This is a genomic window from Paenarthrobacter sp. Z7-10, from assembly GCF_026932795.1.
Lineage (GTDB): Bacteria > Actinomycetota > Actinomycetes > Actinomycetales > Micrococcaceae > Arthrobacter_M.
Window position 1 is genome coordinate 1 of record NZ_JADPVH010000012.1, and the last position, 57671, is coordinate 57671.

A 57671-nucleotide genomic window follows, 5' to 3' on the forward strand; every position below is an offset into this window, starting at 1 on the left:
CGGCCAAACCGGAAACCTTCTCCGTCACCGTCGCCTGATCACCGGAAACACTCACCATCACCGAACCACTGGCATTACTGCCATTGATCGCACCCAAATTAGCCTGGTACGACGCGTCACCGGCAGCCATCGCCGGAGCACCCGAAAACGCCAAAGCACCCAGCGCCAACACCGGAGCCACCAACAAAGCAGATTTCTTATTCATAAAGATATTCTCCTCATCTAGGGCCACCCGGCTATTTACCAAGCATGCCCGCTAACAACACTAAGCAATTCGAAGTGACAACTACAATAGATTGGTCCGATTGAGATTTATTTTCGAGAAATCTTTTCCGGGGCCGGGGCATCCCGCAACAGCTGGGTTCCGGGCTCCCGGACTGGACCATTTGGGCCAGGAAAATACTCCGGTGCAGGCGGTGGGGCCAGCGGCAGAAAGCTAAATTGCGATGGGTCTTTAGGCGCCCTGCCAGCAGGCCAGCACGGCCGTCGCGAGCTCGTAGGAGAACTCGCTGCGCGCAACGCCGTGCGGGCCCACCTTGGCCGGCAGCTTTGTGGCGTCCACGTACAGGGTCATGTTGTCCTTGACGAAGACCACGCCGCCCTGGTCCGTTTTGAAGGCCGGCAGCCCAAGGTTGGCCAGGCCCTCGATGGGCGACGTGCTGGCCAGCTCCTTCTGCAGGCTGTCAAAGTAGCTGCGGGCGGCGGCCGGGCTGGCAGATTCCTTCACCTTCATCACCAGCGGACCGACAGCGAGATGATAGGTACAGGTATAAAGCTGATCGGTCCAAGTGCTGACCGTGTGCGGCGCGGAGCTCAGTGCCAGGATCTTGGCGATATTGTCCTGGGTTTCTTTCCCGCACACCATTTTGGTGGCTGCCGTGGGTTCGCCGGCGGCCGTCGGGGCGGCGGTGGGGCTGGGCGTCGGACTGGCGCTCATCGACATGCCCGCCATGGATTCACCGGGCTTCATCGACATTCCGGCCGACGACGACGACGGCTGCGCGGCGGCAGCCGACGTCGGGGACGAGGACGAGGCGGGCGTTGTGCCACATCCGGCGACGAGCAGCACAGAGGCGCCCAACAGCACCAGATTCCGCTTGCGATGATTCATGACCCGCTCCATTTCCGTGCCTTTAAGCTTTCTTTCCTGACTCCCATTCGCTTCCGCCAGCCGGACGGATGGGTCAACGAGGCATCCGACCGCAAAGGAGGACCGAGCAGAATCGGGCGAAGCCGCGGGCTTCAGGAGATTTCCTGCCGGATGGCGTCCATTCCCAACCACACTTCGGCGTAACTGGTGGACAGTGGTGAGAGGCCCAGCCGGATGCCTTCCGGGTTCCGGAAATCGGGCACCACTCCCCTGCGCCACAGCGCCGCCGTCACGTCCCGGAACGAGGAATGGTCCACTGTGAGGTGGCCGCCGCGCTCCTGCGGATGCCGGGGAGAGGAGAGCCGAACACCCAGTGGCGCCAGCACGCCGTCGTACAGTGCCAGTGCGTACTCCGTCAGACCCACGGATTTGTTGCGAACCGCCGCAATGCCCACCGAACCGATCAGCTCAATCATGTCCTGCATGGCCAGCATGCCAATCACCGGCGGAGTTCCACTGGTGTAAGCCCGGATTCCCGCCGCCGCCTGGTACCGGTCGCCCATGCCGAACGGCTCCGCACTGCCCAGCCAGCCCTGAATTGGCTGAACCAGCTGGCCTTGGTGTTCGGCGCGCACGTAGCCGAAAGCTGGCGATCCGGGACCCCCATTGAGGTATTTATAGGTGCAGCCCACGGCGAGGTCCACGCCCCAGGCATCCAGTTCCACCGGCAGGACGCCCACGGAATGGCACAGATCCCACAGGATCAGGGCGCCGGCAGCATGCGCCAGCTCCGTCAGCGCGGGAACGTCCGCCAGGTAGCCTGAACGGTAGGCGACCTGGCTGATCACCACCAGCGCCGTCCGCGGACTCAGCACGGCGGCAAGATCTCCGGCGGTGACCCCACCGTCAAAGCTTGGAGTGATCCAGCGCAGGGTGAGCCCCCGTTCGGCCGCGATGCCCTCCAGGATGAACCTGTCCGTCGGAAAATTGTCCGTATCCAGCACCACCTCGGTGCGGCCCGGCCGTGCGGCAACAGCTGCCCGGCAAAGCTTGTAGAGCATGACGGTGGTGGAATCGCCAATAGTGATCTGCCCGGGAGCGGCGCCGAGGGCGACGCGGCCAAGCTCATTGCCGATTTCGGCGGGCAGGCCGAGCCAGCCTTCGTCCCAGCCACGGATGAGTCGACCACCCCACTGCTCCGCAATGAACCCGGCAACACGCCGGGCACTGGCCTTGAGCGGCCGGCCAAGAGAATTCCCATCCAGGTAGGCGACAACATCGGGATCGTCACTTCCCAGGAAGGAGTCCCGGTGGCCGGACAGCGGGTCCGACAGGTCCAGGGTCTGGGCGTGGTCAAAGGACAGCTCGCTGCGGCGGCCGGCATGGGTCTCGGTCATAGGCTCAGCTTACGACGGCGGCACGCTGGAACGGGGGCACAGGGCCGGAACCGCGCCGGTTCGCCCAACGACGGCGGCAACGGGGCACGCGGGCACAGGACGAACGCGTGCTTGGAACGGACTTGACCCGGCGTTGGGGCCGGAATCCGCCGGTGCCCGCTACAGGGGTGACACGGAACCGGAGAAGTGCCGGCGGCCGGTCCGCGGATTCCAGCCCTCGTACTCCGACCGGGACGAACCGCCGTCGACCGCCGGTCCATCCCCGATGCGCAGCGCCAGCGTCGCCGGCAGGAACACCGGCGCTTCAAAGCTAATGTCCGCGCTGAAAGCGTCCGGCTCGGGGGACCCGACTTCCGTCAGCACCCGGGAGGCCAGGTACATCCCGTGCGCAATGGAACGCCGCATCCCCAGAACCTTGGCAGACAAGGCACTGAGATGGATCGGGTTGAAATCCCCCGACACCGCCGCGTAGGACCGGCCGACATCTGGTCCAAGCCGCCAGAGCGCGGTGGGATCTGGAGCAGCGAAGTCCGGCGCGGGCCGTGCCTCAATCGACTTGTCCAGGCCCGGAAGGAATATTCCCTTGGCAAGGTAGGTCGAAATACCGCGCCACAAACAGGATCCGTTGCCCTCGGATCGCGGGCGCGTTCCGCCGTCGTCCGCCCGGACCTCCACGACCACGTCCACCTGGGTGCCGGCACGGTGCCCGGTCAATTCGGTGGCCCACGCCCGAATGGCCAGCGGCTGGGCGTAGAGAATCGGCTCGAACTGTTCGATCCGGTTCTGCAGATGGATCATGCCCAACAGCGGCAGCGGGAAATCTTCCCGGACCATGAGGCTCATCGCCACCGGAAAGGCCAGGGTATGGATGAACCCGGCGGGCATCACGTCGCGGGCGGAGCCGCCCAGCAGATGCTGGTACTCCGTCAGCCGTGCCACATCCGCCAGCACGGAATGGACTTCGTGACTGGCCTGGGGCAGTTCGGCCGGCTGTCCGGGCTGGTGCCCGCCCAACATCCGGTTTTTCGCCGCTGCCGCGGCAGCCGTCAGGTAAAGCCGGGACAGCGAGGGCATCTCCGGCAGGATGGTCACGACACCGCCGCTCATTGCCCCACCAAGTTCTGCCCACAAACCCGCAGCACGTTGCCGGAAATTCCACCGGCCGCGTCGCTGGCCAGGAAGGCAATGGTTTCCGCGACGTCCTCGGGCCAGCCTCCCTGCTGCAGGCTGTTCAGCCGGCGGGCCAGTTCGCGGGTGGCAAACGGCATCCTGGCTGTCATATCCGTTTCGATGAACCCGGGAGCAACGGCGTTGACGCTTCCGCCTAGGGGTGCCAGCAACTTGGCGGTGGCGCGGACCATGCCTATCACGCCCGCCTTGGATGCCGCATAGTTCGTCTGCCCCCGATTGCCGGCAATCCCACTGGTGGAAGCCACCGACACAATCCGGAGTGGACCGGTCAGCGCAGCGGAGCCCAGGAAGTCCCGGTTCATTCGCAACTGGGCGGACAGGTTAACGGCGATCACGGCATCCCAGCGCGCGGCATCCATGTTGGCCAGCAGTTTGTCCCGGGTAATGCCGGCGTTGTGCACCACGATGTCCAGCCGGCCGTGCCGGGCCAGCGCGTGGTCCAAAATCCGCTGCCCGGCCGCAGCCGCGGTGATGTCAAGCTGGAGGGCGGTGCCGCGGATCGAGTTGGCCACCGCGGCGAGTTGGTCGCCGGAGGCCGGAACGTCCACCACGACGACGACGACGCCGTCGCGGGCCAGCGTGCGGGCGATCGCGGCGCCAATGCCGCGTGCTCCACCCGTCACGACGGCCACCTTTCCTGCCAGTGGTCGGTCCCAGCTTTGTGGCAGCTGCCCCGCGCCGCTGTCCACGCACAGGAACTGACCATCCACGAAGGCGGAACGGCCGGAGAGGAAAAAGCGCACCGCTCCTATGGTGCCCACGTCGGTGGTGGTGACGCCCTCGGCGAGGATAATTCCATTGGCGGTGGCGCCGCGGCGCAATTCCTTGGCCAGCGACCGCAGGATTCCATCCACTGCCTGCCGTGCCGCGGCCATCTCAGGTTCCAACTCCGCCCCGGCCGGCCGGGAAATGGTCAGCAGCCGGGCGTTGGCCCGCAGGCCCCGAAGGGACGCGCCGGCCGACCGAATGGGTTCGGACAGCTCTTCCGGAGAGGCGAGGTCGTCCAAGACCACGATTATGGCCCCCAGCTTGTCCTTCGGCCCCGCATGCCGGCGCACATCCAACTTCCACTCCAGCAACACTTGGGCCAGGGCGTCGGCACCAGGGGTGGTTCCGAGGACCAGCACGGGCCCCGGAATCAGCGCCTCGCCCGGTGCGTAGCGCCGCAGTACAGCGGGCCGCGGAAGACCAAGTCGTCCGGCAACGCCGCGGCCGAGCCGTCCATTGACGAACCGACTGTACGAATCGGCAACCAGTGCGGTATGGGTAGGCGTTGCGTCGCGTTGGGGACTCTGTGCCATCATCTACCGAGCTTCCAGGATCGCCACAACGCCTTGGCCGCCTGCGGCGCAGATGGAAATGAGTCCCCGCGCCGGCCGGCCGCCAACGGTGCCCGTTTCGTGCAGCAGTTTGGCCAGTGAGGCAACGATCCTTCCGCCGGTGGCGGCAAACGGGTGCCCGGCCGCCAGCGAGGATCCATTGACGTTGAGCTTTCTGCGGTCGATTGTTCCGAGGGCCCCGTCGAGGCCCAGCCGGCTGCGTCCGAACTCCTCATCCTCCCAGGCCGCCAGCGTGCTCAGCACCGTGCCGGCAAACGCTTCGTGGATTTCAAAGAAGTCGAAGTCAGCCAGGGTCAGTGAGTTGCGCGCCAGCAGGCGCGGCACGGCAAACGCCGGTGCCATCAGCAGACCATCCTTCCCATGCACGAAGTCGACCGCAGCCGCTTCGCCGTCCACGATCTCGGCCAGCAGCGGCAGGTCCTGCGATCGGGCCCATTCCTCGGAACCGAGCAGCACCGTGGACGCACCGTCCGTTAACGGCGTTGAATTGCCCGCAGTCATGGTGGCTTCCGAACCGAAATTCTTGCCAAACACCGGGCTGAGCTTCGCCAACTTCTCCATGGACGTATCGGCGCGCAGATTAGCATCCCGGGTCAGGCCGCGGTATGGGGTCATCAGATCATCGAAGAATCCGCGGTCGTAAGCGGCCGCCAGGTTCCGGTGGCTGGCCAGCGCGAGCCGGTCCTGTTCTTCCCGTCCGATCTTCCATTGCGCTGTCGTCTGTGCCTGGTGTTCGCCCATCGACAGTCCAGTGCGGGGCTCGGAGGTGGAGGGAGCATCGGGTGCCAGATCTTTGGGCCGGATCTTGGCCACCGCGGCCAGTTTCTGCCGCAGGGTTTTGGCCCGGCTGAGGTCCAACAGCGCTGCCCGCAGTCCTTCGCTCACGGCAATCGGGGCGTCCGACGCGGAATCCACGCCGCCGGCAATGCCGGATTCAATCTGGCCCAGCTTGATCTTGTTGGCAAGCCCCAGCACGGTTTCGAGTCCCGTCGCGCAGGCCTGCTGGAGATCATAGGCGGGGGTTTCAGGGGACAGGGCCGATCCCAGGACCGCTTCCCGGGTCAGATTGAAATCCCGGGAGTGCTTCAGAACGGCACCGGCGGCCACCTCACCAATCCGTTGGTCGGCCAGACCGAAGCGGGCAACCAGGCCGTCGAGGGCTGCGGTCAGCATGTCCTGATTTGAGGAGTGGGCGTAGGAACCGCCCGATCGTGCGAAGGGGATACGGTTCCCGCCTACGACGACGGCCTTCCGCGGCAGTACGGCGGGCCGGGAAGGTTCCGTTGGAACCTGATTCGCTTCGGGCCGGTCAGTGGAACCGCCCGGGAGAACGTGGTCTGCTTCAGCCATCTGAAATCCGTCCGTCAAGGTGCTTCAAACTTACTGCTACTTAGCGTACCTGATACGCTCAGTACCGTGAACGAGACGAAGATCCGACAGCTGCCTCCGACCTCCAACGGCGATGCCCCGGGAGCAGCAGGGCGTGGCCCGACGTCCGCCGGGGCGCAGCCCGCGGTTCTGCGCACTGAACCGGAAACAGGAGACGCAGGAACGGGAGCTGTGGACGGCAGATCCGCCCGCTGGGAGGCGCACCGTGAAGAGCGTCGCCGGACCCTGATCAGCGCATCACGCAAAGCCGTCCACCGACTGGGTGCGGACGCTTCCATGGAAGACATCGCAGCCGCTGCCGGGACCTCCAAATCCGTCTTCTACCGCTACTTCTCGGACAAGGTGGGCCTGCAGCAGGCCGTCGCCGAGGTGGTCATTGAGCGGATGCAGGACAAGATCCTGCAGGCGGCGAAGACGGCGGCGACGCCGCGGCAGGGGCTGCTGAATATGGTTTCCGCCTACTTGGAAATGGCAGAAACCTCGCCGGCTGTCTACGATTTTGTCACTCGAAGCCCGGGCGGAATGGCCGGCGGGCACGGCGTCCCGGCGGTTCATGGCGCGCTTGGCCATTTCTTCGACGAGGTGGTTGCGATGCTGGCCCGTCCAATGAGCGTCCACCTTGGCGCGGCCGATTCGACGCTGCTGAATTACTGGCCCACCGCTGCCGTTGGTCTGGTGCGCACGGCTGGCGAACGCTGGCTCAGCACGCCGGCTTCCCCGACCAAACCGGACCACATCCGAATGGCCGGGCAGATCACCAGCTGGCTGCTCCGCGGCATCGACGCCGACATCGGCGTCGGCCCCGCCGGAACCGATGCTTGACGGGGCATCGGTAATGCGGCAATCCACTCCAGCACCAGACCTGACAAGACCACAGCACCCGTGAGCGAAAGTCGAAGGAACCTCATGACCGACCTATTGTCCCCCACCGGATTATCCTCGACGGGATTGTCCACCGCCGGATCGTCCTCGGCCGGAGCCGGCCCCGATGATGGCGGCGGTGCTGATGCTGTTGATGTTGCCGCACTTGGCGAACTGCTGCTGGGGAAATGGGCCAACGTCCGCCGGGAGGCGCGGCTGCTCGCCGGCCGGCCCGAGGTGCACAAGGTCGAAGGTCAAACCCACACCGAACACCGGCAGCGGGCGTTCGGCCAGCTGCAGTTCCTGGTCGAACACAACGCGGTGCACCGGGCCTTTCCCAGGCGTCTGGGCGGCTCGGATGACCACGGCGGCAACGTGGCCGGTTTCCAGGAGCTGGTCACGGCGGATCCCTCGCTGCAGATCAAGGCCGGTGTGCAGTGGGGTCTTTTCGGATCGGCGGTGATGCATCTGGGCAGCGCGGAGCACCAGGATAAGTGGCTGCCCGGCATCATGAGCCTGGCTGTCCCAGGGTGCTTTGCCATGACCGAAATCGGCCATGGTTCCGATGTGGCCTCAATCGCCACCACCGCAACGTTCGATCCGTCGAAAGACGAATTTATTCTCGACACTCCCTTCCGCGCGGCCTGGAAGGAATACATCGGCAACGCCGCGGTCGACGGCCTGGCCGCAGTGGTTTTCGCCCAGCTGGTGACCAAGGGCGTCAACCATGGAGTGCATGCCTTCTACGTTGAACTGCGGGATCCGGTCACGCGGGAATTCCTCCCAGGGGTGGGCGGAGAGGACGACGGAGTCAAGGGCGGCCTGAACGGGATCGACAACGGACGCCTGCATTTCGACAGTGTCCGCCTTCCACGCACCAACCTGCTTAACCGCTACGGCGACGTCGATTCGGCCGGAACCTACAGCTCTCCGATCGCCAGTCCCGGCCGACGCTTCTTCACGATGCTCGGAACGCTGGTTCAGGGGCGGGTCTCGCTCGACGGAGCAGCGGTCGCCGCGAGCAAGGTCGCCCTCAAGATCGCCATCCAGTATGCCTCCGAGCGGCGCCAGTTCCAGGCCAGCTCGGACACCGAGGAGGAGGTCCTGCTGGACTATCAGCGGCATCAACGCCGGCTGCTCCCGCGGCTGGCGACCACCTATGCCGCCAGCTTTGCGCACGAGCAACTGCTGGAGAAATTCGATGACGTCTTCTCCGGCACCCGGAACACCGAAGCGGACCGCCAGGATCTGGAGACGCTGGCGGCGGCGCTGAAATCGCTCTCCACCTGGCACGCGCTCGATACGCTGCAGGAATGCCGTGAGGCCTGCGGCGGCGCCGGTTTTATGGTGGAGAACCGCTTCACCTCCCTGCGCTCGGACCTGGATGTGTATGCGACGTTCGAGGGCGACAACACCGTGCTGCTCCAGTTGGTGGCCAAACGCCTGCTGGCCGATTATGCCAAAGAGTTCCAGAACGTCGACTTCGGGGTGCTGGCACGCTTCGCCTTCGGCCAGGCGGCGGACCTGACGCTGAACAAGAGCGGCCTGCGCCAGGTGGCCCAGTTCGTGGCGGACACCGGTTCGGTGCAGAAGTCCGTTCTGGCGCTGCGCGACGAGGACGGCCAGCGCGCGCTCCTGTCAGAACGCGTACAGTCCATGGTCGCGGAGGTTGGTGGTTCACTGAAGGCCGCCGCCCGGCTGCCCCAGGCCCAGGCAGCGGCGCTCTTCAACGAGCACCAGCACGAGCTGATCGAGACGGCACAGGCCCATGCCGAACTGCTTCAATGGGAGGCCTTCACCGAGGCTCTGCACGGCATCGACGACGCCGGCACCAAAAAAGTGCTGACCTGGCTGCGCGACCTGTTCGGACTGACGCTGATCGAAAAGCATTTGTCCTGGTACTTGATGAACGGCCGGCTTTCCATGCAGCGCGGCCGCACCGTGGGTGGTTACATCAACCGTCTGCTGGCCAAACTGCGCCCGCACGCGGTGGACTTGGTCGACGCTTTTGGTTACGGCCCTGAGCATTTGCGGGCGACGATCGCCAGCGGGATCGAGAAGGAACGCCAGGACGAGGCCGCCGCCTATTACCGGAAGCAGCGGGCGAGCAGCGACGGACCGGTGGACGAGAAGGTGCTGCTGCTGAAGCAAAAAGCTGCCAACCGGCGTGGCTCGCGGTCCATGCCCTCCTGACGGGCGCTACAGGACCGAGCGGTAGACCTCCAGCGTCGCTCGGCAGATGGAGTCCCAGGAAAAGTAATCCTTCGCCCGCGCACGGCCGGCCTGGCCCATGGCCCGTGCCCGCTGCGGGTCGGTGACCACCTCGATCAGTGCATCGGCGAACCCGCGGACAAACTTTTCCGGATCCAACGGCGTCCCGGTGCCGTCGCTGACCTGTTCCAGCGGCACCAGCAGACCTGTGACACCATGCTCCACCACCTCGGGGATACCGCCGGTGGCGCTGGCCACAACGGCGGCCCCGCAGGCCATCGCCTCGAGATTGACGATCCCCAGCGGCTCATAGATGGAGGGACAGGCGAAAACCGTGGCATGGCTGAGCACCGCGATGAGCTCGGCCCGCGGCAGCATGCGTTCGATCACCACGACCCCGTCGCGCTGGGCCTTCAGGGAGTCGATGAGATCGTTGACCTCGGCGCCCAGCTCCGGGGTGTCCGCCGCGCCGGCGCAAAGCACCACCTGGACATCCGGCGGCAACAGGGCGGCGGCCTTCAGCAGGTAGGGCACGCCCTTCTGCCGGGTGACCCGGCCCACCCAGACGACACTGGGACGCTCCGGATTGATGCCCAGCGCGCGGACGGCGCCGCCGTTGAGATTCGGCGCCCACGCGGCAACGTCTATGCCGTTGTGCACCACCTTTACCCTGTCCGGGTCAACGTTGGGATAACTGCGCAGAATGTCCTGCCGCATCCCGTCGGAGACGGCGATAATAGCCGCGGCCGCTTCATACGCCGTCTTTTCCACCCAGGAAGAGAGCGCATAACCCCCTCCCAGCTGCTCGGCCTTCCAAGGCCGCAGCGGCTCCAGCGAATGTGCGCTGAGCACGTGCGGGATGCCATGCAGCAGAGCGGCCAGGTGTCCGGCCATATTGGCATACCAGGTGTGCGAATGCACCAAGTCGGCGCCCGCAATGTCAGGCACAATCTGCAGGTCCACTCCCAGCGTCTGCACGGCAGGATTCGCGTCGGCCAGTTGGGCGGGCGGGGCGTAGGAGGTGACAGTGGCGCCGTGGTAGTCCTGCGGCCGCTGGGCACCGAAGGCGTGAATCCGCAGGTCCACCTCCGTGGCCAGCACGCGGCTCAACTCCGCGACGTGCACCCCTGCGCCGCCGTAGATTTCGGGCGGGAATTCCTTTGTCACGATATCGATGCGCACTTTCCCAAACTAGTCGCTCCCGCGCTTTTGATCTAGTGTGAACAACAAGCTGGCCTATACGGGTCCAGCGCAGGTTAGAACGTACGGGGGTAACGAACATGGCCATGAAGAAAATTCTGGCAATTGTGCTCGCCGGCGGTGAGGGGAACCGGTTAATGCCATTGACGGCCGACCGGGCAAAGCCGGCGGTGCCGTTCGCCGGAAGTTATCGGCTGATCGATTTTGCGCTCTCCAACCTCGTGAATTCGGGATATTTGCAGATTGTGGTGCTCACTCAATACAAGTCGCACAGCCTGGACCGGCACGTTTCGGAAACCTGGCGCATGTCCACTCAATTAGGCAACTACGTGGCCTCGGTGCCGGCGCAGCAGCGGGTGGGAAAGAGCTGGTTCCTCGGCAGCGCCAACGCCATCTACCAATCCCTGAACCTTGTCCGGGACGCCCAACCCGACATCGTCGTCGTCGTCGGCGCCGACCATGTGTATCGGATGGATTTCGAACAGATGGTGCGCAGCCACATCGAGTCCGGTGCCCGCGCCACCGTCGCGGCCGTACGCCAACCGCTGGCGCTGGTTAACCAATTCGGCGTAATTGAGGTGGAGCCGGACGGTAACGGCAAAATCGCGGCCTTCGTGGAGAAGCCCGCCAGCACCGCGCCGCTCGCCGCGGACCCCAGCGCGTTCCTGGCCTCGATGGGCAACTATGTTTTCGACACCTATGCCCTGGTTGAGGCGTTGAACTATGACGCGAACCGGCTGGACACCAAGCACGACATGGGCGGGGATATTGTTCCCTACTTTGTAAACCGGGGTGAGGCCTTCGTCTACGATTTCACCACCAATGACATCCCGGGCGCCACCGACCGGGACCGCAATTACTGGCGCGATGTTGGGACACTTGATTCGTACTACGAGGCGCATCTGGACTTGATTTCGCCGCTGCCGGTTTTCAATCTCTACAATTCCGGATGGCCCATCTACACCCGGCAAAGCATCTCCCCGCCCGCCAAACTGGTCCGCGGTCTGAAAAACACCGTCGGCACCGCGCTGGATTCCATCCTCGCAGCGGGCGTGGTAATTTCCGGCGGGATTGTGGAGAATTCGGTGCTGTCCAATGACGTCTATCTGGCGAGTGGTTCACGGGTGCTGGACTCAGTGCTGCTGGATGCCGTCACCGTAGGCGAATCCGCCGTGGTCCGGCGCGCCATCGTGGACAAGAATGTGCATGTGCCGGCGGGGGCGGCGATTGGGCTGGATCCGGAGCTGGACCGCCGCCGCGGCTTCAAGGTCACCGATTCCGGCATCACCGTGGTCAGCAAGGGCCAATTGGTGCCGGAACCCGATGACCATGAGCGGGCGATGTCGCGGGCTGCGGTGGGTCTGATTCCGGAGGCTGTGCAGGCAGCTTCGGAGCGCAATCCCGAGGTCAAGGATTCGGTCCTGCGCATTTCCGGGCGCCGGACCGAGGATGCCGCCGCCGTCGAGGGGGCGGCGCTGTAACTGTGGCCGTGGGGCGGGGCTTCCTATGCACACGGTAAAATTAGTGCGTGACTGCCACTGAATTGACCCCCGAGGACATCCGAGCCTGCCTTAAAGTTCTCGACGCCATCCACGTTTATGACGAGGAGCACCCGGATTACGTCCAGGTCCGGCGCGCGACCGGGAAGATGTTCAAAGCCGTGAAGCGCCATCGCCGCACCACCAAGCGTGACGCCGTCAACGAGGCGGACCGCACCGTGTTGTCGCGCACTGCGACAGCCGCGCCGGACCGGATCGACGATGAGACCCGGGGCAACAAGCTCAAGCCATCGGCCACAGGCGAAACGGCTGGAACGCTGCTCAGGCCCCGGCCGTGCTACATCTGCAAGCAGCCCTTCACACAGGTCGATGCTTTTTACCATCAATTGTGTCCGGAATGCGCGGCCTTCAGCCACACTAAACGTGATGCCAGGACCGACTTGAGTGGGCGCCGGGCGCTGCTCACCGGCGGACGGGCCAAGATCGGCATGTACATTGCACTGCGGCTGCTGCGCGATGGTGCCCACACCACCATCACTACCCGTTTCCCCAAGGACGCGGCCCGACGCTTCGCAGCCATGGAAGACAGCCCCGACTGGCTGCACCGCCTGTGCATCGTGGGCATCGACCTGCGGGACCCGTCCCAGGTGGTGGCCCTGACGGAGTCGCTGAACGAGGCCGGACCGCTGGACATTCTAATTAACAACGCCGCGCAAACCGTGCGCAGATCCGGCTCCGCCTACCAGCCACTGGTGGACGCCGAGCTGGAACCGCTGCCGTCGGACCGGCCCATGCCCGAGATGCTCACCTTCGGCCACGCCCACGACAAGCATCCGCTGGCGCTGGCCACGCAGGTCGCAGGTCACCCCGTGCTGGCTGGAGATGAGGTTGCGGCCCTTGCGCTGTCGATGGGTTCAACCTCGGCAGCACGGATTGGCGCCGGAACGGCCATCGATGCCGGCGGTTTGGTCCCCGACCTGGCCACCATTAACAGCTGGACCCAAGTGGTTGAAGAGGTGGATCCGCTGGAAATGCTCGAGGTCCAGCTGTGCAATGTGACTGCTCCCTTCCTGCTGGTCTCCCGGCTGCGTCCGGCGATGCGGCGGTCGACCGCTGATCGGAAGTATGTTGTCAACGTCTCCGCTATGGAGGGCCAGTTCTCCCGCGCCTACAAGGGTCCTGGCCATCCGCACACGAATATGGCCAAAGCCGCCCTGAACATGATGACCCGGACCAGTGCCAAGGAAATGCTGGACACCGACGGGATCCTGATGACCGCAGTGGATACCGGCTGGATCACGGACGAGCGCCCGCATTACACCAAGGTCCGGCTGGCCGACGAAGGTTTCCATGCCCCGCTGGACTTGGTGGACGGGGCTGCCCGGGTTTACGACCCGATAGTGATGGGCGAAGCCGGTGAAGACCAATACGGCGTTTTTCTCAAGGATTATCGGCCCAGCCCCTGGTGAGATTGCCAACGCGGCTGCCCGTTTTGGCTGTTCGTTCGAAGTCGTGCACAGTTAAGCTCATGCACGTCTCCCCCGCGCCGCGGCTCAAGGAGCTGGGGCCAGGGATTGGGGCCAGCGCGGCCGCGGTGCTGCTGGCGCTGGTGATCCACGCCCTCCTGCCGTCCCTGCCAGCGATGACCGCCGCCGTCGTGCTGGGCATTCTGGCCGCAAACCTGCCCTTCACAGCCCCCTGGGTCTCCGGTCGGCTGCGGCCTGGTCTTTCCTTTGCCGGCAAGCACTTTATGCGGGCGGGCATCGTGCTGCTGGGATTGAAATTGAGCCTGGGCGACGTGGTGGCACTGGGTTGGCAAACGGCTGCGCTGGTGGTGGCGGTGGTGCTCTTGAGCTTCGCGGGGACGTTCACCTTGGGCAAACTCTTCCGGTTGGAGGGTGACACCCCGCTGCTGATTGCCACCGGATTTTCCATCTGCGGCGCCTCGGCCATTGGGGCGATGGGAGCGGTCAAGGGGACTCCCCAGCGGGACACCGTGCTTCCGGTGGCGTTGGTGACGCTTTGCGGAACGCTGGCAATCGGCGTCCTGCCGCTGCTGATGCAGCCGCTGCATCTGACCGCCCTCGGATTCGGCCGCTGGGTCGGTGCCTCCGTGCACGACGTTGGACAGGTAGTGGCCACGGCCCAAACCGCGGGGGCCGTGGCCTTGAGCGCCGCCGTCATCATCAAACTCACCCGCGTCGTCCTGCTGGCCCCAATGGTGGCCACCGTCGGACTGCTGGAGCGTCGCAGGCATGTTGCAGGAGCCAGCGCAGGCGGCGCGGCCAACGCCGTCACAGTGGCACGCCCGGGCGGCTCAGCCGGGGTTGAAGATGGGGTTGAAGAAGGGGCGCACCCGGACGACCCCGCCAACGCTGCCAATGGGGTGACTCCGGACAACGGAACCCGGAGCCGACCGGGCCTGCAACGTTCGATGGCACCGGGAAAGTTTCCGCCCGTGGTTCCGTTATTTGTGCTCGGGTTCCTGCTGATGATCGTCCTGCGAAGCCTGGGCTGGGTCCCGTCCGGGGCGCAGAGCGCTGGAAACCTGCTGCAGGATCTAGCCCTGGGCGCAGCCCTGTTTGGTCTGGGCTCCGCGGTGTCTATCAGGCAACTGCTGCGGACCGGCCTGCGTGCCAGCCTGATGGCGCTGTGTGCCTGGCTGCTGATCGCCGCCCTGGGTTATGCGGCCGTGCTGCTCATGGCTGGCACCAGGTAGGAAGTCCTGGCTCCAGTGAAACGGACGGAGTTTACTGGAGCCCGCCCTTTCACCAGGGTCATGATTGAATGGCCGGGTGTCTAATGCCAACCTAAGCCGCGATGAAGCCCGCCGCCGATCTTCGCTGATCGACGTTCACAGCTACGACGTCTGGATCGACGTCCGCAGCGCTGAGAACCCAACTGCAGGAGGGTTTGGCAGCATCAGCGTTATCTCCTTCTCCGCCAGCGAGCCCGGGTCGGAGACTTTCCTGGACTTCATCGGCACGGAGGTCCATTCCGTGGTGCTCAACGGCCGGGACCTCCCAGCAGCCGAGGCCGTGGATGGAGCCCGGATCCGGCTGCTGAACCTGGAGCCGGAGAACTCCGTGACGGTCACCGCCACGGGACGATACTCCAACAGTGGTGAGGGGCTGCACCGTTTCGTTGACCCGGCGGATGGCCGAACCTACCTGTACACGCAGTTCGAGCCAGCCGATGCACGCCGTGTGTACGCAAACTTCGAACAGCCGGACCTCAAGGCACCTTTCACCTTCCACGTCAGCGCGCCATCCAGCTGGGAGGTCGCCTCGAACGGCTCCGTGGCTGCGGTAACCGAGCTTGCCGCTGCCGCTTCCGCGGATGACAACGACGGCACCCCCGTTCCGGCGTCCAGCCGGTGGGATTTCGCACCAACCAAACCGATTTCCACCTACATCACCAGCATCCTGGCAGGCCCGTACTTCAAGGTTGCGGACCATTGGAGCCATCCAGGCATGGGCCTGGAGATCCCGTTGGCCGCCTATTGCCGCCTTTCACTCGCGGAGCATTTCGACTCAGAGCAAATATTCGACCTGACCAAGAAGGGCCTCACGTTCTTCAACGAGCTCTTCGACTATCCCTACCCCTTCGGCAAATACGAGCAGGCTTTCGTGCCCGAATACAACCTGGGCGCAATGGAGAACCCGGGCCTGGTCACCTTCACTGAGTCCTACGTCTTCACCTCCCGGGCCACCAATACGCAGTACCAGCTGCGTGCCAACACGATCCTGCACGAAATGGCGCACATGTGGTTCGGGGATCTGGTCACAATGTCTTGGTGGGACGACCTGTGGCTGAAGGAATCCTTCGCCGACTTCATGGGTCACTTGGCGGTCGCGGAGATTACGGATTGGGCCGGCGGGTCATGGGTACTCTTCGCTAACCGCCGTAAGGCTTGGGCCTACCTGCAGGACCAGTTGCCCAGCACCCATCCCATCGTTGCTGACATCCGCGATCTGGAAGCGGCCAAGCAGAACTTCGACGGCATCACCTACGCCAAGGGAGCTTCCGTACTCAAACAACTGGTCGCCTATGTTGGCTTCAAGGCTTTCACGGCCGGGGCCAGGCAGTACTTCCGTGATCATGCGTACGGGAACACGTCGCTGCTGGATCTGCTGGGCGCTCTGTCAGTGGCTTCGGACCGGGATCTGAGCGAGTGGGCGCGGCATTGGCTGCAGACTTCGGGTATTTCGACGCTGACGGCGGAGCTGCTGGCCGACGACGGCGTCCTGACGCAGGTGAGTATTGTCCAGGACGCGGTGGATCCGGTCAGCGGGGCACAGCAGCCCCGTCCGCACCGGCTTCGCGTCGGCTTCTACGATTTCAGTCCTTCCGGAGCGCTGGAACGCAGCGCGATCAAAGAGCTTGATGTCAGCGGCGACCGAACCGAACTGGCGGAACTGGCTGGCTGGCGCCGGCCCGCACTGTTGCTGGTCAATGACGACGATCTCAGCTACGCGAAAATCCGCCTCGATCCGCACTCCGAACGCACGGTGCTCGCCAGTATGGACCGGCTGGCCAATCCGATGGCGAGGGCATTGTGCTGGTCGGCGTTGTGGAACTCGGCACGGGATGCGCTGCTGCCGGCGGCAGACTATGTTTCCGCCGTCGAACGCTTCGCCGGCAGCGAAACGGATGTCGGCGTGCTGGCCTCACTGCTGGCCAACGCCGAATACGCCATCGAGCACTACTGCGCCGAGGACCAGCGCCGCACAGCCCGCGAAAGCCTGCTCGACGCCGTCGTCGACCGGCTGCACACCGCGGCGCCTGGATCGGACCTGCAGCTGATTTGGGCCCGAGCCTTGGCCTCGCTGGGACGCCGGACGGACAGCCAGCACAGCCTGATTGCCGGGCTGCTCAGCGACGGCACAGTTGTGCCGGGGCTGAGCGTGGACTCCGAACTGCGCTGGAGTTTGTGGCAGGCGCTCGCCGCTGCCGGGTCGGCAACGGTCGCCGGGCTGGATGCCGAACTGGCAAGCGATAATACCGCCTCCGCGCGCGTCGGTCACAGGTGTGCCGTCAGCGCACGGCCGACGCCGCAGGTGAAGGCGGAAGCGTGGCGGGCGGCAGTGTACAGCGATGAGCTCTCCAACGAGCTGCTCACGGCTACCCTTGAAGGGTTTGGGCTCGGCCCGGCCGCGTTGCGCTCCGACTATGTGCAGCCCTATTTTGCGGCGATCGGCGCGGTCTGGGCGGATCGGAGCATCGAACTGTCTTCCAGGATTGTCCGCGGCCTGTTCCCCGGCCATCAGGACCTGGCTTCGGGGCGGGAACCGCGGGAGCACGCCGTCGTCGAACAGACGGATGCCTGGCTTGCCGCAAACACGCAGGCACCGGCAGCCCTGCGGCGGATCGTCATCGAACAACGCGACCACCTGATGCGGTCGCTGCGGGCGCAGCAGCGCTCAATGAGCCGAGGCTGAACTGGGGGCAGAGTCTGGCGCGTCAGCGGGATGAGTTGGCGCGCAGGCGGCCGATCGTCGAATGCACGAGGGCCACGACGACGGCGAGCCACGCCAGCGCGGCAATCCACGTCCCCACTTCGCCGATGTCAACCAACAGCGGCATCCGCGCGATGGCACCGAAGTGCAGGCTCGCCACCGAGTACATGCCCAGCGGGAACACGATGCTGAACAAGCCCAGTTCATAATGCAGCGGCTGGTGCTGCACAATGTGGCGCCAGACGCCGAAAGTCACCAGCAGCGGGATCCACCAGGCGCCGAAGGCCCAGAGGATAAAGGTGAGCCCTGAGACCAGGGGCAGCATGGCCCGAATGGCGGGCAGTTCCGCCGGGAGCGCCAGGATGGTGGCGCCGGCCAGCACCGTAATGGCTGTGGCACCCATGTAGATCCAGTAGGAAGGGTTGAGGCTCTTCGGATCGCCCGGCACGGTCAGCAGTTTCAGCGTAACGATGGTGGCCAGCATCAGATACAGCAGCACGCCGATTCCCCACAGCGCCACCGCAAGCGCTGCAAGCCCCTGACTGTCGAAGCCCCGGGCGAGGTTGGCGGACGCGGTGGCAAGGGACTGCGTGGCCACCACCCACAGAAACCAGCTGCCGTCCGCCTCGGCCACGGCGGAACCGGTCCGGGGGCGGAAAAACAGGCTGGCCGGCAGTCCATAGTTGAACAGCAGCCAGAGCGGAACGCTGATCAGGCCAAGCGCAATAGTTACAGCTGCTGCGGCCGGCGAGTAAAAGCGGACGCCGACAACGTTGAGGGCAGCGACGATGGTGAAAAGGCCGAACATCTTGGCCGGATCAGCAGCCTCGCGCATCGTCTCCGGCCGATACGCAATGAAGCGCCAGATTGCCGCGATGGACAGGAAAACGAGGGCGGTTGCCGCAATAACCAGCAAGGCCGCCGACTCGACCGGCGAGCCGATGTCCTGGAACGCCGTGGACACGATGCCGGTGGCCATGACGAAGGCGAACGACCCGGTTGGCAGGCTGCGGACCAGTCTGCCGACTGCCGATGGCCCCGCGCCGCCTGTGGCCGGGGCAGGCATCACGGAACCCGTTCCAGCCACTCGCGGGTGCCGAACTTGGTGCCGACCCGCACCCGCGCTTCGGCGAGCTCGTCAGTGCCAAGGGCCGTCGTCGTCGCCCCATAGCGCTGTGCAAACGTCTGGCTCATCCGCTCAATGATGTCCGCCCTAGACACTCCGGTCTGCCGGCGCAGCGGATCCACGCGTTTTTTCGCCGACTGGATGCCCTTGTCCGACAGCTTTTCCTTGCCGATGCGCAGGACCTGGACCATTTTGTCCGCGTCAATGTCGTAGGACATCGTGACATGGTGCAGCATGGCGCCATTGCTGAGCCGCTTCTGCGCAGCCCCGCCAATCTTTCCCTGCTCCGTGGCAATGTCGTTGAGCGGAACATAGAAGGCCTTGAGGCCCAACGACTCCAGCGCCGCCATCACCCATTCGTCCAGGAATGGGTAGGAGTCCGCGAAACTCATTCCATCCACGAGGGACTGGGGAAGGTACAGCGAGTACGTGATGCAGTTACCCGCCTCCATGAACATGGCCCCTCCCCCGCTGACCCGCCGCACCACATTGATCCCGAACCGGTCCACCCCGGCGGGATCCACCTCATTGCGCAGCGACTGGAAGCTGCCGATCACCACCGAGGGCTCCTTCCAGTCCCAAAAACGCAGGGTGGGATTCCGCCGCCCGGCACCGACCTCTTCGGCGAGTACCTCGTCCAGGGCCACATTGACCTGGGTGGGCAGAACCGACGGCGGAATGATTTCCCAGCGGTGATCGGACCAGCCGGTAGCCTTGGCCAGCGCCCGGCGCACCGCGACCGCCACTGCTTGGGCGGAGAATCCGAAAAGCACCACCCCGGGTGCCAGCGCGGCAGTGATGGCCTGCGCCAGCTGGGCAGCCGAAGCGTCGGCTTCCTGCCCGGTGAGCGCGGAATTTATGTCCGCCAGAGCCTCATCCGGTTCCAGGAAAAAGTCGCCGCTGATGGAGACATTGGCCAACCGGTCCGCGGCGAGGTCAAAATCGGCGACCACCAGCTTGCCGCCCTGAACTTTGTACTCGCCGTGGAATTGGGGTGCCATGCCTTTATCTTCCCAAAGCAAGAGGATCCGCACCAACTGGTGCGGATCCTCGAACTTGAAACTGGGTGCTGCGCGGCGTATTACTTCTTGCCGAAGCCCTTGAAGCGGGCGTTGAAGCGCTCGACGCGGCCGGCGCTGTCCATGATGCGCTGCTTGCCGGTGTAGAACGGGTGCGATTCCGAGGAGATTTCGACGTCGATGACGGGGTAGGTCTTGCCGTCTTCCCACTCAATGGTCTTGTCCGAGCCAACCGTGGAACGGGTCAGGAACTTGGTGCCTGAAGCCAGATCGTTGAACACGACGGCTTCATACTTCGGGTGGGTATCAGTCTTCACGGTTGTCGCCTTTGCGTAGTCGTCTGGATTTGGTCAGACGGAATTAAAATGTCGGGCCCGAACGGCACACTGATGTACTTCGTGCCGGGGACCAGCTGTTAATACTATCGTCCTTGGCCGGGTTATGCCTAACAGCGGTCACCGCGCCGGCTGCTGGGCTTTCCGACGCGTTATTGCAGCGGACGGCAGGCCCAGAATGCGACCGCGCTGGCGGCCGCTACGTTGAGCGAGTCCACGCCGCGCCGCATCGGAATTTTGACCGTGCAGTCCGCTGCGGCGAGGGTCTGCGCGCTGAGCCCCTCCCCCTCCGTGCCGAGAATCAGCGCCAGCCGCTCATGGCGGGCCTCGGCCAATTCCTGCAGCGGAATCGAATCCTGCGTCAGTGCCAGTGCCGCCGTCGTGAATCCGTAGTCATGCAGCACCGCCAGGGCCTGCGGCCAAACATCCAGCCGGGCCCACGGTATTTGGAATACCGTACCCATGCTGACCCGAATGCTGCGCCGGTACAACGGATCCCCACAGCGGGGGGTGACCAAAACCGCGTCCACGTCCAAGGCGGCGGCGGCGGCGGAAGATAGCGCCGAGATTGGTGTGATCGACTATGTCCTCCAGCACCGCGATGCGATGCGCTCCGGCCAGCAGCTCCGGTACGGACTGCACTGGCGGCCGCTGCATAGCGGCCAGCGCCCCGCGGTGCAGGTGGAACCCGGTGACCGCCTCCAGCACTCCCGGGGCTCCCACGAAGACCGGGATCTGCGGATAGGCAGCCAGCACATCCCCGAGTTCATCCATCCATTTGGGCGCTATGAAAAATGACCGCGGCCGGTGACCGGCGTCCAGGGCACGACGCAGTACCCGCGAACTTTCCGCGATGTACATGCCTTCCGCAGGTTCACGCACCTTGCGCAACTGCACGTCGGTCAGCTGCGTGTAATCAGAGACCCGGGGGTCGGCTGCATCGGTGAGTTCAATGATCATCAGGACGTCAGCAGCTTACCGACCATGAAGTACAGGGCCACGACGCCCAAGGTCACGATGACAAGCCGCAGAACCAGCGGAGAAAGCCGCCGGCCGATCCGGGAACCGACAAAGCCGCCGATCAGCGAACTAACCGCGATCAGGCCGACCACTGGCCAAATGATCTTGTCCACCGCAAATGTCAGGTAGGACACGGCAGCGATCAGGTTGACGGCCAGGGAGAGCACATTCTTCACGGCATTGGCGTTCTGCAGGGTGCCGGTCATGAAGATGCCCAGGATCCCAACCAGCAGGATGCCCTGCGCGGCCACGAAATACCCGCCGTACACACCGGCGAAGTAGACCAGCGCAATCATCAGCACCGTGTGCGAGCGGTGCGGGACGCCGTCGTTCGCTTCCGCCCGCCGCTTGACGTAGCGCTGCAGCCGCGGCTGCAGCAGCACCATGGCCAAGGCCAGCACGATCAGGAACGGCGCCACTACGCCGAACACGCTCTCGGGCAGATGCAGCAGCAGAAACGCGCCGGTGATACCGCCCAGCAGCGACGCAGGCAGCAGCCGGATCAGGTTGGAGCGCATGCCCACCAGCTCCTGCCGGTATCCCCAGACTCCCGCCGCGCCCCCGGCGATCAAACCCATCGCGTTGCTGACCGTGGCCTTGACCGGCGCGTAGCCCAACGCGATCAGGATCGGGAAGGTGACAAGCGTTCCCGAACCCACCACGGAATTGATCGTTCCGGCCCATAAGCCGCCCAGCAGAATGAAAACAGCGTGTAACGGCTCCACCGGCGGCGGCCCTATCGCCGGGCAGTTGCCGAATAGCGCCCGGCGGTCTGGGTAACGGTCAGGGGCAACCCAAAGGTGGCGCTGAGGTGGTCCTCGGTCAAAACGTCCGCGAGCGGGCCCTGTGCGACGACGGCGCCGTCCCGCAGCAGCAGGGCATGGGTGAATCCGGGCGGAACCTCCTCGAGGTGGTGCGTCACCAGTACGACGGCTGGAGCGTCCGGGTCCGCTGCCAGTTCGCTCAGGCGCAGGACCAGGTCCTCGCGGCCAGCCAGATCCAAACCTGCTCCGGGTTCGTCGAGCAGCAGCAGTTCAGGATCACTCATCAGGGCACGGGCTATCTGGACGCGCTTGCGCTCTCCCTCGCTCAGTGAGGCGAAGGTCCGATTCAGAAAGGTGGACATTCCCCAGGCCTCGAGCAGGTGGAAGGCACGGCGTTCATCATCGCGCTCATACTCCTCGCGCCAGCGGCCAGTCACTCCATAGGCGGCGGTAACCACAACATTGAGAACCTTCTCGTGCTCAGGGATCTGGTTGGCCAGCGCCGCTGACGCCAGGCCAATCCGCGGCCGCAGCTCAAAGACGTCGACCGCGCCCAGGACCTCCTCCAAAATTCCGGCAACTCCGGTGGTGGGGTGCATCCGGGCCGCGGCAATCTGCAGCAGCGTTGTCTTACCTGCACCATTCGGTCCCAGGATGACCCAACGCTCGCCCTCCTTGACCTGCCAGTCCACTTCAACCAGCAGCTTTTTCCTGCCGCGGATCACACTGACACCGGCCAATTCGAGAACATCACTCATAGCTCTAGACATTAGGGCAAATCCGCGCGGGAGCGCTAACTGCGGCTTGCGGCGGGGCCGACGGACGATGTGCGCTGGCTACACTGGATGCCATGCCTTTCAACTTTTCTGTGCTGAGCTATGGCCGAACGCTGCCCGCGGCTGCCTTGGATGAGGTCAGGTCCGCGGTCTCCGGAACCGGCGCGCGGCTCGTCGAGGAGCAGCTGGAACAGGGCCCGCAGTTCGCGGTGCACACCATCGGCGTGCAGCTGGATGCGGATCGGGCAGGGAGCGCGAAAGGTGCACTTTCCGCCCTTCGGGCCGTGTTGGCGGAGACGGCCCAGCGCCGCGCCGCCACCCATGGCGACCTGAGCGAAAAAGTGGATACCGCCGTCGTGCCCGCCTTGCTGCGCTCAGCACGCCGAAAGCTGATTGTGCTCGATGTCGATTCCACCCTGATCCAGCAGGAGGTGATTGAGCTGTTGGCCGCCCATGCCGGAGTTGCGGCCGAGGTGGCGGAGGTCACGGAGGCGGCCATGCGCGGCGAGCTCGACTTCGCACAGAGCCTGCATGCCCGGGTTGCAACCTTGGCCGGGCTACCGGAGTCCGTTCTGGCCGAGGTGGTTGGCCAGGTCAGGCTGACGGAGGGCGCGGACCGGCTGGTTGGGGAGGCCAGAGCCGCCGGCCATGTTGTTGCGGCGGTGTCGGGAGGCTTCAGTCGCATCCTGGCCCCGCTGGCGGCAGATTTGGGCTTGGATCACGCACTGGCAAACGATCTGGAGATCGTGGATGGCGTGCTCACGGGACGGGTGTCAGGGGCCGTAGTGGACCGTGCCGCCAAGGCTGCTGCGTTGCGGCGCTGGTGCGCCGAAGACGACATCTCCTTGGACCACACCATGGCCATAGGCGATGGTGCCAACGATTTGGACATGATGGCCATCGCCGGGCTGAGCGTGGCCTTTAACGCCAAACCGGCGGTCCGGGAAGCGGCCGACGCGCAGATTAACCTGCCCTATCTGGACATTGCCCTGCCGCTGGCCGGAATCTAAACCTTCCCGACGCGGGCGACAGCCGCCCATCCTGCAACCAACTCTCGCCCGCCGTCGTCCTGCCTGCAACCAACCGTCCTGCTGGTCAGCAGGACGGCTATTTGCCGGCAGGACAGTTATTGGGCCGCGAGGTAGTCGGCGCCGCCGACATACTCGGTGTGACCCGTTTCGACCTCAGCCGTCGCCATTTTCGCCACCTCGGCCGCAAACTCCTGCACCGAATACAACTTTCCGGCCTCGGACCGGCGCGCCTCGATTGCCCCCGGATTCGCCCGATCCAGCAGAGTGGCAGTAACAGTCCCCTCGATCATGTCTCCGGAGACAACCACCAATGAAATCCCCAGGCTGCTCAGATTCGGCACCAGTTCGCGCAGGGCGTCTTCACCTGCCCGCTTGCTCCTGGCCACAGGCTCGTACTCGGGCATGGTGGGGACCGTGTCAATGAAATGGGCTTGATGGCTGGTAACGAAAATGACCCGGGAGCCCTCAGGCATCAGCGGGACCGCTGAGTTGAGCATATTGACCTGGGCATCGCGGTTGAGTTTCAGGGCATAGTTTTCCTCCACGCCCGCTTCCATACCGCCGGAGGCGTTGAGCACCAGGAGGTCAAGCGAGCCAAAGTTTTCCATTGCCGCGCTGACCAGCGACTGGACGCCCTCCTGAGTGGTCAGGTCCGCACCAACCGCAACTGCGCGGCCGCCCGCGGACTCTATCCCGGCAACAACCTTCTCGGCGCGCGGCGCCTTTTGACGGTAATTGACCACCACAGCGGCACCCTCCGCCGCCAGCAACTTAGCTACTTCGGCACCTATCCCGCGGGAGGAACCCGTCACAATCGCTGTCTTACCCTGCAGTGTCTTGCCCTCAAACTCGCCCATCGCAAACTCCTGTCCTAAAGTCCTGCTCATTCAAATACTCACGTTGTGGCACGTCCGGCAGACGGCAAGCCGGGAAGCCGCATCCAGTAAGCCGGGAAGCGGCCTCCCCCGGTCCAACCTGGACTTGCTTCAGTGCCCCATGCCCAGACCGCCATCGACCGGAATAACCGCGCCCGAGATATAGGCTGCCTCGTCACTGGCTATCCAGCGCACCACCTTAGCCACCTCATCCGCCTCGGCAAAACGGCCCACCGGAATGGAGGCCAGATAAGTCTTCTGCGTTTCGGCTGGCAGTTCCGCTGTCATATCCGTACTGACGAATCCGGGTGCGACCACATTAGCGGTGATACCCCGAGACCCTAGTTCCCTTGTCAGCGAGCGGGCAATACCCACCAATCCTGCCTTTGACGCCGCGTAGTTGACCTGCCCCGGCGCGCCGTACAGGCCTGAGACCGAGGAGATAAGCACCACGCGCCCCTTTCGCAGCTTCATCATGCCGCGGCAGGCACGCTTAATCACCCGAAAGGATCCCGTGAGATTCGTGTCTATTACGGAGCTGAAATCGTCTTCAGTCATCCGCATCAGCAGCGTGTCTTTGGTAATTCCAGCATTGGCCACCAGAACCTGAACGGGTCCGTGCGCCGCCTCCACCGCAGAGAACGCGGCATCGATGCTCTGTTCGTCGGTGACGTCGGCCTGGACGCCCAGGATTCCGTCCGGCAAGGTCGTTTCACTGCGGTAGGTCACTGCGACCTTGTCGCCGTTGGCGAGGAACGCCTTGGCAATCGCCAAGCCGATGCCCCGGTTGCCCCCTGTCACCAGGACGCTGCGCCCCGTACTTTCCGCTGGCTGTTCCGCCATTATTCCTACCTCCGTGATCGTTCCCGCAATGAATCCTATCTGCCATTCGTTGGAGCAGCTGTGTGCAACTGTCCTGCTTCCGGGCCTCCGGAACGGTCCCGGGACTAACTCGAAGTCCGACCGCGGCTTTTGGAACTGCAGTTGCCGGTGAGAGAATGGAAGAGGCCTTGGGAGCGTGATGAACAGAAAAACAGCAGCACATCCGGCCGGGAAGGCCGGCAGCGGCTCAGCCGGCTCCGAAAATATCCACAATATTACCGATGCCCGCACCGGACAGACCGATGATATGCACCGGCGCATGGTCAAATATGCGTTGGCCATGGGCATCCGACTCGTCTGTCTGCTCCTGATCTTCGTCCTCGACGGCTGGCTCAAACTTATCGCCGTCGCCGGCGCCGTCTTCCTGCCGTGGATCGCCGTTGTCATCGCCAACGGCGGCAGCGATACGGTCAATGAACACTCCGCTGCCCTACTGGATTCAGCACCCCTGGCTGAGCTGGAAAGCCTTCCCTATCCGGCACCGGCCGACAGCGGCGGCAATGGCAGCAGCGGCAATGATAGCGACGGACGAGATGGATACGCGCACTCCCCGACGGTGCGCGGTGAAGTGGTCGACGACGACGACGACCTTGCAGGCACGGGCGGGAGGACCGCCCACAACGGCGGCAGACCGGACGACGAAGCCGACGGCGGCAGGACGATGCATAACGACGGCGGCAGGCAACCGGGCAACGACGACGGCCAGCCATGAATCTGCTGGATATGCTCGGTGCCGGGACGCCCGAAGCGGCCACGATCTGCTCGCGGAAGGCGTGCCGCGGCGCTGCCACCACCCAACTCTTATGGAACAACCCTAAAATCCATTCACCGGACCGGCGTAAGATTTGGCTGGCCTGTGACGAACACGCGTCATGGTTGGAGGACTACCTGCGCACGCGTGGACTGTGGCGGCAAACGGTGCCGCTGGGCTCGATTGACGGAACTGAGGAATAGCAGCTGAGGATGTATAAGTTTCTCTTTACCGGCAAGTGGATGGGCTATCTGCTGCTGGCTGCCGTTTTCGCGACCGCCTGCGTAGGTCTTGGGCGCTGGCAATTTGACCGGCGGACCGAGGTGGTCAACAACATCAACAAGATCAAGAACAATTACAGCGCTGCGCCCTTGGACATCGCCCAGGCGCGCGGGCAGTTCCAAACGCTGAATCCGGCGATGGAATGGACACCCGTGTCCCTGCGCGGAATCTACGACACAGCTGACCAGCGTGTGGTGCGGAACCGCCCGCTGAATGGACACCCCGGCTACGAAGTCGTAGTCCCGCTCAAACTCGTCAGCGGGGATACCGTGATTATCGACCGCGGCTGGCTGCCCATTGGCAACCGGGAAGGCGGTCACCCGGACACGGTGCCGCAGCCGGTGTCCGGGCCTGTCACCGTCGTCGCGCGTTTACGGCCGTCGGAACCTCAGGTCAACCGGGGCGCTCCCGCCGGACAGCTGGCCTCGATCGACTTGGAGAACTATGCCAAGGAACTCGGATATCCGATCCTGACAGGCGCCTACGGCGAACTGGCAACCGAATCCCCTGCCGCAGCGGTCAATCCGACGGGTTTTGCCATGCCGTCCATCGATGAGGGATCGCATTTGAGTTACGCCATGCAGTGGTTCGCCTTCGGCGTGCTTGCCTTCGTAGGGTACGGGTATGCGGCGCGGCAACAGGTTCGGGCGGATCAGATGGCGGCCGAGGACGGAGTCGAAGAGTCCGAGGAGATCTACGGCCGCGGATCAAAGTTTCAGCCCCGGCGCAAGCCGCTTCCCCGCCGGGTAAGACGGAACGGAAAACCGCGGCGAGCCACGGCGGAAGAAACCGAGGATGCGCTGCTGGACGCCCAAGGGTTCTGATACCCGCCCCGGGGTCTAGACTGCTTGGGTGTTTGTTGAGCCAGTCCAGAATGTCAGAAATGCCCTGACCACCGCAGGCGCCCCGGATACCGTCACCGTGTTCGAGGACAGCGTCCCGACGGCTTCCGCCGCTGCCGAAGTCCTGCAGTGCGAGGTCGGTGCCATCGCCAACAGCCTGATTTTCGACCTTGACGGCAAACCCCTGCTGATCCTGGCCAGCGGAGCCGCGAAGGTGAACGTCAATCTGGTCACCGCGCTCTTGGGCGCCGGAAAAATCCGGCGTGCCAGCCCCGGTTTTGTGCACCAGCACACCGGGCAGCAGGTGGGAGGTGTAGCTCCGGTGGGCCACCCGGAAAAGATCGAGACTATCCTGGACACCTCCCTTGAGCAGTATCCGCTTTTGTGGGCCGGGGCAGGGGACCACAACGCCATGTTCTCCATCAGCTACGAGGAACTGCAGCGAATCACGGACGCGCGGTCCATGCGCGTCCGTTAGCTCCTGGATTACCGGCACGCTTAGGGACCGGGCTGGTCCGCGACCTAGAGCGCACGGGTTACCGGCCCTCAACGGGGAACTGGACGGGGCACCGTTGCCCGGGACTAGGCGAGCGTAATCAGATCCAGGTAGTCGTCGTTCCAGTGGTCTTCGATCCCGTCCGGCAGCAGCACCACGCGCTCCGGGTTGAGGGCGGAGACCGCACCGTCATCGTGACTGACAAGCACGACGGCGCCATTGTAGTTGCGCAGGGCACCGAGGATTTCGGCGCGGCTGGCGGCGTCCAGGTTGTTCGTGGGCTCGTCGAGGAGCAGCACGTTGGCCGACGACGCGACGATCGTGGCTAGGGCAAGGCGGGTTTTTTCACCACCGGAGAGCACCCCGGCCGGCTTGTTGACGTCATCGCCGGAGAAGAGGAACGATCCCAAAATGCCGCGCACTTCCGCATCCTGCATGTCCCCGGCGGCACTGCGCATGTTCTCCAGCACGGTCCGGCTGGTGTCCAGGGTGTCATGCTCCTGGGCGTAGTAACCCACCTTCAGTCCATGCCCGGGCGTGACGGAACCCGTGTCGGGTGAGTCCACCCCGGCCAGCATTCGCAGCAGCGTCGTCTTTCCCGCACCGTTGAGGCCAAGGATCACCACCTTGGAACCCCTGTCGATGGCCAGGTCCACGTCAGTGAAGATTTCCAGCGATCCATAGGACTTACTCAAACCCTCGGCCGTCAGCGGAGTCTTTCCGCAGGGAGCCGGTTCCGGGAAACGCAGGGCTGCCACCCGGTCCTGGGCACGAACCTCCTGCAGATCCCCCAACAGCCGCTGGGCGCGCTTGGCCATATTCTGCGCGGCAACGGCCTTGGATGCCTTGGCCCGCATTTTGTTGGCTTGGTCCATCAGGACGCCGGCCTTCTTTTCTGCATTGGCACGTTCGCGTTTGCGGGCGCGTTCATCCGTTTCACGCTGTTCCAGGTATTTCTTCCAGCCCAGGTTGTACTGGTCGATCGTGGCACGGTTGGCGTCAAGGTTGTAGACCTTGTTCACCGTCGCTTCCAGCAGATCCACGTCGTGGCTGATGACAATCAGCCCACCCTTGTGATCCTTGAGGAAATCGCGGAGCCAGGCGATCGAATCCGCGTCCAGGTGGTTGGTGGGCTCGTCAAGGAGCATGGTTTCGGCACCGGAAAAAAGGATGCGGGCCAATTCGACCCGACGGCGTTGGCCACCGGAGAGGGTCTTCAGCGGCTGGTTCAGGATCCGGTCCGGCAGAGCCAGGTTGGACGAAATGGCCGCCGCTTCCGCTTCAGCCGCGTATCCGCCGTTGCTCAGAAATTCGTGTTCGACCCGGTCGTAGCGTGCCATCGCCTTGGCCTGAACCGCTGGATCCTCGCTGGCCATGTCCATTTCCGTGGCCCTGAGTTTGGTGATCACGGTGTCAAGGTTCCGGGCGGAAAGGATGCGGTCCCGGGCCAATTGCTCCATGTCCGGGGTCCGCGGATCCTGCGGAAGGTAACCAATCTCACCCGAGCGGGTCACTTTTCCAGCGGCCGGAAGCCCTTCACCGGCCAACACGCGGGTCAGGGTTGTCTTACCTGCACCGTTTCGGCCCACCAACCCGATCTTGTCCCCCTTGTCGATCCGGAAGGACACTTCGTCCATGAGCAGCCGCGCACCGGCGCGTAACTCAAGGTCTTGGACGATAATCAAGGTAGTAACCTTTCACAGAACGGATGCAGAATTACAGGCATGGGCCTATCCAGTCTACCGGTGCTGAGGCTTCAGCTTTTTGCCCGGTCTTAGTGCATCAGCGCCAATGCTTCCCGCAGCGCCAGGCGGTAACGTCTTTAGTTAATGGTCACTAACCCAAAGCGGGTTTGCAGGTGGCCGGAACATCTGTCCGTCGTCGTCGCATCAACCCGCCCGCAGCGCGCTGCCGGGTGCCACACCGAAAGCAGGCCCATGAGCCATCCACATCCGAAGCCGCCAAGTTCCCGCCGGACGCCGGCCATGACGCAGGAACTCGCCCCAGCCTCCCGGACAGCAGCGCCGAAGCTCCGGCAAAACGGCACCGCGCTCGGCCGCGGCGGGGCGCACGCCTCGCGGCCGCGCTGGAACGCCGGCGATCTGGCCCTGATCGCGGTCTTTGCCGCACTGCTGGCCGCCTCGATTGCCGTTCCCGGGATCCCGGTTGGACCCCTCGGTGTTCCCATCACCCTGCAGACCTTGGCCGTGACCCTGTGCGGCCTGGTCCTGGGCTTTGGCCGCGGCACCGCCGCCGTCGGGCTCTACGTGCTGCTGGGCCTGGTGGGCCTGCCCATCTTCAGCGGCTTCCGTGCCGGTCCGGCGATTCTGGCGGGACCGTCCGCCGGGTACATCATCGGCTTCATCTTCGGCGCAGCCGTCGTCGGCGCGCTGGCACCCTGGGCTCTGCGGCGCCGCGGCCGGGCCGGCTGGCTGTTCGCCGCAGCCACCGTCGGCATGCTGGTGGTACACGGTTTGGGGGTACTGGGTTTTATGGCAAAAGGAATGGGCTATTGGCCGGCTGTGCTGGCGGATGCCGCCTACTATCCGGGAGACATCATAAAGAACGTGCTCGCGGTGGCGGTGGCGCTGAGCCTGCACCGGGCCTTTCCCGACGTCCTGCTGCGCCGCCGGAGGTGAGCCAGGAGTCGGGGCGGTTGGTGGATAGGGAATCAGCGGCGGCAGACAGCAGCCTGATATGAACCGGATCCAGCTTGACGCCGCCTCCGTACTGCTGCCGGCCGCGGATGGCACGGACCGGCAAATTCTGCGCCCTACCACTCTCGACCTCACCGAGCAGCGGATCGCCGTGATAGGCGCCAACGGTTCGGGCAAATCCACGCTGCTGCGGCTGGTCAACGGCCTGCTGCTGCCCAGCGCGGGAACCGTCACGGTCAACGGCCTGGACACCGCCCGCGATGGGCGCGCCGTGCGCCGGCAGGTTGGCTTCGTCTTCACCGATCCGCTCTCACAGCTGGTCATGCCCACGCCGCTGGAGGACCTTGAACTCTCGCTGCGCCGCCTGTATCCCTCGGGTTCGAAACGGCGAACCGCAGCCATGGACATCCTCGACGGTTTCGGCCTTGCTCCGTTGGCGCAGAACAGCATTTACGAACTCTCCGGCGGCGAGCGGCAGCTGGTGGCCCTCGCGTCCGTCCTTGCGGTCCGGCCCGGCGTTTTGGTGCTGGATGAGCCGTCCACACTTCTTGATCTGCGCAACACCCGCCTGCTGCGCGAGCGGCTGGCCGGGTTGCCGCAGCAGCTGCTCATTTCCACCCACGATCTGGAGCTGGCCCAGGATTGCACGCGGGCGCTGGTGATCGGCGACGGCGGCGTCGTCTTTGACGGCCCTCCCGCCGACGCGGTGGCACGCTATCACCAGCTGGCCCGCTGATGCGCGGCCACGCCCACCTTATCGCCGCCTACCACCCCGGCAACTCTGTGGTCCACCGCGCTCCGCTCCGGCTCAAAGCAGCGTTCCTGCTGGTCGTCGCCGTGGTCTGCTTCGCCGGCGCTGGTCCCTTCGCCGCCAGCGGTGCCCTGACCGCCGTCGTCGTGCTGCACTTTGCCGCGCAGCTGCCGGCCGCCCGGCTCTGGAAGCCGATCCGGCTAATGCTCGTGTTTCTGCTGCTGATCGGCGCCTATCAGTTCTGGCAGTCCGGTCCGCTCACGGCCTGGCGGATCCTCGCCGGCATTCTCGCCACGGTGCTGGCGGCCAATATTCTTACCGCGACCACGCCGGTGGACCGGCTGCTGGACGGGCTGGCGCGGCTGGTGGCACCGTTGCGCAGGTTCGGCGCCGATCCGGAGCGCTTTGCCCTCACCGTCTCGCTGATGCTGCGCAGCATCCCATTCATTATTGGTGCCTTCGACGACGTCCGGGACGCCGCCCGGGCACGCGGGCTGGAACGGAACCTGCGGGCCCGCACACTGCCGGTGATGATCTGCACCGTGGCCTACGCCCGGCAGACCGGCGAGGCACTGGCGGCCCGCGGACTGGGCGAAGCCGAAGAGTAGACCGGCGGATCGGTTCTGGTCAATGAGCTTGCCGTCGCGCTGAGCAGGACGGTAATTTGCTCAGCGGCGCCCGGTGCCGAGTGAGCAGGTTCAGATTTGTTCCCAGCGGAAAAGGGTGGAAATGCCCATCCCGCCGGCGATGCTGACCATGCCCAGCGCCGTTTGCCCCGGAAGGGAACCTGAGCGGGCCTGCGCGAAGAGCCGGGTGACCAGGACGGCTCCGGACGCACCGTATGGATGGCCCAGCGCCAGTGCGCCACCCTGCGCATTGATCCGTCCGGGGTCGATCCCCAGCAGATCCAGCACCGCCAGCACTTGGGCAGCAAACGCCTCATTGAATTCGATCAGGCCAATGTCCTCCAGCCGCTCTCCGGTCCGGCGCAGCAACTCCCGCGTTGACGACTCGGCACCGACGCCAAGGTAAGCAGGCTCATTGCCGCTGACCGCGCTGTCCACAAAGGCCAGCGCCTCCTGCGCTCCCAGCTGCCGGGCCTTGGCCCGGCTGGTGACGACAACGGCGCAGGCACCATCGCTGTAGGGGCAGGAGTTTCCCGCGGTCACGGTACCGCCGGGCACGAAGGCTGCCGGAAAACGGGCCAGCAGCTCCGGTGTCAGGGACGGGCGCGGTCCCTGGTCGGCGGCCAGCTGGGGCAGCTCCACCAGTTCGGTCCTGAAGGCTTGCCCGGAGCGGGCGGCCACTGCCAGTCGGTGACTCCGCAGCGCGAACTGATCCTGCCGGTCCCGGCTGATGCCGTAGCGGACAGCGACGTTTTCCGCGGCAGTGCCGACGTCGGTGTCACCGAGCCAAAGAGGGGCAAACTGGGCCCGGTCATAAAAGTCCAATGAGCCGTCCGGCAGGCGATGTGCCCGGGCCGGTGCGGTACTGATGCTCTCCACACCGCCGGCCAGGTAGGCATCTCCGGCTCCCGCCGCCACAAGCCTGGCGGCCAGCACGATCGCTTCAAGTCCGGAACCGCATTGCCGGTCCACCGTAAGGCCGGGCACGCCCACCGGCAGACCGGCCGTGAGTGATGCAAGCCGGGCGACATTTCCGCCACCGCCCACGGCGTTGCCCATGATCACATCGCTGACCTGTCCATCCTGAAGTCCTGTGTCCAGCAGGACCTGGCGCAGCACCGGAGCCAGCAGGTCATGGGCGGGCACGCCCCGAAAGGCTCCGCCGGCGCGGCCGATAGCCGTCCGGCGCGCGGCAATGATTACCGGCTCCCGATCAGCTGAGGCGGCGGACACGAGGATCCTTCTGGCTGATCCAATCGGCCAGCAGGCTGCGGCTGACCTTTCCGCCGGGGGTCAGGGGCAACTCACTGAGCGCAAAGTAGGCACCAGGGCGCTTATAGTCCGGCAGTGCCACCCTCGCCTCGGCACGCAGTGTGGTGGCCGTCGGACCAAAACCGGCCGCGGTGGCGGGCAGGACAGCCGCGGCAATCTTGTGCCCTCGGGCTCCATCCGGCAATCCTGCCACTACGGCGGCGGCCACGCCGGGAACATCCAGCAGTGCCAGTTCCACTTCGTGTGGGTAAACGTTATGGCCTGCCGTGACCATCATGTCCGAACGCCTGCCGAGCATATGCAGCACGCCGTCCGGCGCCAGGAAGCCCTGGTCCCCTACCGTGCACCAGTCGCCCTCGCGGCTGAAGGCCAGTCCGTCGTCGCCCCACAAATAGCCGCCGCTGACCAGATCACTGCGCGCATGGATGGTGCCCGGCTCCGAACAAGCCAGCTCCGCTCCATCGCTGCCGCGAATACTCAGCTGCACTCCGGGGAAGGCAGGTCCGACGGCGGTACCCGTTCGTTGGTCAGGTGCCCCCGGATCGAGCCGGGCCGCGGCCAGGAATCCCAGCTCCGAGGCGCCGTAGTATTCAAAAATGGTGGCGTTAGGGGCCCATCGCCTGGCCGCCGCCAGCGTGTGGGCATCCAATCTAGCGCCGGCACTGATGATGGACCTGATGCCCGCACCTTGGGGCGCGGCAGCACTGGGTGCGGCCGTATGGGGTGTGTTCGCCAGGTTCCCGCGTTCGGCAATCATCCGCAGCATGGCCGGTGCCACCACCAAGCGGGTGACGCCGTACCCGGAAATGCATCTGAAAACCTCAGCCAGGTCGAAGGCCGGGAGTGTAACAAAGGGTGCGCCCGCATACAGGCACTCCGCCAGGGCATACAAATTCAGGCTGGCTGAAAGCGGACCTGGTGCCAGCGTGACATCGTCCTGAGCCAGGCCGAAATAGTCGATGCTGCGATCAAAGGAAACCTGCCACGAACCCCTGCTCCGGCTGAACCCCTTCGGCACGGCGCTGGTGCCGGACGTCAAGCCGACCAGGAAGGTTGACGCCGCCGGACCATCTTCGAGGAAACCCAGGTCCGGGCCCCCGATAGCTGGTTCCTCCGCACTCCAGTCCGCGGCAGCCAGTCGCTGCTGGACAGCCACACGCTGAGCCGCAGGCCATTGCGGGTTCAGCACAGCACACCGTCGCTTGCCTGCGACGGCAGCCGTAAACCCTGCCACCAGCTCAACGGAATTGAGCTGACACAACGCGGTGACGCAGTCCGTTCCCGGAAGCATCCCCGTCGCCAGCGCCACCAGCTCCGCATAGGACAGCCGGCTCCCGCCCACGCCGACGGCCAACCGGTCGGGGTGCTCCCGAGCCCAGCGCTGCAGTCGGTCCAGAAATGGCATCGGGGTCAAGCCTAGGCGATTCTCCGTCCCGGCCCACAGCTTCCTGCCTGTGTGTCGCCAGGGCGCGGACCCGGCCAGCGATATGCTGACCCTGTCCGTCGTCGAACTGCCTAGATATTGAAGCCCAGCGCCCGCATCTGGTCGCGGCCGTCGTCCGTGATTTTCTCCGGACCCCACGGCGGCATCCACACCCAGTTAATCCGCCAGGCGTCCACCATGTCCGTGATGGCGGCCTCCACCTGCTCCTCGATCACGTCCTGCAGCGGGCAGGCCGCCGTGGTCAGGGTCATGTCCAGCAGCAGGGCTCCGTCCTCCGCGTAGCGCAGTCCGTACAGCAGACCGAGGTCCACTACGTTCACGCCGAGCTCGGGGTCAATGACGTCTTTGAGCGCCTCTTCGAGGTCCTCGAGATTTGCCTGCGCTCCGGCGGCCTGGCTCGTATCGATATCAGTCATGATTCCTTCTTAGGCTCTCTGGAATGCCTGTGGCCTTCTTATGCCTGTGCGGCGACGGTGGGGAGGAAGCGGTCGTAGCCTTCGTCCTCAAGACGGTCGGCGAGTTCCGGGCCGCCCTCCTCGGCGATCCGGCCGTCCACGAAAACATGGACGAAGTCCGGACGGATGTAGCGCAGGATCCGGGTGTAGTGCGTGATCAGCACAGTGCCCAAGTTTCCGCCCTCACTGGCGCGGTTGACACCTTCGGAAACCACCTTGAGTGCGTCGACGTCCAGGCCGGAGTCGGTCTCGTCCAGGATGGCGAACTTCGGCCCGAAGAGCTCCAGCTGGAGGATTTCGTGGCGCTTCTTTTCGCCGCCGGAGAAGCCTTCATTGACGTTGCGCTCAGCGAACTCCGGCTCAATCCGCAGCTCGGCCATAGCCGCCTTGACGTCCTTCGTCCAGGTCCGCAGTTTCGGGGCGGTGCCGTCGATGGCGGTCTTGGCGGTGCGCAGGAAGTTGGTCATCGTGACACCGGGGATTTCCACCGGATACTGCATGGCCAGGAAAACACCGGCACGGGCACGCTGGTCCACGCTCATCTTGAGCACATCTTCGCCGTCGAGAGTGATCGATCCGCTGTCCACGAGGTAGCGCGGGTGCCCGGCGATGGTGGACGCCAGCGTGGACTTGCCGGAGCCGTTGGGGCCCATGATGGCGTGCGTCTCACCGGTGTTGATGGTCAGGCTGACGCCCTTGAGGATGGGCTTGCGGCCCTGCTCCGTCTCGATACTGACGTGCAGATCCTTGATTTCGAGAGTAGACATACCCTATTTTCTCCTTGTTTAAGCTTCAAGTTCCGGGGTGTGGACCCCGTTCAGAATTTTTGTTACGTCCACGTAGACGTTGCCGGCGTCGATGCTCAGTGCAAAGACCGGAACCGGTTCGTACGCGGGCAGCGTCAGCGGCTCGCCGGTGCGCAGGTCGAAGGAGCTGCCGTGAGCCCAACATTCAATCGTGCTGCCCTCCACATCCCCCTCGCTGAGCGAGATTTCGGCGTGCGAGCAGGTGTCCCCAATGGCGTGCAGGGTTCCCTCGGAGTCCTTCACAATGGCCACCGGATAGTCGTCGATCTCAATCCGCAGCGCGCTTTTGAGCTCCACGTCTTCGACCCTGCAGACCAGCTCACCCGAGGGCTCCGCGGACGCCGACATTAGAGGGCCCCAGCTTTCAGTTCGCGCTCCACGGCGTCGCGAAGACGCTCCTCCAAAGCGGGTACCTTGATCTGCTGGATGATTTCGTTCAGGAAGCCGCGGACCACCAGCCGTCGGGCCACATCTTCCGGAATGCCGCGGGTCTGCAGGTAAAACAGCTGCTCATCATCGAATCGTCCGGTCGCGCTGGCATGGCCGGCGCCCAGGATCAGCCCGGTTTCGATCTCAAGGTTCGGCACAGAATCTGCACGCGCGCCCTGGGTCAAAATCAGGTTGCGGTTCATTTCGTAGGTGTCGGTGCCTTCGGCTTCCTTGCGGATCAGCACGTCCCCGACCCAGACCGAGTGCGCGTCCTGGCCCTGCAGTGCGCCCTTGTAGGTGACACGGGATTTACAGTTCGGCACGGCATGGTCCACGAACAGCCGCTGCTCGAAATGCTGCCCCGCGTCCGCAAAATACAGACCGTACATTTCCACGTCGCCACCGGGTCCGGCAAAGCGCGCGGACGGAGTGATGCGCACCAAGTCACCGCCGAGGTTGATCACGACATGCTTGATTTTCGCGTCGCGGCCCACCTTGATCTGCTGCGAACTGGCGTGCACGGCTCCATCGGCCCAATCCTGGATGCTGACCACCGTCAGCCGGGCGCCGTCGTCGACGACGATTTCGACATTTTCGGAGACGACGGCGGAGCCGCGATGGTCCAGCACGACGACGGCGCTGGAGTTCCGCTCGGCGTGCACCAGCAGGTGGCTGGCTGCGGGCGCCGTCCCCGCGCCGGTGAGCGTCAGGGTAGTGACCTGATCCTCACTGTCGGCCACGAAGTCGGCCGGGATGGTGACGACCGTCGCCTCGGTAAAGGCCTCCCAGGCGGCAGCGGAAACCCGATCCTCGGGAATACCAGCGGTTCCGATGCGTCCGTCGCTGCGGTCCACGCTCTGCACGCGGACGTCGTCGGGCTTGGATACCTCGATAACCGGAGCCGCACCGTTGAGTGTGACCTTGTCCAGTCCGCGCAGGCGCTTGAGCGGCGTAAACCGCCAGTCCTCCTCACGGCCCGTAATCGCCAGGAAATCCGCGGTGTGGTAGCTGGTCAGCCGGCCGGCGCGCGAGCTGTCGGGAATCCCGGCACCCCCGCCATGGCTGTGGGCTTTGGCCGAGGCACCGGCCAGCGGCGATCCCGCTGGATTGATCTCGGAGAGCTGCTCGCCCTCCTCGTTCATGCCGGCAATCCGTCGGACGTCACTGGCGCGCCCGGTGCCCGGCGTACCGGTGTCCCCGGTCTTCGCGGCGTCGGTTTCCCGGGCCAAAGTTTCCTCGGTAAGTTCAGCGTTCGTCATTAACCGACGGCCCCTTCCATCTGCAGTTCGATCAGGCGGTTGAGCTCCAGCGCGTACTCCATCGGGAGCTCGCGGGCAATAGGCTCAATGAACCCGCGGACAATCATCGCCATGGCTTCGTCCTCGGGCATGCCGCGGGACATCAGATAGAACAGCTGCTCCTCGCTGACGCGCGAAACCGTGGCCTCATGTCCCATGGTCACATCGTCTTCGCGGACGTCGACATACGGGTACGTGTCCGAGCGCGAGATGGTGTCCACCAGCAGTGCATCGCAGCGGACGGTGTTGGCGGAGTGGGTGGCACCCTCGCGGATCTGCACCAGGCCACGGTAGGCGGACCGTCCCCCACCGCGGGCCACCGATTTGGAGATAATGGAGGACTGCGTGTTGGGCGCGATGTGGACCATCTTGGAACCGGTGTCCTGGTGCTGGCCCTCACCGGCGAAGGCAATGGACAGCGTTTCGCCCTTGGCGTGCTCGCCCACCAGGTATACCGCCGGGTACTTCATGGTGACCTTCGAGCCAATGTTGCCGTCAACCCATTCCATCGTGGCTCCCTCGTGCGCAATGGCACGCTTGGTGACCAGGTTGTACACATTGTTCGACCAGTTCTGGATCGTGGTGTAGCGCACGCGGGCGCCCTTCTTCACCACGATTTCGACGACGGCGGAGTGCAGCGAGTCCGAGGTGTAGATCGGCGCGGTGCAGCCCTCGATGTAATGAACGTAGCTCTCCTCGTCCGCAATGATCAGGGTGCGCTCGAACTGCCCCATGTTCTCGGTGTTGATGCGAAAGTAAGCCTGCAGCGGAATCTCCACGTGCACGCCCTTGGGGACCTAGACGAAGGAGCCGCCGGACCACACCGCCGTGTTCAGGGACGCGAACTTGTTGTCCCCGACCGGAATGATCGTACCGAAGTACTCCTGGAAAATCTCCGGATGCTCGCGCAGGGCTGTATCCGTGTCCAGGAAGATGACGCCCTGGCGCTCCAGATCCTCGCGGAGCTGGTGATAAACCACCTCAGACTCATACTGTGCCGCGACACCGGAGACCAGACGGCCGCGCTCGGCTTCCGGGATACCAAGCTTTTCGTAGGTGTTCCGGATGTCCTCCGGCAGGTCCTCCCACGATTTCGCCTGCTTCTCGGTGGACCGCACGAAATACTTAATGTTGTCGAAGTCAATGCCGGAGAGGTCGGCTCCCCACGTGGGCATGGGCTTGCGGTCGAAGTACTTCAGGCCCTTCAGGCGCAGGTTTAGCATCCACTCCGGCTCGCCCTTCTTGGCCGAAATGTCGCGTACCACTTCCTCGCTGAGGCCGCGCCGGGCGTTAGCTCCGGCATCGTTCTTGTCCGACCAACCGAAGGCATAGTTACCAATGCCTTCAAGCTCCGGGTTCTTTTCCAGAATGTCGGAGATGGTGGTGTCAGGGACGACTGTGTCGCCAATGCCAATATCCTGTGCTAGCTGATCCGTCATCATGGCCTTTCTTGCTGATGGTTGGACACATCGGTTTCCGTCGAAGCGCCCGCTTCCACTGTAATGGTGGCTGCGGCCGTCCGGCCGGTTGGTATGTGGGTGGTACAGACGTGGCCGCCGCGGGCCAGAGTGGACAGGCGGCGTACGTCAACCCCGAGCAGGCGCGAAAAGACTTTCGTCTCGGCCGCGCAGAACTGCGGAAACTCCGCCGCCAGTTCCTGGACCGGGCAGTGCCCTTGGCACAGCTGCTCGGCGGACATGGCCGGCGCGCTGTGCACCGCAGCTGCTGAAGCTGCGAAACCATCGGCGTTCAGCGCCGCCGCGAGTGCACCGGCACGGGCTGCCACATCGGAACCTGCCTGTTGGACGATCGGCAAATAGCGGCGTTCCATCTTTTCAAAACGCTGTGCCGCGAACGCCTCGATCGCCGCGCTCCCGCCCGTGGCCGAGAGCTGCTCCAATGCCGTGCGGGCAATGTCCAGATAGTCATCGCCCAGCTCGGACTGACCGCGTTTGGAGAGCACATACCGCCTCGCCGGGCGACCGGCTCCGGCGGGCGCCGCCGAGGTTCGCTTAATCTCGATGACACCGTTCCTGGCCAGCGTGTCCAGATGCCGGCGCACTGCCGCCGGCGTCAGCTTCAGCAGCACACCCAATTGGGCCGCGCTGACCGGACCGTGCTCCAGCACCGCCGCGCGCACCCGGTCCCGGGTCCGCTCGTCGTTCTCCGCCCCGCCCGCGACGGCGCACGGAGCAGCGTCGGGAAACTGAGAGGTCATGGAATACATAACACAAGTATGACGTAATCTAGTCCCGCCCACCAGTAAGGCGGGCCTACCCGGCGGCCCCGGTCAGGAAGGCCGTCAGCAATGGGCCGCCGCTGACGGCGCCGTAATCACCGTCCTCGACAAAGACCGACACCGCCAGGTCGCCCTGCGCGGCAATGATCCATGCATGGGTTTTAAGCGGCGGGGTCGTGCCATATTCGGCAGTTCCGGTCTTGGCGATCACCGGGGCCCCGGGAATGTCAGCCAGGAAGCCCGGCCCGCATGGCCACTGGTGACCACGCCGCGCATCATCTCCCGCAGTGCCGCGGTTTCAGCCTTGGTCAGCGGGGGCACGTCCTGGGCGGCGGCACTGGCAGCGGCTGCGGCGGTGCTGCCATCCGTGGGCGTACCGCTGTCCGTGCTGCCCTCCGATACTCCCACTGTCGGCAGGACGAGTCTGGGCGACACCCGGGAGCCGTGAGCCACCGAGGCGGCCACCGTGGCAATGGCCAAGGGCGACACCAGCACCTTGCCCTGACCGATCATCGATGCAGCATGGTCGGTCCCGCCCGCCGAGGAAGGAACGGAGCCGAAGAACGCAGGGGCCCCCAGCTGCGGATCGACGCCGAGTCCCAGCGAGGCGGCGGCACTGCTCAAGTCGCTCTGCGACGCCACCGCTGCGCTTGAAATAAAAGCCGTGTTGCAGGAGTGGGCAAAGGCCTCGCGCAGCGGAATCTGCCCCAGGTGCTCCGGCGGATAGGAATTGGCGTTCTTGAACGATTTGCCGTCCACCGTGACCGTGGGCGTGCATTTTTTGATCGAGTCCGGGGTCTCGCCGTGCCGCAGCAGGGCCAGCGAAGTGGCCACCTTGAAGGTCGACCCAGGAGCATACTGCCCCATCAGGGCCGTGTTGTAGCCGTTGCTGCCGGGGCTGCTGGCCGCAGCCAGCACGCCGCCGGTGGAGGGCCTGATGGCCACGATGGCGGCTGGACCCATCTCGTCCTTGAGTATGCTTTCCGCCAGTTTCTGCAGGTTCATATTCAAGGACGTTTTCAGCGCGGCACCCGGCTTTGGGCTGACTTCGAAGAGAGTCTCGGAAGCAGAGGCGGCAGCATCAGCCGCAGCGGCGGGATCGGCAGACACCTTGGTGATCTGCACCCCCGGCGTGCCACGCAACTGCTGGTCGTACTGCTGGGAGAGCCCGGACAGTCCGGTCATCTGCCCGGACTGGAGTTTTCCACCGGATTTTGCGATCAGCTCCGCCGTCGCCGGCCCGACGGTACCCAACACGGGGCGGGCAAAGCTTCGGGTCGGGGCCAGCGGCAGCGAGTCCTTGATCCCCAGGGCACCGGGGATGGCGCTGATTTCACTGTCGGTAACGGAGCGCGAGACGTCGTCGCGGATCACCAGCGCCTCAACGAAGGCCGACGCGCCGGCGGAGGCAACCTGACTGGCGTAGGCGTCCGGATCGAGACCCACCAGGGCCGCCAGTGCCTTCGCGGAAACGGCCTGGGCCGCGGCCTTGACGTGGGTTTTGTCGATCCCCACCCGGATCACCGGCAGTTGCGTCATGAGTACCTTGCCGCCGTCCCCCAAGATGTCTGCGCGCCGGGGAACTGTGGCGGTTTCAGCCAGTTTCTCGCCGTCCCTGAGCCCCGGTACCAGCAACTGCGGCGTCCAGGCCACGCTCCAGGTGCCGTCCTTTTTGGCCATGGCCGCCGTCGTGGCATAAGTCCATGGAGCCGCGCTCAGATTCCAGCTCACCTTCAGCGACGCGGTGGCAGTGTCGCCGTGGACGTCCACCGCCGATACGCTGACCACTGGTTTGATTGGCTGCAGTGCTTTGGTGATGACCTTCAGGTCGCTGGTGGCCGCAGCGGCGTCCCCGCCGCTGAACGTAACCGAGTTCATCTGCAGCGCACTCAGCCCTGACGCCAACTCTGCCGCCGCCTGGCGGGCACCTGCCTTGCCGTCGTCGCACCCCGAAAGCGACGCGGCGAGCAGGAAAAGCACGAGACCAGCCGCCGACTTCTGAATTTTCCCCATTGAGCCATTATGTTCCCTTCCGCCCGGCGGTCGGCCGTTGGCACGCCGGACGTGGACCGTACGCCGTCGGCCGTTGGCACGCCGCAATCCGGAGCGCTACTACATCGCGTAGAATAGCGGTGTGCTCAACTCCGATACCCCCGCCCTGGTGATCGATGGGCTGATCAAGGACGTCGGTCCCATCGCCGCGCTTGATGGTCGGATGAAGCGGATCATCAGCGGCATCTCCCTTTCCGCGCACCGCGGCCAGGTCACCGCGCTGCTGGGCGCCAACGGTGCCGGCAAGACCACCACAATCGAGTGCGCGCAGGGACTGCAAAAGCGCGACGGCGGCACCATCACGCTGCTGGGCGAGGATCCGGAACGGCCCAGTGCCGCGTTGAGGGCCAGGGTGGGCGTGATGCTGCAGGACGGCGGCCTGCCGCCCTCCGCCCGGCCGCTGGCCTTGCTGCGGCACGTCGCCGGCATGTATGCCACGCCGCGCTCAGTGGATGAGCTGGTGGAGCGGCTGGGTCTGGGTTCCTTTCGGGATACCACGATCCGGCGGCTCTCCGGCGGCCAGAAGCAGCGGGTGGCGCTGGCGGCGAGCCTGCTGGGTAATCCCGAAGTCCTGTTTTTGGACGAACCCAGCGCCGGGCTCGATCCGCAGTCGCGCCGGGTCGTGTTTGACCTGATCCGTGAACTGCGCCAGGAGGGTCTGGCCATCATCCTGACCACGCACCTGCTGGATGATGCCCAGAAGCTGGCCGATTACGTCTACATCGTCGACAACGGCGCTTCCGCCGCCGCGGGGACTGTGCCCGAACTGCTCAGCAGCGCCGCCTCTGCACAGGGCCACCGCAGTTTGACCTTTGAATCGGCTGCCGGGCTGGACCCGGGCGCTGCCCTGCGCCCGCACCTGACAGTCACCGAGACCCGGCCCGGCAGCTATCAAATATCCGGTCTGCTGGAGCCGGCGGATCTGGCCGACCTGGCCAATTGGTGGGCCGCCCGGGACACCATGCCGACATCCCTGCAGCTTGCCTCCCGTTCGCTGGAGGACGTTTTCCTGGCACTGGCCGGAACGGACGGACGATGAGCAACAGCACGCCGCAGAGCCGAAGTACGGCCGAACCGACGTCGGCAGGACATGGGCCCGCAGCGGGCGGGCCAGTCAATGCCGCTCTCCCCGAGCGCGCGCCGGCCGAACGCACGGCACGCACGCCGGCACCCGCGCCGCTGCGCAGCCGCGTGCTGCGGCAGGGACGGTATGAAACGCTGACCATGTTGCGCAACGGGGAACAGCTGATCCTGGCCATCGTGTTGCCGCTGCTGGCACTGGTGGCCCTTTCCGTGCTCCCACTGCTGGACGGACTCGGCGCCAGCCGCATCAATATCGCCACTCCGGGCGTACTGGCATTGTGCGCCATGTCCACCGCCTTCACCGGTCAAGGCATAGCGACGGGATTCGACCGACGCTATGGGGTGCTCCGCTTCCTGTCCACGACGCCGTTGGGCAAGGCCGGGCTGATCGCCGGCAAAGTGCTCGCCGTACTCGCCGTGCTGGTCCTGCAGTCCGCGGTGGTGGCCGTCGTCGCTCTATTCCTTGGCTGGCACCCGCCGCTGGTCGGCATCCTGCTGGGCATTCCGCTGCTCGCGTTGGGGGCGATTTCCTTCACCGCCCTGGGCCTGCTGGTGGCCGGCACCGCCCGGCCGGAGGCCACCCTGGCGCTCACAAATCTGCTGTGGATCCTGCTCGGGGCGCTGGGCGGGATTGTGCTGCCGCCCACGCGGCTGCCCGTGGTGGTGCAGGACGTGGTTTTTTTCCTGCCGTCCGGAGCGTTGGGCGAGGCGATGCGGAATGCGCTCATTGCCGGGCAGCTGAACTTTTTCGCAGTTGTAATCCTGTTGGGGTGGTCAGTCCTGGCCTCTGCAGCGGCCGTCCGTTGGTTTAAGTGGAGTTGAATTAGTGAGCCTTACGCAACAGTTGAAGCACGGCCTGCATTCCGTCGGCAGCAGGCTGCCCAGCAGCGTGAACCCGACCTTGCGATGGCTGGCGGTAGCGTCCCTGATTGGTCAGTCCGTGCTCATAGTTACGGGTGGAGCGGTGCGCCTGACTGCCTCCGGACTTGGCTGCCCGACCTGGCCGCAGTGCACACCCGGTTCGCTGGTCAACACGCCCGAAATGGGCGTGCACGGCATTATCGAATTCGGCAATCGGACGCTAACCATAGTGCTGGCCGTTGTGGCGGCCTCGATGCTGGTGTTTCTCTGGAATCTGCGCAAAGAGCGCAAGGACCTCTTCTGGTTGGCCTTCAGCCTGCTGGCGAGCATCCCCGTCCAGGCGGTCATCGGCGGCATTTCCGTGCTGACCGGGCTCAATCCGTGGGCGGTCAGCCTGCATTTCCTGGTATCCGCGGCCCTGGTGGTGGTTGCCATGCTGCTGGTCAACCGCACCTACGGCCGAACCGGGCGGGACGACCATTCCAGCCGCCTGGCTGGCCGGCCGGTGTCCAAAACTGTCCGCCAGCTGGCGGGCGTTGCAGCGCTCTGCACGGCGGCCGCCGTGCTGCTGGGAACAATGGTGACGGGGTCCGGCCCGCACGCCGGTGACGCCAACGCCCCCCGCAATGACCTCAATCCGGATTTGATCACGCGGGTGCACGTCCTGCCCGTCTACCTCCTGGTCATCAGCAGCGTCATTCTGCTGGCCCTGCTGTGGCGTCGCGGTGCCAAAGACACGCTGCGCCACGGTGCACTGCTGCTGGTTGCCGGCGTGCTGTTCCAGGGCGTCATAGGTTACAGCCAGTACTTCACCGGCCTGCCGCCGCTGCTGGTGGGTCTGCACATGGCCGGCGCCGCTTATATGCTGGCCACCGCCACCAATCTCGCCGACCTCGCCTTTGCCGCCCGCCGGCGATCCGCGCGGAACGCCGTGCCGCACGGATCGGCCACCGTGCGCTGAACTACTGCACGGCGCGTTCGACGGCGGCGGCCAGGTCCCTTTCCTCGGCGGCGGTCAGCGGCAGCAGGGGCGACCGCGGCGCTGCCGTCACTGTGCCGGTCAGCCGCGCAAGGCTGAGCAGCACGCTACCTTTCGGCATCCGGGCAATAACCTCCAGCAACGCGACCAGCCGAGCTCTGGCGGTCTCCACCGCGTCCGATTCCAGCGCTGCGTCCGATTCCAGCGCTGCCCGGAGGCTTAGATACAGTTCGGGCACCAACGCGGCCGGTCCGCTGTGCCAGGCGTCGGCCAACTGACCATCCGCGCCCATACCTGACATGGCAATCAGCAGATCCCCGCTCATGCCGTGCGAGAAGCGCTCCGCAACGTGCGGCGCCAGCACCTCGGTGTCGCTCAGCGGGTGGTAGGACACAGTGGAGAGAATCAGTCCAGCGGCGCCGGCCTTGGACGCGTCGGAGGCATGCTGCAGGATTTCGCGGGTTCCCGGGGCGGAAACACCGGCGGCGACGTCGGTGCTCCCGGCCGCCTCAACCGCGGCCCGCACGAAATCGGCCCGTTCCGCCCTGTTCAGGTACGCAAAGCCCCCACTGCTGCCCAGCACGCCGACGGCGTCAAGCCCGCCGGCTGCGGCGCCCCGCACCAGCCGCTGGAAAGAATCGAAGTCCAGGCCGCCGTCGTCCGTCGTTGGCGTGGTTGGATAGCCGAGAACTCCCGAAAAACGCAACCGTCAGTGCACCAGCGGAAGGCCAAGGAACGGGTCAACGGCCAGCGCCAGGAACAACAGCGTGAGGTAGCTGATGGATCCGTGAAAGACCTTCATCGCCCCCTTGTTGGTGACCGCATCCAGCTGGGCGTTGCGGTGCAGCTTGTGTGCCTGGAGCAGGAACCAGATACCGGCCCCGACGGCAACCACTGTGTAAAGGATGCCGGCGCGGCCCAGGGGAATCATGAGCAGCGAGCAGGCGACCATGGCCCAGGTGTAGAGAACCACCTGGACGGAGACGATGCGGGAACCGGCGATGGCCCCCAGCATCGGGATCTTGGCGGCGTTGTAGTCCTCGCTGTAGCGCATTGACAAGGGCCAGTAATGCGGCGGGGTCCACAGGAAAATGACCATGAACAAGATGATGGCCGGCCACTCCACCTTATTTGTGACGGCGGCCCAAGCGATCAGGACGGGCATGCAGCCCGCCGCGCCGCCCCAAACAATATTCTGCGAGGTGCGGCGCTTGAGGATCAGCGAATACAGCACGACGTAAAGGAAAATCGCGACGACGCCCAACAGTCCGGCAAGCGGATTGGCGCCAAACCACAGAATCACGATGGCAGCAGCCCCCAGCGTCCAGGAAAAGATCAGCGCTTCCCGCGGCGTCAGTGCTCCGGTGACAAGCGGACGGTTTTCGGTGCGGTGCATCACCTTATCGATGTCCCGGTCAATGTAGCAGTTGAAGGCGCCGGCACTGCCGGCCGCGAACGCTCCACCAACAAGGGTGGCAAGGATGAGCCGGATATCGGGCAGGCTGCGGGCGGCGAAGATCATGGTGGGAAGCGTGGTGACCAGCAGGAGTTCGATAACCCGGGGCTTAGTGAGCGCCACATAAGCCTTGACCTTGGCTCCGAAGCCGGTCTTGCTGCTCCGGCTGGAAGTGGCTAGCGGGGTATCAATTGTGCTCAAGAAAGGTCACCAAGTTCTGTCTTCGGTTCTGTCTTCGGGTCCGTCTGCATGCTTGCCCGATGTTCGGCGGGAAGGTCTCAAAACTCCCTCTATCATACCCGGCCGCGGCGGCCGTTGGCGCCGCGGCGACGCCGCCGGGGAGAACGGATTGTTACCGGGCCGGAGTTTCATGAAGGTGCTGCGCTCCCGCGGATTTGGTGATCGGGAATGCCTTTAGGGCTAAGCTGGGAAACAAGTGAGATGACTACTGTTTCAAAGGTGAACGGCGGGTAACCCTGGAGCCTTGGGGGTTGGTGCTCTATGTTCGGCACCTGCGCGCCGTGAGCCACGAAACCTGAGCGAGAGGGCCCGGTTAGTGCCGCATTTGGAAGATCAAGAATTGTCCTGGACCGAACTCGACCAGCGGGCCGTTGACACGGTCCGCGTGCTGGCTGCGGATGCGGTGGAAAAGGTTGGCAATGGCCATCCGGGAACCGCCATGAGCCTGGCACCTGCCGCATATCTTTTGTTTCAAAAGCTGCTGCGCCACGATCCGGCAGACCCGCAGTGGACCGGCCGTGACAGGTTTGTCCTCTCCCCCGGGCATACCTCGCTGACCCTGTACATTGAGCTGTTCCTCTCCGGATACGGTCTGCAGCTGGAAGATCTCGAGTCACTGCGCACGTGGGGTTCCAAAACTCCCGGCCACCCGGAGTACCGGCACACCGCGGGTGTGGAAATCACCACGGGACCGCTGGGTCAGGGACTTGCTTCCGCCGTCGGCTTTGCCTTCGCCCAACGCCGGATGCGCGGCATGATGGATCCAGACACTGCCGCGGGCGAGAGCCCCTTCGATCACACCATTTGGGTTTTTGCCTCCGACGGCGACATGCAGGAGGGTGTGACCAGCGAGGCCAGTTCCTTGGCCGGGCACCAGGAACTGGGCAACATGGTGGTGCTGTACGACCAGAATCACATCTCCATCGAAGACGACACGGACATCGCCTTTTCCGAAGACGTCCTGGCCCGCTACGAGGCCTACGGCTGGTACGTCCAGCGCGTGGACTGGACCAAGACCGGTCGATACAAGGAAGACGTGCCGGAACTGCACGCCGCCCTGGTGGCGGCCCGAAACGAAACGGGCAGGCCCTCGATCGTCGCGCTGCGCACCATCATTGGCTGGCCGGCCCCGAACAAGCAGAACACCGGCAAGATCCACGGCTCCGCCCTGGGCGGAGATGAGGTCGCCGCGGTTAAGAAGGCTTTGGGCTTCGATCCCGAAAAATCCTTCGTCGTGGAGCCGGAAGTTTTGGCACATGCCCGTCAGGTCAAGGACCGCGGAGCGGCGCTGCGCGCCGAGTGGGAGAAGGGTTTTGCGGCCTGGAAGGAAGCCAACCCGGACAACAGCGAGCTGCTGGAGCGCATAGCGTCCCGGAAGTTGCCGCAGGGCTGGGAAAAGAACCTTCCGGTTTTCCCCGCCGGGGAGGAAGTGGCCACCCGGAAGGCTTCGGGCAAGGTCCTTAACTCCGTCGCCGCAGCCCTGCCCGAGCTGTGGGGCGGTTCCTGCGACCTGGCGGAGTCCACCAACACCGCCTTCGAAGACTTCCCCTCCTTCATTCCCGCAGGTAAGCAGACCGACCTGTGGAAAGGAAGCCCGTACGGGCGGACCCTGCATTTTGGTATCCGCGAACACGCGGCCGCCGCGATCGTCAACGGGATTGTGATGCACAGCAGCACCCGGGCATTCTCGGCCACCTTCCTGATCTTCAGTGATTATCAGCGCCCGGCCGTGCGCCTCGGTGCCCTGATGGGCGTGCCCTCCATCTACGTTTGGACGCACGACTCGATCGGCCTTGGTGAGGATGGCCCCACTCACCAGCCGGTGGAGCAACTCGCCTCGCTTCGCGCCATCCCGGGCCTGGACGTCGTTCGCCCCGGAGACGCCAATGAGGTGTCCATTGCCTGGCGGACGATCCTGGAAAATACCGAGAATCCAGCCGGCATCGTGCTGACCCGGCAAAATATCCCCACGTACGAGCGTGGCGATGGTGCAGCCACGAGCTCCACCTTCGCCTCCGCCGAGGGCGTTGCCCGTGGCGGCTACGTACTGGCCGAGGCCGAGGGCGGCGACGCCAAGGTGATCCTGATCGGCACCGGCTCGGAGCTCCAGCTCGCCGTCGAGGCACGAAAGGAACTGCAGTCCCAGGGAATTCCGGCCCGCGTCGTGTCCATGCCCTGTCTGGAGTGGTTCAACAAACAGGACGCCGCCTACCGCGAGCAGGTCCTGCCGACGTCTGTTAAGGCCCGCGTCTCGGTGGAAGCCGGCATCGCCCAAGGCTGGCATCAGCTGGTTGGCGACAACGGCCGCTCGGTGTCTCTGGAGCACTTCGGCGCCTCGGCCGACTACAAAACCCTTTTCCGGGAATTCGGCATCACCACCGAAGCCGTCGTCGAGGCTGCGAAGGACTCGCTCCAGGCGGTTCGTGCCGGCGCGGAATCACTGAGCAAAACCCCGGCCGCCCCATCCGGGCGCGAGTCCTCCTCGACCGGGGACCAGAACTAAATCAAGCAGTCGCGACATTAAGGAGATTCCAGTCATGACGACTACCAATCCGCACACCACCACCCAGGCCACCCCCACGGCCAAGCTTTCGGCCGCCGGCGTTTCGATCTGGCTCGATGACCTGTCCCGTGAGCGCCTGACCACCGGCACTCTGCAGAAGCTGATCGATGAGAAGAACGTCGTGGGCGTAACCACCAACCCGAGCATCTTCCAGGCAGCCATCAGCAAGGGCCACGCCTACGACGAGCAAGTCACGGAGCTCGCGGCCAGCGGTGCCGACGTCGAAAAGGCCTTGTTCGAAATCACGACCCGCGACGTGGCCGACGGCTGCGACCTCTTCGCTCCGGTGGCAGAGGCCACGCAGGGAGTCGACGGACGGGTGTCCATCGAGGTTGATCCCCGCAAGGCCTGGGACACGGCCGCCACCATCGCAGAAGCCCGCCAGCTGCGCGACAAGGTTGACCGAGGCAACGTCTTCATCAAAATCCCCGCCACGGTGGAAGGCCTGGAAGCCATCACGGCAACCATCGCCGACGGGATCAGCGTCAACGTCACGCTGATCTTCTCGCTGGAGCGCTACCGCGCCGTCATCAACGCGTTCCTCACCGGTCTGGAGCAGGCCAAGGCGAACGGCAAGGATCTCTCGCTCATCCATTCCGTCGCGTCCTTCTTCGTCTCCCGCGTGGACACCGAGATCGACAAGCGCCTGGACAAAATCGGCACCGAGGAGGCCAAAGCGCTCAAGGGCAAGGCCGGCCTGGCCAATGCCCGGCTGGCCTATCAGGTGTATGAGGAAGTCTTCAGCTCCGAACGCTGGCAGCTGCTGGCCGATTCCGGTGCCCGCCGGCAGCGTCCGCTGTGGGCCTCCACTGGAGTCAAGGACCCCGCCTACCCGGACACGATGTACGTCACCGGGCTGGTGGCCCCCGATGTGGTGAACACCATGCCGGAGAAGACGCTGGACGCGACCTTCGACCACGCCCACATCACCGGGGATACCGTCACCGGCAGCTACGACGACGCCAACACGGTGCTTAATGAGCTGGAAAAGCTGGGCATCTCCTATCAGGACGTGGTCACGGTCCTGGAAACGGAAGGCCTGGATAAGTTTGTCGCCAGCTGGAAGGACCTCGTGGACCACGTCCAGGAAGCCCTGGAAGCGGCCGCTGCCGGAACGAAGGCCTGATCCATGGCGACGATGTCCTTCGATGCCACAGGTGCTGCACAACAAGCGGTTGAACATCACGTCACAACGCTGGTGGCCGACAAGGTTGCCTCGCGGGTGTTCGCCAAGGATCCCACCCTGTGGGGCCCGGATGCGGAGTCTGAGTCTGCGATCCGGCTCGGTTGGGTGGAAGCGCCCGCAGTTTCCGCGCCGCTGGTGGCGGAAATCCTCGCGCTGCGCGAGGAGCTGCGGGCCGACGGCGTCACTCACCTGGTGTTGGCAGGCATGGGCGGCTCCTCGCTCGCGCCCGAGGTCATCACGGCAACCGCCGGGGTGGAGCTCACGGTCCTGGACAGCACCGATCCGGATCAGGTCCGTGCGGCCCTGGCCGACCGGCTGGCCGAAACCGCGATAGTGGTGTCCTCCAAATCCGGCTCCACCCTGGAAACGGATTCCCAGCGGCGGATTTTTGAGCAGGAATTCACCAAGGCGGGCGTCGATGCCAAGAGCCGGATCATCATCGTCACGGATCCGGGTTCCCCGCTGGACAAGGAATCGCGTAAGGCCGGCTACCGCCGGGTCTTCAATGCTGACCCGAACGTCGGCGGCCGGTATTCGGCACTGACCGCCTTCGGCCTGGTTCCGTCCGGCCTGGCCGGCGTCGACATCCAGGCGCTGCTCGATGAAGCCGAGGAAGCCGCCGAGGTGCTCCGGGATGACGCCCCGGACAACATCGGGCTGGCCCTGGCCTCCGCGTTGGCGGGGACAGATCCGCTCCGGAACAAGATCGTGATCGTGGACGAAGGCTCCGGAATAGTAGGCTTCGCTGACTGGGCCGAGCAGCTGATCGCCGAGTCCACCGGCAAGCTTGGCACCGGCCTGCTGCCCGTCGTGGCGGCCTCCGGTTCGCCGGAGGTCACCTCCGGAGCGGACGACGTCCTCCTGGTGCGTCTGGTGGCGGCCGACCTGGACGTGGACCTGGCCGAGACCCTGCTGCAGAAACTGCCGGAGAATCAGGTCTCGATTGCCGGCGGGCTGGGCACCCAGATGATGGTCTGGGAATTTGCCGTCGCGGTGGCCGGTCGGCTGCTGGGCATCAATCCGTTCGACCAGCCGGACGTCGAGGCCGCCAAGAAGGCCGCACGGGGGCTGCTGGACAAACAGCCAGAAACACAGCCGGCCAACTTCGTTGACGGCGCGATCGAGGTTCGTGGCCCCGAATGGCTGGGCGACGCGCGGACCACGGGAGAAGCGCTTGAGCGGCTCTTCGGTCAGCTGGGCCCGCAGGGATACCTCAGCGTTCAAGCCTACTTCGACCGCATCTCGTACGCTTCGCTGGTCGAAATCCGGGACCCGTTGGCCGCTCTGACCAATCGCCCGGTCACCTTCGGTTGGGGCCCCCGGTTCCTGCACTCCACCGGCCAGTTCCACAAGGGCGGTCCCGCCATTGGGGTTTTTCTGCAGATTACCGCGGCCGCGGAGCAGGATCTCGGCATTCCGGACCGGCCGTTCAGCTTCGGCGAACTGATTCGCGCGCAGGCCGCCGGTGACGCCCAGGTGCTCACGGAACACGGCAGACCCTTGCTCCGGCTGCATCTGCGGGACCGCGATGCCGGCGTGGAACAGCTGCGCTCCATGGTGACCGCCCTGGAGCACCCTTCCATCCTGCCCCAAGGCAACTGAGAACCATGGCGGAAACTGAAACGACGAAGCGCCCAAATCCGCTCCGGGACGGCCGCGACCGGCGGTTGTCCCGGGTGGCCGGCCCGTCGTCACTGGTGATCTTTGGCGTCACGGGTGATCTGGCCCGGAAAAAACTGATGCCTGCCGTCTTTGACTTGGCCAACCGCGGCCTGCTGCCACCGAGTTTTGCGCTGGTGGGATTCGCCCGGCGGCAATGGGAGGACGAGGACTTCGCGGCTGAGGTCAAGGAGTCCGTGATGGCCCACTGCCGCACGCCCTTCAACGAGGACGTCTGGAACCAACTGGCCGAAGGCATCCGGTTCGTCCAGGGGGAGTTCGACGATGACGCGGCCTTCGACAGGCTCAAGGAGACCATCCACGAGCTGGACGAGGATCGGGGCACACGCGGCAATCATGCGTTTTACCTCTCCATTCCGCCCAAGGCCTTCGAACTGGTCTGCCGCAAGCTTTCCGAACACGGGCTGGCGCAGGCGCCCGGACAGCAGTGGCGCAGGGTGGTCATTGAGAAACCGTTCGGCCATGATCTCGCCTCCGCACGGGAGCTGAACCAGATCGTGGAATCCGTTTTCCCGCCCGATTCGGTATTCCGCATCGATCACTACCTCGGAAAGGAAACGGTGCAGAATATTTTGGCGCTGCGCTTTGCCAACCAGCTTTTCGAGCCGCTGTGGAACGCCAACTATGTTGACCACGTCCAAATCACCATGGCCGAGGACATCGGCACGGGTGGACGGGCCGGCTACTACGACGGTGTCGGTGCAGCCCGGGACGTGATCCAGAACCACCTGCTGCAGTTGCTGGCCCTGACCGCGATGGAAGAGCCAATTTCCTTCAATGCCGAAGATCTGCGCGCCGAAAAGGAGAAGGTCCTCGCCGCGGTCAAGTTGCCGGCGGACCTTTCCACCCACTCAGCCCGCGGCCAGTTTGCCGGCGGCTGGCAGGGCGGTGAGCAGGTCCTCGGGTACCTTGAAGAGGAAGGCATCCCTAAGGACTCCAGTACGGAAACGTATGCCGCCATCCGGCTCGACATCCACACCCGGCGCTGGAGTGGAGTTCCGTTCTACCTGCGGACCGGCAAACGGCTGGGGCGGCGCGTCACCGAGATCGCCGTCGTCTTCAAGCGGGCGCCAAACCTGCTCTTCACCGACCACAACGAAGATGACTTCGGCCAGAACGCCGTCGTGATCCGTGTGCAGCCGGACGAGGGGGTTACGATCCGCTTCGGCTCCAAGGTGCCCGGAACTCAGATGGAGGTGCGTGATGTCACCATGGACTTTGGCTATGGTCATGCCTTCACCGAGTCCAGCCCCGAGGCTTACGAGCGGCTGATCCTGGACGTCCTGCTCGGTGAGCCACCGCTCTTTCCACGGCACCAGGAGGTGGAGTTGTCCTGGAAGATCCTCGATCCCTTTGAGGAATACTGGGCCTCCGAGGGAAAGCAGCCCGAGGCTTATGCCCCCGGCAGCTGGGGACCCGCTTCCGCCGATGAACTGCTCGCCCGTGATGGAAGGACCTGGAGAAGACCGTGATAGTCGACCTGCCAAATACCACCACTTCCAAGGTCTCCAAGAAGATCATTTCGATGCGTGAGCTCGGCGGTGTCGTGACCCTGGGCAGGGTCCTGACTCTCGTCGTCATCACCAAGGGTGGCTTCGAAGAAGAGGCTATCGAGGCCGCGAACCTGGCCAGCCGGGAGCACCCGTGCCGGATCATTGTGCTGGCCGAGGCCTCCGTGCACGACGCCACCCGTCTGGATGCGCAGATCCGCGTGGGCGGGGACGCTGGAGCCTCGGAAGTAATTGTGCTGCGTGGCGCCGGTGAACTGGCGTCGCAGAGTGAATCCTTGGTCTCCGCGCTGCTGTTGCCCGATGCCCCGATCGTGGCCTGGTGGCCGCACGGGATCCCGGACGCCGCCTCCGCCACCTCGATCGGCCGGATTGCGCACCGCAGGATCACGGACTCCGCCAATGAACCTAACCCCCGTGCGGCGCTGGAGCACATTGGCGCCACTTACGCCGGCGGTGACACGGACCTGGCGTGGACCCGCCTGACGAACTGGCGGATCCAGCTGGCCGCCGTAATGGACCAGCTCGATGAGGATCCCATCACCGGCCTGCTCGTGGAGGGCGCCTCGGATTCGCCCAGCACGCTGCTCCTGGCGGCCTGGCTTTTCCGCGCCCTGCAGGTGCCAATTCAGGTTGTCCAAGACCCGGCCGGAACCGGCATCCGACGGGTGATCATGAGGCGCGCCGGCGGCGACGTTGAACTGGTCCGCCCCGGTAGCATCGAAGCGACTCTGACACAGCCGGGTCAGCCCGTGCAGCGGATTGCCCTGCCGCGGCGGTCCCTGCAGGACTGCCTCGCCGAAGAGCTCCGCCGGCTGGATCCGGACGAGGTTTTCGGTGAAGTGATTACCGAGGGCCTGAAGGCGCTGCTTGCCGAGCAAGAGGCGGCCGCCGCGTGATCTCCAATGTCCGGATCAATATCCATCCTTCCTTCGACGTACTGGCCGCCACCAACGCCGCGCGGCTGATCACCAAATTGCTCGATGTGCAGAATGAACGCGGCGAAGCCACAGTGGTCCTCACCGGCGGAACCGTGGGAATCGCAACACTCAAAGCGGTGGTGGAATCCCCGGCCTGTGCCGCGGTGGACTGGGCCAAGGTCAATTTCTGGTGGGGCGATGAACGCTTTGTCGGCTCCGACGATGAGGACCGCAACGCCGTTCAGGCCTCAGCCGCCCTGATCGCACAGATACAGGTGGATCCTGCACGGGTGCACCGGATGGGTTCGGCTGATGACTTTGCCGACGTCGACGCTGCGGCCGCGGACTACGTCCGGGAATTGGGTGCGGACGCGGTCCGCGAGCACAATCTTAGCGACGACAGCGACGGCAGCCCCGCTCCGGCCCTCCCCCGCTTCGATGTGCTGCTGTTGGGCATCGGACCCGACGCACACATCGCCTCGCTCTTCCCGGAGATGGCGGGTGTGCGCGCCACCGATGGCTACGTCGTCGGCGTGGTCAACTCCCCCAAGCCGCCGCCATTGCGCACTTCACTGACCCTGCCGGCGATCAACTCGGCACAGGAGATCTGGCTCGTCGCCGCCGGCAGCGACAAGGCCGGTGCGGTTGGGCTGGCCCTGGCCGGCGCCAATCCGGTCCAGGTGCCCGCGGCCGGCCCGCACGGACGGTCCAAAACCCTGTGGCTGATCGATCAAGATGCCGCGGCCGAGATCCCGCAGCAGCTCATCTTCCGCCAGGACCGCTAAAAGCCACCCATCCCCACTCCGGCCGCCGAAACCCCAGAAAGTACGCGAAAACCCGAGTGAATCTGCTGGGGTTTGGCTGGGATGCTGGGGTCTCGCGGCGAGGGATAGAGGGTGGAGGGCGTCGTGGTGTGGAGGGCGTCGTGGTGTGGAGGCGTTAGAGGGTTTTGTGCTTGAAACGAAGGCTGGCGAGGGCGTTCTCCAGGAGCTGCTCCGCCTCGGCTGCGGAACGGCGCTCCTTCACATACTCGAGATGGGTCTTAAAGGGTTCGGCGTCGAAGTGCGCCGGGAGTGCGCCGGGATTCCGTCCGGCGGGCTGGCCACAGCGGATGCAGTCCCAGCTCTGCGGGATCTGCTCCGGTGCCAACTGCGCGAAGACCGGGGACGTTTCGTGTCCGTTGCAGCACCAATAAGAAATCCGGAGCCGGGCCAAAGGCTCGGCATCCGGATTCTCCGTCTGCATTGTGAAAGTCGTTCCAACCGGAACGCCGACCCGCGTCCCTCGGAAACCGCCGTTAATATGAGGCATCGCAAAACTCCCTGCAGTGGAGGGGTAGTGGCTAATGTCCCAAGCTTACCGCCCCCGGCGGGGGGGGGTGTTAGAAAAAATTCAGGACTGGCCGGAGAAGCGCATCATCAGGCCCAGGCCCACGATGACTGCGCCCCACGTGATGCCCAAGACCACGGTGAACCTGTTGAGGTTCCGTTCAGCAACACCTGAGGACCCAAGCGAGGAACTCATACCGCCACCAAACATGTCCGAGAGCCCGCCACCACGGCCCTTATGCAGCAGGATAAGAAAGGTGAGGAGCAGACTGGTGATTGCCAGTAGGATCTGCAGAACCATATGAAGAACTTCCACGGCGGCCTTTCAGCGGTTTACAACGACGATGCAGTATTCGATCAGCGACGGTATTTGATCAGCGACGGTTCACGACAAATGAACCACGCGGCTTTCTTCAAGGATAGCCGACAGTGGCCGACATTCGCCCGCAAGCCCGCCTAGTTGGTCAGCAGGTGTTTCTCGAACCGGGCAATTCCGGCAAACTCCGCGGCGTCCAGGCTCGCACCCCCCACCAGCACCCCGTCAACGTCGCGCTCGTTCAGGATCGCCGCCACGTTCGCCGCCTTCACCGATCCGCCATAGAGCAGACGCACCTTGGCCGCCGTTGCCTCGTCAAAGACAGCAGTCAGTTCGGCACGGATGGCCGAACACATTTCCTGCGCATCCGCCGGCCCGGCCACCTCGCCGGTGCCTATCGCCCAAACGGGTTCGTAGGCAATCACCAGCTCCGCCGCCTGCTCGGCAGTCAGACCGCTTAGCCCGCCGCGGACCTGAGCCAGCGTGTGCCCAACGTGCGTGCCGGCCTGGCGGATGGCCAGCCCTTCTCCGACACACAGTATCGGCGTCAGCGCATGGCGGAAGGCGGCCTTGACCTTGGCGCTGAGCAGTTCGTCCCCCTCGCCGTAAATGGTCCTCCGCTCGCTGTGTCCCACCAGGACGTAGGTGCACTCCAGCTTTGCCAGGAACGCACCGGAGATGTCGCCCGTAAAGGCGCCGGAGTCTTCCGGTGAAAGATCCTGACCCCCGTAGACAAGCTTCAGCCGATCGCCGCGGATCAGCGTCTGCACGCCGCGCAGATCGGTGAACGGCGGAAATACCGCAACCTCCACCCGGCTGAAGTCATGCCGGGCATCCTCCAAGGTCCACGCCAGCTTCTGCAGCAGCGTGATGCCTTGGATGTGGTCCATATTCATTTTCCAGTTACCGGCGATCAGCGGCCGGCGGTCGAATGTACCGTTGGTGGACGTAGTCATTGAGCTCTCCAGGTGACCGGGGACGGGGGATGCTGAACGTGCTGTATGTATTGATCAAACCGCCGGGCAGGCGGCTGAGGCTTAGCTCTGGAGCGCGGTCAGCCCCGGGAGCTCCTTGCCTTCCAGGAACTCCAGGCTGGCGCCGCCGCCGGTGGAGATGTGGCCGAAGTCGTTGTCGGCAAAGCCGAGCGAGCGGACCGCGGCCGCGGAGTCGCCGCCGCCGACGACGGTGAAGCCGCCCGCCGCGGTCGCCGTGGCCAAAGCCTGCGCGACCGTACGCGTACCGTCCGCGAAGGCCTCGAACTCAAAGACGCCCATCGGACCGTTCCAAAAAACGGTCCTGGCCCCGCGGATCTCCTCCGCGAACGCCGCACCGGTCTCCGGACCGATGTCCAGGCCGAGGCCGGAGGCGCCAAAAGAGCTTCCTTCGATGTCCTGCGCCGGCACCGTCTCGTGCTCCGCGTCAGCGGCAAACTGCGCAGCCACCACCACGTCGGTAGGCAGCACGAACGTCGTACCTGCCGCCGATCCCCGGCGCAGGTAGTCCTTCACCGCCGGAATCTGATCCTGCTCCAGCAGGCTTGCGCCAACCTCGAAGCCCTGAGCGGCCAGGAAGGTGAACAGCATGCCGCCGCCTACCAGGATGCTGTCCGCCTTGCCGATCAGGTTGTCGATCACTGCCAGCTTGTCCGAGACCTTCGAACCGCCCAGGACGACGACGAAGGGCCGG

At 64.8% G+C, this 57671-nt stretch carries 52 protein-coding genes and 3 pseudogenes (1 of these 55 running past the window's edge); 23 read left to right on the top strand and 32 right to left on the bottom strand.

All coding sequences use genetic code 11. The features are described from left to right. From IV498_RS05435 to IV498_RS05460, 6 genes and pseudogenes are all read right to left on the bottom strand, one after another. Positions 1-205, bottom strand: a pseudogene (locus IV498_RS05435) (hypothetical protein); the annotation flags it as partial. A gap of 249 nt (positions 206-454) precedes the next feature. Next, positions 455-1111, bottom strand: a complete 657-nt coding sequence (locus IV498_RS05440; RefSeq protein ID WP_269045552.1) for a hypothetical protein — start codon at positions 1109-1111, stop codon at positions 455-457. Between the two features lie 131 nt (positions 1112-1242). Continuing rightward, positions 1243-2487 (bottom strand): kynureninase, encoded by a 1245-nt coding sequence (locus tag IV498_RS05445; RefSeq protein WP_269045553.1) that lies wholly within the window; start codon positions 2485-2487, stop codon positions 1243-1245. A gap of 159 nt (positions 2488-2646) precedes the next feature. Further along, positions 2647-3594, bottom strand: a complete 948-nt coding sequence (locus IV498_RS05450) for a MaoC family dehydratase (protein WP_269045554.1) — start codon at positions 3592-3594, stop codon at positions 2647-2649. Next, on the bottom strand, positions 3591-4982 hold the full coding sequence (locus tag IV498_RS05455; protein ID WP_269045555.1) for a 3-oxoacyl-ACP reductase: 1392 nt from the start codon (positions 4980-4982) through the stop codon (positions 3591-3593). The genes IV498_RS05450 and IV498_RS05455 overlap by 4 nt, the downstream gene beginning before the upstream one ends. After that, complete coding sequence (locus IV498_RS05460; RefSeq protein WP_269045556.1) at positions 4983-6368, bottom strand: acetyl-CoA C-acetyltransferase; 1386 nt, start codon at positions 6366-6368, stop codon at positions 4983-4985. Positions 6369-6578: 210 nt separating this feature from the next. Between IV498_RS05460 and IV498_RS05465 the strand changes: the two genes are divergently transcribed. Together IV498_RS05465 and IV498_RS05470 are read left to right on the top strand one after the other, a co-directional pair. Further along, positions 6579-7229, top strand: coding sequence for a TetR/AcrR family transcriptional regulator (locus tag IV498_RS05465; protein WP_330059166.1), 651 nt, complete (start codon positions 6579-6581; stop codon positions 7227-7229). 84 nt (positions 7230-7313) lie between these two features. Beyond that, a complete protein-coding gene (locus tag IV498_RS05470) occupies positions 7314-9461 on the top strand; it encodes an acyl-CoA dehydrogenase family protein (RefSeq protein WP_269045557.1) in 2148 nt (715 codons plus the stop codon). A gap of 6 nt (positions 9462-9467) precedes the next feature. Here the strand turns inward: IV498_RS05470 and glgA are convergent, their stop codons facing one another. After that, positions 9468-10661 carry a glycogen synthase gene (gene glgA / locus IV498_RS05475; RefSeq protein WP_269045558.1) on the bottom strand — a complete coding sequence of 398 codons (1194 nt, stop codon included), beginning with the start codon at positions 10659-10661 and terminating at the stop codon, positions 9468-9470. A gap of 98 nt (positions 10662-10759) precedes the next feature. Here glgA and glgC point away from each other — a divergent pair, with 98 nt between their 5' ends. The 4 genes from glgC to pepN all read left to right on the top strand — a co-directional run bounded on the left by glgC (position 10760) and on the right by pepN (position 17619). Beyond that, entirely contained in the window at positions 10760-12160 is a 1401-nt protein-coding gene (gene glgC, locus IV498_RS05480) for a glucose-1-phosphate adenylyltransferase (RefSeq protein ID WP_269045559.1), read from the top strand. 47 nt (positions 12161-12207) lie between these two features. Continuing rightward, the gene (locus IV498_RS05485) at positions 12208-13647 is read left to right on the top strand and encodes an SDR family NAD(P)-dependent oxidoreductase (RefSeq protein WP_269045560.1); all 1440 of its coding nucleotides are present in this window, start codon (positions 12208-12210) and stop codon (positions 13645-13647) included. Between the two features lie 59 nt (positions 13648-13706). After that, a complete protein-coding gene (locus IV498_RS05490) occupies positions 13707-14897 on the top strand; it encodes a YeiH family protein (RefSeq protein ID WP_269045561.1) in 1191 nt (396 codons plus the stop codon). Positions 14898-14973: 76 nt separating this feature from the next. After that, the gene (gene pepN / locus IV498_RS05495) at positions 14974-17619 is read left to right on the top strand and encodes an aminopeptidase N (protein WP_269045562.1); all 2646 of its coding nucleotides are present in this window, start codon (positions 14974-14976) and stop codon (positions 17617-17619) included. Positions 17620-17641: 22 nt separating this feature from the next. Here the strand turns inward: pepN and IV498_RS05500 are convergent, their stop codons facing one another. From IV498_RS05500 to IV498_RS05525, 6 genes and pseudogenes are all read right to left on the bottom strand, one after another. Then, on the bottom strand, positions 17642-18703 hold the full coding sequence (locus tag IV498_RS05500; RefSeq protein ID WP_269045608.1) for a tellurite resistance/C4-dicarboxylate transporter family protein: 1062 nt from the start codon (positions 18701-18703) through the stop codon (positions 17642-17644). Beyond that, positions 18703-19764: a lipoate--protein ligase family protein gene (locus tag IV498_RS05505; RefSeq protein ID WP_269045563.1), complete on the bottom strand. Its 1062-nt coding sequence runs from the start codon at positions 19762-19764 to the stop codon at positions 18703-18705. The genes IV498_RS05500 and IV498_RS05505 overlap by 1 nt, the downstream gene beginning before the upstream one ends. An 80-nt stretch (positions 19765-19844) precedes the next feature. Continuing rightward, entirely contained in the window at positions 19845-20099 is a 255-nt protein-coding gene (locus IV498_RS05510; RefSeq protein WP_269045564.1) for a type B 50S ribosomal protein L31, read from the bottom strand. 170 nt (positions 20100-20269) lie between these two features. Then, positions 20270-21077: pseudogene (locus IV498_RS05515) on the bottom strand (TrmH family RNA methyltransferase). Continuing rightward, positions 21077-21862: a sulfite exporter TauE/SafE family protein gene (locus IV498_RS05520; protein WP_269045565.1), complete on the bottom strand. Its 786-nt coding sequence runs from the start codon at positions 21860-21862 to the stop codon at positions 21077-21079. Before IV498_RS05520 ends, IV498_RS05515 begins: the two are co-directional and overlap by 1 nt. 11 nt (positions 21863-21873) lie before the next feature. Further along, complete coding sequence (locus IV498_RS05525) at positions 21874-22659, bottom strand: ABC transporter ATP-binding protein (protein WP_269045566.1); 786 nt, start codon at positions 22657-22659, stop codon at positions 21874-21876. Between the two features lie 92 nt (positions 22660-22751). Between IV498_RS05525 and serB the strand changes: the two genes are divergently transcribed. Continuing rightward, entirely contained in the window at positions 22752-23687 is a 936-nt protein-coding gene (serB, locus tag IV498_RS05530; protein ID WP_269045567.1) for a phosphoserine phosphatase SerB, read from the top strand. Between the two features lie 116 nt (positions 23688-23803). Here the strand turns inward: serB and IV498_RS05535 are convergent, their stop codons facing one another. Further along, entirely contained in the window at positions 23804-24595 is a 792-nt protein-coding gene (locus tag IV498_RS05535; RefSeq protein ID WP_442951297.1) for an SDR family oxidoreductase, read from the bottom strand. A 99-nt stretch (positions 24596-24694) separates the two neighbouring features. Beyond that, positions 24695-25426: a 3-oxoacyl-ACP reductase FabG gene (gene fabG, locus IV498_RS05540; protein ID WP_269045568.1), complete on the bottom strand. Its 732-nt coding sequence runs from the start codon at positions 25424-25426 to the stop codon at positions 24695-24697. A gap of 178 nt (positions 25427-25604) precedes the next feature. Here fabG and IV498_RS18835 point away from each other — a divergent pair, with 178 nt between their 5' ends. Genes IV498_RS18835 through IV498_RS05560 form a run of 4 tightly spaced genes read left to right on the top strand, consistent with a single transcriptional unit; the run spans position 25605 to position 27818 of the window. After that, complete coding sequence (locus IV498_RS18835; RefSeq protein WP_330059182.1) at positions 25605-26177, top strand: DUF3099 domain-containing protein; 573 nt, start codon at positions 25605-25607, stop codon at positions 26175-26177. Then, on the top strand, positions 26174-26419 hold the full coding sequence (locus IV498_RS05550; protein ID WP_269045569.1) for a hypothetical protein: 246 nt from the start codon (positions 26174-26176) through the stop codon (positions 26417-26419). Before IV498_RS18835 ends, IV498_RS05550 begins: the two co-directional genes overlap by 4 nt. Before the next feature lie 9 nt (positions 26420-26428). Then, positions 26429-27322: an SURF1 family cytochrome oxidase biogenesis protein gene (locus IV498_RS05555; protein WP_269045570.1), complete on the top strand. Its 894-nt coding sequence runs from the start codon at positions 26429-26431 to the stop codon at positions 27320-27322. A gap of 28 nt (positions 27323-27350) precedes the next feature. Further along, positions 27351-27818: a YbaK/EbsC family protein gene (locus IV498_RS05560; protein ID WP_269045571.1), complete on the top strand. Its 468-nt coding sequence runs from the start codon at positions 27351-27353 to the stop codon at positions 27816-27818. A gap of 104 nt (positions 27819-27922) precedes the next feature. On the opposite strand, the gene IV498_RS05565 is transcribed toward IV498_RS05560, so the two are convergent. Further along, positions 27923-29521, bottom strand: coding sequence for an ABC-F family ATP-binding cassette domain-containing protein (locus tag IV498_RS05565; protein ID WP_269045572.1), 1599 nt, complete (start codon positions 29519-29521; stop codon positions 27923-27925). 300 nt (positions 29522-29821) lie between these two features. Here IV498_RS05565 and IV498_RS05570 point away from each other — a divergent pair, with 300 nt between their 5' ends. Genes IV498_RS05570 through IV498_RS05580 form a run of 3 tightly spaced genes read left to right on the top strand, consistent with a single transcriptional unit; the run spans position 29822 to position 31852 of the window. Beyond that, on the top strand, positions 29822-30475 hold the full coding sequence (locus IV498_RS05570; protein WP_269045573.1) for a biotin transporter BioY: 654 nt from the start codon (positions 29822-29824) through the stop codon (positions 30473-30475). Between the two features lie 58 nt (positions 30476-30533). After that, complete coding sequence (locus IV498_RS05575) at positions 30534-31229, top strand: energy-coupling factor ABC transporter ATP-binding protein (RefSeq protein ID WP_269045574.1); 696 nt, start codon at positions 30534-30536, stop codon at positions 31227-31229. Continuing rightward, positions 31229-31852 (top strand): energy-coupling factor transporter transmembrane component T family protein, encoded by a 624-nt coding sequence (locus IV498_RS05580; protein ID WP_269045575.1) that lies wholly within the window; start codon positions 31229-31231, stop codon positions 31850-31852. The genes IV498_RS05575 and IV498_RS05580 overlap by 1 nt, the downstream gene beginning before the upstream one ends. A gap of 90 nt (positions 31853-31942) precedes the next feature. Here the strand turns inward: IV498_RS05580 and IV498_RS05585 are convergent, their stop codons facing one another. The 10 genes and pseudogenes from IV498_RS05585 to IV498_RS05625 form a co-directional block, all read right to left on the bottom strand. Then, entirely contained in the window at positions 31943-33103 is a 1161-nt protein-coding gene (locus IV498_RS05585) for a thiolase family protein (protein ID WP_269045576.1), read from the bottom strand. Then, on the bottom strand, positions 33084-34547 hold the full coding sequence (locus tag IV498_RS05590; protein WP_269045577.1) for a class I adenylate-forming enzyme family protein: 1464 nt from the start codon (positions 34545-34547) through the stop codon (positions 33084-33086). Before IV498_RS05590 ends, IV498_RS05585 begins: the two co-directional genes overlap by 20 nt. 110 nt (positions 34548-34657) lie before the next feature. Then, the gene (locus tag IV498_RS05595; protein ID WP_269045578.1) at positions 34658-35002 is read right to left on the bottom strand and encodes a metal-sulfur cluster assembly factor; all 345 of its coding nucleotides are present in this window, start codon (positions 35000-35002) and stop codon (positions 34658-34660) included. Between the two features lie 38 nt (positions 35003-35040). Then, the gene (gene sufC / locus IV498_RS05600) at positions 35041-35808 is read right to left on the bottom strand and encodes a Fe-S cluster assembly ATPase SufC (protein ID WP_269045579.1); all 768 of its coding nucleotides are present in this window, start codon (positions 35806-35808) and stop codon (positions 35041-35043) included. 18 nt (positions 35809-35826) lie between these two features. After that, a complete protein-coding gene (locus tag IV498_RS05605) occupies positions 35827-36195 on the bottom strand; it encodes a non-heme iron oxygenase ferredoxin subunit (protein WP_269045580.1) in 369 nt (122 codons plus the stop codon). Further along, positions 36195-37418 carry a Fe-S cluster assembly protein SufD gene (gene sufD / locus IV498_RS05610; RefSeq protein ID WP_269045610.1) on the bottom strand — a complete coding sequence of 408 codons (1224 nt, stop codon included), beginning with the start codon at positions 37416-37418 and terminating at the stop codon, positions 36195-36197. The genes IV498_RS05605 and sufD overlap by 1 nt, the downstream gene beginning before the upstream one ends. A gap of 116 nt (positions 37419-37534) precedes the next feature. Continuing rightward, a pseudogene (sufB, locus tag IV498_RS05615) lies at positions 37535-39013 on the bottom strand (Fe-S cluster assembly protein SufB). Further along, the gene (locus IV498_RS05620) at positions 39013-39801 is read right to left on the bottom strand and encodes a helix-turn-helix transcriptional regulator (protein ID WP_269045581.1); all 789 of its coding nucleotides are present in this window, start codon (positions 39799-39801) and stop codon (positions 39013-39015) included. The pseudogene sufB and the gene IV498_RS05620 overlap by 1 nt, the downstream one beginning before the upstream one ends. A 46-nt stretch (positions 39802-39847) precedes the next feature. Next, positions 39848-40024, bottom strand: coding sequence for a hypothetical protein (locus IV498_RS18840; RefSeq protein WP_330059171.1), 177 nt, complete (start codon positions 40022-40024; stop codon positions 39848-39850). After that, on the bottom strand, positions 40021-41826 hold the full coding sequence (locus IV498_RS05625) for a penicillin-binding transpeptidase domain-containing protein (protein ID WP_330059173.1): 1806 nt from the start codon (positions 41824-41826) through the stop codon (positions 40021-40023). The genes IV498_RS18840 and IV498_RS05625 overlap by 4 nt, the downstream gene beginning before the upstream one ends. Positions 41827-41947: 121 nt before the next feature. Here IV498_RS05625 and IV498_RS05630 point away from each other — a divergent pair, with 121 nt between their 5' ends. From IV498_RS05630 to IV498_RS05640, 3 genes are read left to right on the top strand one after another with little or no spacing between them, the layout of a single operon-like run. Then, the gene (locus IV498_RS05630) at positions 41948-42904 is read left to right on the top strand and encodes an ABC transporter ATP-binding protein (protein WP_269045582.1); all 957 of its coding nucleotides are present in this window, start codon (positions 41948-41950) and stop codon (positions 42902-42904) included. Further along, positions 42901-43770, top strand: a complete 870-nt coding sequence (locus tag IV498_RS05635; protein ID WP_269045583.1) for an ABC transporter permease — start codon at positions 42901-42903, stop codon at positions 43768-43770. The genes IV498_RS05630 and IV498_RS05635 overlap by 4 nt, the downstream gene beginning before the upstream one ends. Before the next feature lie 4 nt (positions 43771-43774). Continuing rightward, positions 43775-44770, top strand: coding sequence for a COX15/CtaA family protein (locus IV498_RS05640; RefSeq protein WP_269045584.1), 996 nt, complete (start codon positions 43775-43777; stop codon positions 44768-44770). A 1-nt stretch (position 44771) separates the two neighbouring features. Here the strand turns inward: IV498_RS05640 and IV498_RS05645 are convergent, their stop codons facing one another. Together IV498_RS05645 and IV498_RS05650 are read right to left on the bottom strand one after the other, a co-directional pair. Further along, positions 44772-45494, bottom strand: a complete 723-nt coding sequence (locus tag IV498_RS05645; RefSeq protein WP_269045585.1) for a dihydrodipicolinate synthase family protein — start codon at positions 45492-45494, stop codon at positions 44772-44774. Between the two features lie 3 nt (positions 45495-45497). Continuing rightward, on the bottom strand, positions 45498-46445 hold the full coding sequence (locus tag IV498_RS05650) for a heme o synthase (protein WP_442951298.1): 948 nt from the start codon (positions 46443-46445) through the stop codon (positions 45498-45500). Positions 46446-46809: 364 nt separating this feature from the next. On the opposite strand from IV498_RS05650, the gene tkt reads away from it, so the two are divergent. Genes tkt through pgl form a run of 6 tightly spaced genes read left to right on the top strand, consistent with a single transcriptional unit; the run spans position 46810 to position 55126 of the window. Continuing rightward, entirely contained in the window at positions 46810-48987 is a 2178-nt protein-coding gene (gene tkt / locus IV498_RS05655) for a transketolase (protein WP_269045612.1), read from the top strand. A gap of 34 nt (positions 48988-49021) precedes the next feature. Then, positions 49022-50173 carry a transaldolase gene (tal, locus tag IV498_RS05660; RefSeq protein WP_269045586.1) on the top strand — a complete coding sequence of 384 codons (1152 nt, stop codon included), beginning with the start codon at positions 49022-49024 and terminating at the stop codon, positions 50171-50173. 3 nt (positions 50174-50176) lie between these two features. Further along, positions 50177-51835 carry a glucose-6-phosphate isomerase gene (locus IV498_RS05665; protein WP_269045587.1) on the top strand — a complete coding sequence of 553 codons (1659 nt, stop codon included), beginning with the start codon at positions 50177-50179 and terminating at the stop codon, positions 51833-51835. Positions 51836-51840: 5 nt separating this feature from the next. Continuing rightward, positions 51841-53385, top strand: coding sequence for a glucose-6-phosphate dehydrogenase (gene zwf / locus IV498_RS05670; RefSeq protein ID WP_269045588.1), 1545 nt, complete (start codon positions 51841-51843; stop codon positions 53383-53385). After that, positions 53382-54320, top strand: a complete 939-nt coding sequence (locus IV498_RS05675; RefSeq protein ID WP_269045589.1) for a glucose-6-phosphate dehydrogenase assembly protein OpcA — start codon at positions 53382-53384, stop codon at positions 54318-54320. Before zwf ends, IV498_RS05675 begins: the two co-directional genes overlap by 4 nt. After that, positions 54317-55126 (top strand): 6-phosphogluconolactonase, encoded by an 810-nt coding sequence (gene pgl, locus IV498_RS05680; protein ID WP_269045590.1) that lies wholly within the window; start codon positions 54317-54319, stop codon positions 55124-55126. Before IV498_RS05675 ends, pgl begins: the two co-directional genes overlap by 4 nt. 154 nt (positions 55127-55280) lie before the next feature. Here the strand turns inward: pgl and IV498_RS05685 are convergent, their stop codons facing one another. The 4 genes from IV498_RS05685 to IV498_RS05700 form a co-directional block, all read right to left on the bottom strand. Beyond that, the gene (locus tag IV498_RS05685) at positions 55281-55652 is read right to left on the bottom strand and encodes an RNA polymerase-binding protein RbpA (protein WP_269045591.1); all 372 of its coding nucleotides are present in this window, start codon (positions 55650-55652) and stop codon (positions 55281-55283) included. 81 nt (positions 55653-55733) lie between these two features. Next, positions 55734-55970: a preprotein translocase subunit SecG gene (gene secG, locus IV498_RS05690; protein WP_442951299.1), complete on the bottom strand. Its 237-nt coding sequence runs from the start codon at positions 55968-55970 to the stop codon at positions 55734-55736. Positions 55971-56125: 155 nt separating this feature from the next. Continuing rightward, entirely contained in the window at positions 56126-56941 is an 816-nt protein-coding gene (gene tpiA / locus IV498_RS05695) for a triose-phosphate isomerase (RefSeq protein WP_269045593.1), read from the bottom strand. A gap of 81 nt (positions 56942-57022) precedes the next feature. Next, positions 57023-57671 carry the 3' portion of a phosphoglycerate kinase gene (locus IV498_RS05700; protein ID WP_269045594.1) on the bottom strand. It continues 587 nt past the right edge of the window, so only the last 649 of its 1236 coding nucleotides appear in the window; the start codon falls outside the window, past its right edge; its stop codon occupies positions 57023-57025.

Bases quoted from the DNA above. Each gene is read 5' to 3' on its own strand.
- IV498_RS05440 (WP_269045552.1), bottom strand. From the start codon at position 1,111: ATGAATCATCGCAAGCGGAATCTGGTGCTGTTGGGCGCCTCTGTGCTG.
- IV498_RS05445 (WP_269045553.1), bottom strand. From the start codon at position 2,487: ATGACCGAGACCCATGCCGGCCGCCGCAGCGAGCTGTCCTTTGACCAC.
- IV498_RS05450 (WP_269045554.1), bottom strand. From the start codon at position 3,594: ATGAGCGGCGGTGTCGTGACCATCCTGCCGGAGATGCCCTCGCTGTCC.
- IV498_RS05455 (WP_269045555.1), bottom strand. From the start codon at position 4,982: ATGATGGCACAGAGTCCCCAACGCGACGCAACGCCTACCCATACCGCA.
- IV498_RS05460 (WP_269045556.1), bottom strand. From the start codon at position 6,368: ATGGCTGAAGCAGACCACGTTCTCCCGGGCGGTTCCACTGACCGGCCC.
- IV498_RS05470 (WP_269045557.1), top strand. From the start codon at position 7,314: ATGACCGACCTATTGTCCCCCACCGGATTATCCTCGACGGGATTGTCC.
- glgC (WP_269045559.1), top strand. From the start codon at position 10,760: ATGGCCATGAAGAAAATTCTGGCAATTGTGCTCGCCGGCGGTGAGGGG.
- IV498_RS05490 (WP_269045561.1), top strand. From the start codon at position 13,707: ATGCACGTCTCCCCCGCGCCGCGGCTCAAGGAGCTGGGGCCAGGGATT.
- IV498_RS05500 (WP_269045608.1), bottom strand. From the start codon at position 18,703: ATGCCTGCCCCGGCCACAGGCGGCGCGGGGCCATCGGCAGTCGGCAGA.
- IV498_RS05505 (WP_269045563.1), bottom strand. From the start codon at position 19,764: ATGGCACCCCAATTCCACGGCGAGTACAAAGTTCAGGGCGGCAAGCTG.
- IV498_RS05525 (WP_269045566.1), bottom strand. From the start codon at position 22,659: ATGAGTGATGTTCTCGAATTGGCCGGTGTCAGTGTGATCCGCGGCAGG.
- serB (WP_269045567.1), top strand. From the start codon at position 22,752: ATGCCTTTCAACTTTTCTGTGCTGAGCTATGGCCGAACGCTGCCCGCG.
- IV498_RS05535 (WP_442951297.1), bottom strand. From the start codon at position 24,595: ATGAGCAGGACTTTAGGACAGGAGTTTGCGATGGGCGAGTTTGAGGGC.
- fabG (WP_269045568.1), bottom strand. From the start codon at position 25,426: ATGGCGGAACAGCCAGCGGAAAGTACGGGGCGCAGCGTCCTGGTGACA.
- IV498_RS18835 (WP_330059182.1), top strand. From the start codon at position 25,605: ATGAACAGAAAAACAGCAGCACATCCGGCCGGGAAGGCCGGCAGCGGC.
- IV498_RS05550 (WP_269045569.1), top strand. From the start codon at position 26,174: ATGAATCTGCTGGATATGCTCGGTGCCGGGACGCCCGAAGCGGCCACG.
- IV498_RS05555 (WP_269045570.1), top strand. From the start codon at position 26,429: ATGTATAAGTTTCTCTTTACCGGCAAGTGGATGGGCTATCTGCTGCTG.
- IV498_RS05570 (WP_269045573.1), top strand. From the start codon at position 29,822: ATGACGCAGGAACTCGCCCCAGCCTCCCGGACAGCAGCGCCGAAGCTC.
- IV498_RS05575 (WP_269045574.1), top strand. From the start codon at position 30,534: ATGAACCGGATCCAGCTTGACGCCGCCTCCGTACTGCTGCCGGCCGCG.
- IV498_RS05580 (WP_269045575.1), top strand. From the start codon at position 31,229: ATGCGCGGCCACGCCCACCTTATCGCCGCCTACCACCCCGGCAACTCT.
- IV498_RS05590 (WP_269045577.1), bottom strand. From the start codon at position 34,547: ATGCCATTTCTGGACCGACTGCAGCGCTGGGCTCGGGAGCACCCCGAC.
- IV498_RS05595 (WP_269045578.1), bottom strand. From the start codon at position 35,002: ATGACTGATATCGATACGAGCCAGGCCGCCGGAGCGCAGGCAAATCTC.
- sufC (WP_269045579.1), bottom strand. From the start codon at position 35,808: ATGTCTACTCTCGAAATCAAGGATCTGCACGTCAGTATCGAGACGGAG.
- IV498_RS05605 (WP_269045580.1), bottom strand. From the start codon at position 36,195: ATGTCGGCGTCCGCGGAGCCCTCGGGTGAGCTGGTCTGCAGGGTCGAA.
- sufD (WP_269045610.1), bottom strand. From the start codon at position 37,418: ATGAACGAGGAGGGCGAGCAGCTCTCCGAGATCAATCCAGCGGGATCG.
- IV498_RS05620 (WP_269045581.1), bottom strand. From the start codon at position 39,801: ATGTATTCCATGACCTCTCAGTTTCCCGACGCTGCTCCGTGCGCCGTC.
- IV498_RS05625 (WP_330059173.1), bottom strand. From the start codon at position 41,826: ATGGGGAAAATTCAGAAGTCGGCGGCTGGTCTCGTGCTTTTCCTGCTC.
- IV498_RS05635 (WP_269045583.1), top strand. From the start codon at position 42,901: ATGAGCAACAGCACGCCGCAGAGCCGAAGTACGGCCGAACCGACGTCG.
- tal (WP_269045586.1), top strand. From the start codon at position 49,022: ATGACGACTACCAATCCGCACACCACCACCCAGGCCACCCCCACGGCC.
- IV498_RS05665 (WP_269045587.1), top strand. From the start codon at position 50,177: ATGGCGACGATGTCCTTCGATGCCACAGGTGCTGCACAACAAGCGGTT.
- zwf (WP_269045588.1), top strand. From the start codon at position 51,841: ATGGCGGAAACTGAAACGACGAAGCGCCCAAATCCGCTCCGGGACGGC.
- IV498_RS05685 (WP_269045591.1), bottom strand. From the start codon at position 55,652: ATGCCTCATATTAACGGCGGTTTCCGAGGGACGCGGGTCGGCGTTCCG.
- secG (WP_442951299.1), bottom strand. From the start codon at position 55,970: ATGGTTCTGCAGATCCTACTGGCAATCACCAGTCTGCTCCTCACCTTT.
- tpiA (WP_269045593.1), bottom strand. From the start codon at position 56,941: ATGACTACGTCCACCAACGGTACATTCGACCGCCGGCCGCTGATCGCC.